This is a genomic window from Pseudomonas sp. IT-93MI4, from assembly GCF_949767635.1.
In the GTDB taxonomy this organism is placed as follows: Bacteria; Pseudomonadota; Gammaproteobacteria; order Pseudomonadales; family Pseudomonadaceae; genus Aquipseudomonas; species Aquipseudomonas putida_A.
In genome coordinates, this window is record NZ_CATKPP010000054.1 from 286481 (window position 1) to 343068 (window position 56588).

Annotated in this window: 52 protein-coding genes (2 of these 52 running past the window's edge); 38 read left to right on the top strand and 14 right to left on the bottom strand. The window is 61.4% G+C overall.

Translation table 11 applies throughout. The annotated features are described in order from the left end of the window. From ACM6I7_RS20380 to ACM6I7_RS20395, 4 genes are all read left to right on the top strand, one after another. On the top strand, window positions 1-537 hold the 3' end of the coding sequence (locus tag ACM6I7_RS20380) for an ArnT family glycosyltransferase (protein WP_414889154.1). 981 nt of this gene lie to the left of the window's left edge; the window shows 537 of its 1518 coding nt (coding positions 982-1518); the start codon falls outside the window, past its left edge; its stop codon occupies window positions 535-537. A gap of 186 nt (window positions 538-723) precedes the next feature. After that, a complete protein-coding gene (locus ACM6I7_RS20385) occupies window positions 724-1737 on the top strand; it encodes an iron ABC transporter substrate-binding protein (protein ID WP_414889155.1) in 1014 nt (337 codons plus the stop codon). A 3-nt stretch (window positions 1738-1740) separates the two neighbouring features. After that, window positions 1741-3336: an ABC transporter permease gene (locus tag ACM6I7_RS20390; RefSeq protein WP_097089857.1), complete on the top strand. Its 1596-nt coding sequence runs from the start codon at window positions 1741-1743 to the stop codon at window positions 3334-3336. Beyond that, complete coding sequence (locus ACM6I7_RS20395) at window positions 3333-4391, top strand: ABC transporter ATP-binding protein (RefSeq protein ID WP_414889156.1); 1059 nt, start codon at window positions 3333-3335, stop codon at window positions 4389-4391. Before ACM6I7_RS20390 ends, ACM6I7_RS20395 begins: the two co-directional genes overlap by 4 nt. Here the strand turns inward: ACM6I7_RS20395 and xerC are convergent, their stop codons facing one another. Further along, the gene (gene xerC / locus ACM6I7_RS20400; protein ID WP_027611947.1) at window positions 4392-5282 is read right to left on the bottom strand and encodes a tyrosine recombinase XerC; all 891 of its coding nucleotides are present in this window, start codon (window positions 5280-5282) and stop codon (window positions 4392-4394) included. Window positions 5283-5721: 439 nt separating this feature from the next. Between xerC and arnB the strand changes: the two genes are divergently transcribed. The 14 genes from arnB (at window position 5722) to ACM6I7_RS20470 (ending at window position 21396) form a co-directional block, all read left to right on the top strand. Beyond that, window positions 5722-6870, top strand: coding sequence for a UDP-4-amino-4-deoxy-L-arabinose aminotransferase (gene arnB, locus ACM6I7_RS20405; protein WP_103367174.1), 1149 nt, complete (start codon window positions 5722-5724; stop codon window positions 6868-6870). Next, complete coding sequence (arnC, locus tag ACM6I7_RS20410; protein WP_103367175.1) at window positions 6867-7898, top strand: undecaprenyl-phosphate 4-deoxy-4-formamido-L-arabinose transferase; 1032 nt, start codon at window positions 6867-6869, stop codon at window positions 7896-7898. Before arnB ends, arnC begins: the two co-directional genes overlap by 4 nt. Continuing rightward, window positions 7895-9886, top strand: coding sequence for a bifunctional UDP-4-amino-4-deoxy-L-arabinose formyltransferase/UDP-glucuronic acid oxidase ArnA (gene arnA / locus ACM6I7_RS20415; protein WP_086791185.1), 1992 nt, complete (start codon window positions 7895-7897; stop codon window positions 9884-9886). Before arnC ends, arnA begins: the two co-directional genes overlap by 4 nt. Then, a complete protein-coding gene (gene arnD / locus ACM6I7_RS20420; protein ID WP_096796055.1) occupies window positions 9886-10770 on the top strand; it encodes a 4-deoxy-4-formamido-L-arabinose-phosphoundecaprenol deformylase in 885 nt (294 codons plus the stop codon). The genes arnA and arnD overlap by 1 nt, the downstream gene beginning before the upstream one ends. Beyond that, a complete protein-coding gene (arnT, locus tag ACM6I7_RS20425) occupies window positions 10767-12416 on the top strand; it encodes a lipid IV(A) 4-amino-4-deoxy-L-arabinosyltransferase (RefSeq protein ID WP_414889157.1) in 1650 nt (549 codons plus the stop codon). Before arnD ends, arnT begins: the two co-directional genes overlap by 4 nt. Beyond that, window positions 12413-12757 carry a 4-amino-4-deoxy-L-arabinose-phosphoundecaprenol flippase subunit ArnE gene (gene arnE / locus ACM6I7_RS20430; protein WP_027611953.1) on the top strand — a complete coding sequence of 115 codons (345 nt, stop codon included), beginning with the start codon at window positions 12413-12415 and terminating at the stop codon, window positions 12755-12757. The genes arnT and arnE overlap by 4 nt, the downstream gene beginning before the upstream one ends. Beyond that, window positions 12754-13167 (top strand): 4-amino-4-deoxy-L-arabinose-phosphoundecaprenol flippase subunit ArnF, encoded by a 414-nt coding sequence (gene arnF, locus ACM6I7_RS20435; protein WP_414889158.1) that lies wholly within the window; start codon window positions 12754-12756, stop codon window positions 13165-13167. Before arnE ends, arnF begins: the two co-directional genes overlap by 4 nt. Beyond that, window positions 13164-14543 (top strand): UDP-glucose dehydrogenase family protein, encoded by a 1380-nt coding sequence (locus ACM6I7_RS20440; protein ID WP_027611955.1) that lies wholly within the window; start codon window positions 13164-13166, stop codon window positions 14541-14543. Before arnF ends, ACM6I7_RS20440 begins: the two co-directional genes overlap by 4 nt. Next, window positions 14540-16138, top strand: a complete 1599-nt coding sequence (locus ACM6I7_RS20445; protein WP_414889159.1) for an ArnT family glycosyltransferase — start codon at window positions 14540-14542, stop codon at window positions 16136-16138. The genes ACM6I7_RS20440 and ACM6I7_RS20445 overlap by 4 nt, the downstream gene beginning before the upstream one ends. A gap of 80 nt (window positions 16139-16218) precedes the next feature. After that, window positions 16219-16737: a GNAT family N-acetyltransferase gene (locus ACM6I7_RS20450; RefSeq protein ID WP_414889160.1), complete on the top strand. Its 519-nt coding sequence runs from the start codon at window positions 16219-16221 to the stop codon at window positions 16735-16737. Between the two features lie 142 nt (window positions 16738-16879). Further along, window positions 16880-18058: an MFS transporter gene (locus tag ACM6I7_RS20455; RefSeq protein ID WP_414889161.1), complete on the top strand. Its 1179-nt coding sequence runs from the start codon at window positions 16880-16882 to the stop codon at window positions 18056-18058. A 154-nt stretch (window positions 18059-18212) separates the two neighbouring features. Beyond that, entirely contained in the window at window positions 18213-18899 is a 687-nt protein-coding gene (locus ACM6I7_RS20460; RefSeq protein ID WP_414889162.1) for an HPP family protein, read from the top strand. A 235-nt stretch (window positions 18900-19134) separates the two neighbouring features. Next, entirely contained in the window at window positions 19135-20241 is a 1107-nt protein-coding gene (locus ACM6I7_RS20465) for an enoyl-CoA hydratase/isomerase family protein (RefSeq protein ID WP_346650201.1), read from the top strand. A gap of 3 nt (window positions 20242-20244) precedes the next feature. Next, entirely contained in the window at window positions 20245-21396 is a 1152-nt protein-coding gene (locus ACM6I7_RS20470) for an acyl-CoA dehydrogenase family protein (RefSeq protein WP_096796063.1), read from the top strand. 106 nt (window positions 21397-21502) lie between these two features. Here the strand turns inward: ACM6I7_RS20470 and ACM6I7_RS20475 are convergent, their stop codons facing one another. The 5 genes from ACM6I7_RS20475 to ACM6I7_RS20495 all read right to left on the bottom strand — a co-directional run bounded on the left by ACM6I7_RS20475 (window position 21503) and on the right by ACM6I7_RS20495 (window position 27209). Further along, entirely contained in the window at window positions 21503-22276 is a 774-nt protein-coding gene (locus ACM6I7_RS20475) for an enoyl-CoA hydratase (RefSeq protein WP_098963986.1), read from the bottom strand. Window positions 22277-22291: 15 nt separating this feature from the next. After that, entirely contained in the window at window positions 22292-23419 is a 1128-nt protein-coding gene (locus ACM6I7_RS20480) for an acyl-CoA dehydrogenase (RefSeq protein ID WP_096796065.1), read from the bottom strand. Window positions 23420-23561: 142 nt separating this feature from the next. Next, entirely contained in the window at window positions 23562-24755 is a 1194-nt protein-coding gene (locus ACM6I7_RS20485; protein ID WP_131670396.1) for an acetyl-CoA C-acyltransferase, read from the bottom strand. Between the two features lie 12 nt (window positions 24756-24767). Further along, window positions 24768-25529, bottom strand: a complete 762-nt coding sequence (locus tag ACM6I7_RS20490; protein WP_414889163.1) for an SDR family NAD(P)-dependent oxidoreductase — start codon at window positions 25527-25529, stop codon at window positions 24768-24770. 15 nt (window positions 25530-25544) lie between these two features. Then, complete coding sequence (locus ACM6I7_RS20495) at window positions 25545-27209, bottom strand: AMP-binding protein (protein WP_414889164.1); 1665 nt, start codon at window positions 27207-27209, stop codon at window positions 25545-25547. Window positions 27210-27290: 81 nt separating this feature from the next. Here ACM6I7_RS20495 and ACM6I7_RS20500 point away from each other — a divergent pair, with 81 nt between their 5' ends. After that, window positions 27291-27611 (top strand): hypothetical protein, encoded by a 321-nt coding sequence (locus ACM6I7_RS20500; protein ID WP_414889165.1) that lies wholly within the window; start codon window positions 27291-27293, stop codon window positions 27609-27611. Between the two features lie 21 nt (window positions 27612-27632). Here ACM6I7_RS20500 and ACM6I7_RS20505 read toward each other — a convergent pair whose 3' ends face one another. Next, entirely contained in the window at window positions 27633-28649 is a 1017-nt protein-coding gene (locus ACM6I7_RS20505; RefSeq protein ID WP_096796069.1) for an AraC family transcriptional regulator, read from the bottom strand. Window positions 28650-28939: 290 nt separating this feature from the next. Here ACM6I7_RS20505 and efeU point away from each other — a divergent pair, with 290 nt between their 5' ends. From efeU to efeO (ACM6I7_RS20525), 4 genes are read left to right on the top strand one after another with little or no spacing between them, the layout of a single operon-like run. Beyond that, window positions 28940-29794 (top strand): iron uptake transporter permease EfeU, encoded by an 855-nt coding sequence (efeU, locus tag ACM6I7_RS20510; protein WP_414889166.1) that lies wholly within the window; start codon window positions 28940-28942, stop codon window positions 29792-29794. 8 nt (window positions 29795-29802) lie between these two features. Continuing rightward, on the top strand, window positions 29803-31002 hold the full coding sequence (gene efeO / locus ACM6I7_RS20515) for an iron uptake system protein EfeO (RefSeq protein ID WP_414889167.1): 1200 nt from the start codon (window positions 29803-29805) through the stop codon (window positions 31000-31002). Between the two features lie 17 nt (window positions 31003-31019). Then, the gene (gene efeB, locus ACM6I7_RS20520) at window positions 31020-32318 is read left to right on the top strand and encodes an iron uptake transporter deferrochelatase/peroxidase subunit (protein ID WP_414889168.1); all 1299 of its coding nucleotides are present in this window, start codon (window positions 31020-31022) and stop codon (window positions 32316-32318) included. A gap of 25 nt (window positions 32319-32343) precedes the next feature. Continuing rightward, window positions 32344-33168 (top strand): iron uptake system protein EfeO, encoded by an 825-nt coding sequence (efeO, locus tag ACM6I7_RS20525; protein ID WP_414889169.1) that lies wholly within the window; start codon window positions 32344-32346, stop codon window positions 33166-33168. Between the two features lie 123 nt (window positions 33169-33291). On the opposite strand, the gene pssA is transcribed toward efeO (ACM6I7_RS20525), so the two are convergent. Further along, window positions 33292-34635 carry a CDP-diacylglycerol--serine O-phosphatidyltransferase gene (pssA, locus tag ACM6I7_RS20530; RefSeq protein ID WP_115989828.1) on the bottom strand — a complete coding sequence of 448 codons (1344 nt, stop codon included), beginning with the start codon at window positions 34633-34635 and terminating at the stop codon, window positions 33292-33294. A gap of 214 nt (window positions 34636-34849) precedes the next feature. Here pssA and ACM6I7_RS20535 point away from each other — a divergent pair, with 214 nt between their 5' ends. Continuing rightward, window positions 34850-35413: a TetR/AcrR family transcriptional regulator gene (locus ACM6I7_RS20535; protein WP_096796073.1), complete on the top strand. Its 564-nt coding sequence runs from the start codon at window positions 34850-34852 to the stop codon at window positions 35411-35413. 56 nt (window positions 35414-35469) lie between these two features. Continuing rightward, complete coding sequence (locus tag ACM6I7_RS20540; protein ID WP_115989829.1) at window positions 35470-35949, top strand: DUF1348 family protein; 480 nt, start codon at window positions 35470-35472, stop codon at window positions 35947-35949. A 121-nt stretch (window positions 35950-36070) separates the two neighbouring features. On the opposite strand, the gene sfnG is transcribed toward ACM6I7_RS20540, so the two are convergent. Beyond that, entirely contained in the window at window positions 36071-37153 is a 1083-nt protein-coding gene (gene sfnG, locus ACM6I7_RS20545) for a dimethylsulfone monooxygenase SfnG (RefSeq protein ID WP_414889170.1), read from the bottom strand. 357 nt (window positions 37154-37510) lie between these two features. Here sfnG and ACM6I7_RS20550 point away from each other — a divergent pair, with 357 nt between their 5' ends. Then, window positions 37511-38290 (top strand): TSUP family transporter, encoded by a 780-nt coding sequence (locus ACM6I7_RS20550; protein ID WP_007963422.1) that lies wholly within the window; start codon window positions 37511-37513, stop codon window positions 38288-38290. On the opposite strand, the gene nudC is transcribed toward ACM6I7_RS20550, so the two are convergent. From nudC to ACM6I7_RS20565, 3 genes are all read right to left on the bottom strand, one after another. Beyond that, window positions 38258-39088, bottom strand: coding sequence for an NAD(+) diphosphatase (gene nudC, locus ACM6I7_RS20555; protein WP_414889171.1), 831 nt, complete (start codon window positions 39086-39088; stop codon window positions 38258-38260). The two genes, ACM6I7_RS20550 and nudC, sit on opposite strands and share 33 nt — an antisense overlap. Window positions 39089-39094: 6 nt before the next feature. Beyond that, a complete protein-coding gene (locus ACM6I7_RS20560) occupies window positions 39095-39907 on the bottom strand; it encodes a crotonase/enoyl-CoA hydratase family protein (RefSeq protein WP_027611976.1) in 813 nt (270 codons plus the stop codon). Between the two features lie 220 nt (window positions 39908-40127). Then, a complete protein-coding gene (locus ACM6I7_RS20565; RefSeq protein WP_414889172.1) occupies window positions 40128-40901 on the bottom strand; it encodes a methyltransferase domain-containing protein in 774 nt (257 codons plus the stop codon). A gap of 175 nt (window positions 40902-41076) precedes the next feature. Between ACM6I7_RS20565 and ACM6I7_RS20570 the strand changes: the two genes are divergently transcribed. The 4 genes from ACM6I7_RS20570 (at window position 41077) to pncA (ending at window position 43590) form a co-directional block, all read left to right on the top strand. Beyond that, window positions 41077-41610, top strand: coding sequence for a tetratricopeptide repeat protein (locus ACM6I7_RS20570; RefSeq protein ID WP_097089691.1), 534 nt, complete (start codon window positions 41077-41079; stop codon window positions 41608-41610). A gap of 63 nt (window positions 41611-41673) precedes the next feature. Beyond that, window positions 41674-42159: a sigma-70 family RNA polymerase sigma factor gene (locus tag ACM6I7_RS20575; RefSeq protein ID WP_221303486.1), complete on the top strand. Its 486-nt coding sequence runs from the start codon at window positions 41674-41676 to the stop codon at window positions 42157-42159. Beyond that, a complete protein-coding gene (locus tag ACM6I7_RS20580; RefSeq protein ID WP_097089690.1) occupies window positions 42156-42914 on the top strand; it encodes an anti-sigma factor family protein in 759 nt (252 codons plus the stop codon). The genes ACM6I7_RS20575 and ACM6I7_RS20580 overlap by 4 nt, the downstream gene beginning before the upstream one ends. Window positions 42915-42963: 49 nt before the next feature. Beyond that, a complete protein-coding gene (gene pncA, locus ACM6I7_RS20585; RefSeq protein ID WP_097089688.1) occupies window positions 42964-43590 on the top strand; it encodes a bifunctional nicotinamidase/pyrazinamidase in 627 nt (208 codons plus the stop codon). Between the two features lie 113 nt (window positions 43591-43703). Here pncA and ACM6I7_RS20590 read toward each other — a convergent pair whose 3' ends face one another. Both ACM6I7_RS20590 and ACM6I7_RS20595 read right to left on the bottom strand, forming a co-directional pair. Continuing rightward, window positions 43704-45005, bottom strand: a complete 1302-nt coding sequence (locus ACM6I7_RS20590; RefSeq protein WP_027611982.1) for an ATP-binding protein — start codon at window positions 45003-45005, stop codon at window positions 43704-43706. 4 nt (window positions 45006-45009) lie between these two features. Then, window positions 45010-45711, bottom strand: coding sequence for a response regulator transcription factor (locus ACM6I7_RS20595; protein WP_003224662.1), 702 nt, complete (start codon window positions 45709-45711; stop codon window positions 45010-45012). A 275-nt stretch (window positions 45712-45986) separates the two neighbouring features. On the opposite strand from ACM6I7_RS20595, the gene ACM6I7_RS20600 reads away from it, so the two are divergent. The 8 genes from ACM6I7_RS20600 to ACM6I7_RS20635 form a co-directional block, all read left to right on the top strand. Continuing rightward, on the top strand, window positions 45987-47144 hold the full coding sequence (locus ACM6I7_RS20600; RefSeq protein WP_027611983.1) for an efflux RND transporter periplasmic adaptor subunit: 1158 nt from the start codon (window positions 45987-45989) through the stop codon (window positions 47142-47144). A gap of 15 nt (window positions 47145-47159) precedes the next feature. Further along, window positions 47160-50258 (top strand): efflux RND transporter permease subunit, encoded by a 3099-nt coding sequence (locus ACM6I7_RS20605; RefSeq protein WP_027611984.1) that lies wholly within the window; start codon window positions 47160-47162, stop codon window positions 50256-50258. 176 nt (window positions 50259-50434) lie between these two features. After that, window positions 50435-51076, top strand: a complete 642-nt coding sequence (locus tag ACM6I7_RS20610) for a DUF1345 domain-containing protein (RefSeq protein WP_027611985.1) — start codon at window positions 50435-50437, stop codon at window positions 51074-51076. A gap of 165 nt (window positions 51077-51241) precedes the next feature. Further along, entirely contained in the window at window positions 51242-52267 is a 1026-nt protein-coding gene (locus tag ACM6I7_RS20615) for a LacI family DNA-binding transcriptional regulator (RefSeq protein WP_414889173.1), read from the top strand. A 154-nt stretch (window positions 52268-52421) separates the two neighbouring features. Then, complete coding sequence (locus ACM6I7_RS20620) at window positions 52422-53204, top strand: sugar phosphate isomerase/epimerase family protein (protein ID WP_414889174.1); 783 nt, start codon at window positions 52422-52424, stop codon at window positions 53202-53204. Continuing rightward, window positions 53197-54204: a sugar kinase gene (locus ACM6I7_RS20625; protein ID WP_414889175.1), complete on the top strand. Its 1008-nt coding sequence runs from the start codon at window positions 53197-53199 to the stop codon at window positions 54202-54204. The genes ACM6I7_RS20620 and ACM6I7_RS20625 overlap by 8 nt, the downstream gene beginning before the upstream one ends. A gap of 96 nt (window positions 54205-54300) precedes the next feature. Next, on the top strand, window positions 54301-55599 hold the full coding sequence (locus ACM6I7_RS20630) for an MFS transporter (RefSeq protein ID WP_027611989.1): 1299 nt from the start codon (window positions 54301-54303) through the stop codon (window positions 55597-55599). Window positions 55600-55613: 14 nt separating this feature from the next. Then, window positions 55614-56588: the 5' portion of a 2-hydroxyacid dehydrogenase gene (locus ACM6I7_RS20635; protein ID WP_097089675.1), read on the top strand. It continues 3 nt past the right edge of the window; only the first 975 of its 978 coding nucleotides appear in the window; the start codon lies at window positions 55614-55616; its stop codon lies beyond the right edge, outside the window.

Here is a 56588-nt window from a genome sequence, read left to right on the forward strand (position 1 = left end):
GCGCAATTGCTGGGTGCCTGGTGGGTCACCCGGCGCATGGCCGCCCGCAACAGCGAAGGCCGTGGGCTGAAGATCGGCTTCGCTGTCACTACTGTGTTGCTCGCTGCGGTACTGGGTGTGCTTTACCCGTGGACCAACAGCGGCGGCGGTGTCATCCGCTTCGGCGAGCAGGTACGCGAGCAGGCCAGTCAGCAGGCACCGTTGAATCAATGGCGCATGGTCATGATCGAGGTCGACAACAAAGTACCGATGTATCTGCAAACCGGTGGTGCACCGTTCTACTACGTGCCGGAAACGATCGAGGACTTCCCGCACAATGGCGACACAGCGACGCTGATCGCCTGGCTGCAACGCACCAGCGGCGAACATTGGGATCCGCAACGCACGATCTTCGTGGCGCAATACCGTTCCGGTGACGCCGTGCCACTCGATGCGCTGAAGGCTGATCATCAGGTCATCACCACCACCCCGACCCGTGGCGAACAGGTATTCCACGGGCGTGCAGACCAGAGCGTGGCTTACATCCCCCACTCCTGAGCAATGACGCTAAGACAAAAGGAGAGAGTCGCGGTAAATTTGAATGGTAATGACAAGTATTAACGGCTTCTTTGACGTTTTTTTCTCATTTGCCACCCTACATTGCCGCGACTCGACACTTGCAAATCGTTCGCATTGTTTCCTGCGAGGGTTTGCTCATAACGTCTGAAAACAGGAGCTGCCCGAATGAATCCACGCTTTCCATCCTTCTTCAAACGCGCATTGCTGGCCACTGCGTTGCTCGGCACCGGGCAGGCTTTTGCCGCCGATTCGGTGGGTCTGGTGGTCTACAACGCGCAGCATGAAACGCTGACCAAGGCCTGGGTGGCCGGCTTCACCGAGGAAACCGGCATTCCGGTGACCATTCGCAACGGCGATGACACCGAGATGGGCAACCAGCTCGTGCAGGAAGGCGCCGCCTCGCCGGCAGACGTATTCCTCACCGAGAACTCCCCGGCGATGGTGCTGGTGGACAACGCCAAGCTGTTCGCCCCTCTGGCGCCCGCTACCCTTGAGCAAGTCGATTCCGCCTACCGTCCGGCCCACGGCAATTGGGTCGGTATCGCCGCCCGTTCCACCGTGTTCGTCTACAACCCAAGTAAACTGACTGAAAAGGACTTGCCCAAATCCCTGCTCGACCTCGCCACCCCGGCCTGGAAAGGCCGTTGGGCCGCCTCCCCGGCCGGCGCGGACTTCCAGGCGATCGTCGCCGCCGTCCTGCAACAGAAAGGCGAAGCTGCCACGCTGGAATGGCTCAAGGGCATTAAGACCAACGCCACGATCTATCGCGGCAACAGTGCGGTGCTCAAAGCGGTGAACGCCGGACAGATCGACAGCGGTGTGATCTACCACTATTACAGCTTCGTCGATCAGTCCAAGACCGGCGAAAACAGCAAAAACACCAAGCTGTACTACTTCAAACATCAGGATCCGGGCGCGTTCGTCAGTACCTCCGGCGCCGGCGTGCTGGCCTCGAGCAAGCATCAGGATGAAGCGCAGAAGTTCGTCAAATACATCACCAGCAAGGAAGGTCAGGAAATTCTCGAAACCGGCACCTCCTTCGAATACGCCGTGGGTAAAGACGCGCCGTCCAATCCGAAGCTGACTCCGCTGAAAACCCTCGACGCGCCGAAAGTCGATGCGTCGACCCTCGACAGCAAAAAAGCCGTCGAGCTGATGACCCAGGCCGGATTGCTCTGAGTGATGCCCGAAACCTTGCCTGCACCGGCCGTTGCGACGGCCGCCGCCAGCCTCATTCACCCGCCCCGCACGCTGGCCGGGCGTGGCAGTTCGTGGGTGGTGAGCTCGGCGGTGCTGGTGTCTTTGTTGTCCCTGCTGCCGATCGCGTTCGTCATCGGCGTGGCGTGGTACACCGGCTGGGCGACCATCGAAGCTCTGATCTTTCGCCCGCGGGTCGGCGAATTGCTGATCAACACCGTGCTGCTGGTGCTGATCACCCTGCCGCTGTGCATCCTGCTCGGAACCACCTTGGCCTGGCTGACCGAACGCAGCAACCTGCCCGGCCGACGCCTGTGGTCAGTGCTGGCGGTGGCTCCGCTGGCCGTGCCGGCGTTCGTCCACAGTTATGCGTGGGTCAGCCTGATTCCGTCGATCCACGGTCTGCCGGCCGGTGTGCTGGTGTCGGTGATCGCCTATTTCCCGTTTCTGTATTTGCCGATTGCCGCGACCTTGCGCCGTCTCGATCCGGCGATTGAAGACGTCGCGCAATCCTTGGGACTCAAGCCGTGGGCGGTGTTCTTTCGGGTGGTGTTGCCGCAATTGCGCCTGGCAATCTGCGGTGGCGCGTTGTTGGTCGGTCTGCATTTGCTGGCCGAGTACGGCTTGTACGCGATGATCCGTTTCGACACCTTCACCACGGCGATCTTCGATCAGTTCAAATCGACGTTTAACGGCCCGGCGGCCAACATGCTCGCTGGCGTTCTGGCGCTGTGCTGTCTGGCGATGCTCACCGCCGAATCTGCCGCCCGTGGCAACGCCCGCTATGCGCGAGTCGGTTCCGGCAGCGCCCGGGACCAGCGCAGCGTGCAACTGGGGCGTGGCGCGACAACTCTGGCGTTACTGTTGCAAACCCTGACCTGCCTGCTGGCCCTCGGTGTGCCGTTGCTCACGCTGGGCCGCTGGCTGGTGGCCGGTGGTGTGCAGGTCTGGCAAGGTGACGAGTTGCTGCCGGCGCTGCTGCAAACCTTGTCTTACGGAGTGGCCGGCGCATTGCTGACCAGTGTCGCGGCGATTCCCATCGCGTGGCTGTCGATCCGCTCGCCGGGCAAACTGCAGCGCTTGCTGGAAGGCTGCAATTACATCACCAGTTCACTGCCCGGCATTGTCGTTGCTTTGGCGCTGGTCACCGTGACCATTCATTTCGCCCGGCCGATCTACCAGACCACCATCACCGTGCTGCTGGCTTACCTGCTGATGTTCCTGCCCCGGGCGCTGGTCAGCCTGCGCGCCGGTTTCGCACAGGCCCCGGTCGAGCTGGAAAACATCGCGCAAAGCCTTGGCCGCTCGCCGATACGCGCATTGTGGCTGATCACCGTACGCCTGGCAGCTCCCGGCGCGGCGGCAGGTGCGGCACTGGTGTTCCTGGCAATCACCAATGAACTGACCGCAACCCTGCTGCTGGCGCCCAACGGCACGCGGACCCTCGCTACCGGTTTCTGGGCGATGACCAGCGAAATCGATTACGCCGCCGCCGCGCCCTACGCGTTCTTGATGATCCTGCTTTCCCTGCCGCTGACGGCCATCCTTTATCACCAATCCAGGCGTACCGCTGGCCGATGAACGCTCTCGAACTGCTCAACCTCAGTAAAACCTTCGGCGCGCAGAAGGCGCTCGACGACGTCAGCCTCAACGTGCCGACCGGCAGCCGCACGGTGATCGTCGGCCCCTCCGGTTCCGGCAAGACCACGCTGTTGCGGATGATCGCCGGCTTCGAGTTTCCCGACAGCGGCAGCATTACGCTCAACGGCCAGACGCTGGTCGACCGCAGCCACGCAGTGCCGGCCTATCAACGGCAGATCGGCTACGTCCCGCAGGACGGCGCGTTATTCCCGCACATGACGGTGGCGGCGAACATCGGTTTCGGCCTGGCCCTGACCGGTGCGGCCCGCACCCAGCGCATCCTTGAGTTGATGGACAGCGTCGCCCTCGACGCCAACATGGCCAACCGTTGGCCCCACGAATTGTCCGGTGGCCAGCAACAGCGGGTCTCGCTGGCCCGTGCACTGGCGCAACAGCCACGGCTGATGCTGCTGGACGAGCCGTTCTCCGCCCTCGACACCGGTTTGCGCAGTGCCATGCGCAAAATGGTCGCGCGCCTGCTCGAAGACGCCGGCGTCACCACCATTCTGGTGACCCACGACCAGAGCGAAGCGTTGTCGTTTGCCGATCAATTGGCGGTGATGCGCAGCGGCCGGCTGGTGCAGTCCGGGCATCCGATGGATCTCTACCGCTATCCGCAGGATGAACAGACCGCGCACTTTCTCGGCGAAGCGGTGGTCCTGCCCGCGCGAATCGAGGCGGGTTGGGCGCATTGCGATCTGGGTCAGGTGGCGGTGAACAGCAACGGCTTCAGCGGCGCCGCGCAGATCATGCTGCGCCCCGAGCAATTGCAGATCGCCGAGGTGGCGTCTGACGGTCAAAGCTGCCCTGCGCTGGTCACCGACCGCGATTTTGCCGGCAACACCTGCACCCTGACGGTTGAACTGAGCTCATCCGCGACTCAGGATCCGCCCCGTTCGATTCTGGTGCGCAGCTCCGGCATGCACGCGCCGCCCGCCGGCAGCGCGGTGCAGCTGTCGGTACTCGGTGCGGCGCATGTGTTTGGTCTGAACTGATCAGAGATCGAAGCGATCCACCGCCCGCCGCCGCTCGTTGTCATCGCGCACATCGTAGTTGGCGGTGGTCTGGATGTTGCTGTGATGCGCCAGTTTCTGTGCGATCGACAGGTCGTGCTCTTCGATCACCCGGGTGATGAACGAGCGACGGAAATCGTGGGGCATGATCTTCACCCCGACCTGCGTGCCGCGCTGGCGAGCGATGTAGTAGATCGCATGCTTGGTGATGCGCTCGCGGGTGATGTGGCTGCCACGGCGAATACGGTTGAACAGGAAGGCATCGTCGCTCTCGCCTTCCTTGAGCTGCGAGCGGCGCAGTTCGAGCCATGCATCGAGCTTGCTGAAAGCCCATGCCGGCGCGTACTTGATCAACTGCTTGTTGCCCTTGGCGGTGACGCACAGGCTGCGCTCGCTGAAATCAACCTGATTCAGATCCAGGTCCACCGATTCCGACTTGCGCATGCCGGTGCCGTACAGCAACGCGATGATTGCCGCATCACGCAGGCCCTGCGGGCGTGGATCGGCGGCGCAGACTTCCATCAGTTCGTGTATCAGCGTGCGCTTGAGATTGCGCCCCTGAGACAGCCGCGTGCCGGCGATGCCCTTGACCGAACGCATCTTCAGAAGATGTTCCTGGCTGATCAGACTCATGCGCCAGGCCTCATTCATCACCCCGCGCACCGCATTCACATACAACGAAGAAGTGTTCGGTGCGTAGTTGTCTGCGCGTAATGCAGCGACCAGCGCTACAACATCTTCCGGTTGCAAGGCATGCCAGGGAATCTCTTCGACATTCATGTCTTCAAAGCCCAGGCGATCGGCCGCATCTTGCAGCACATAGCGCATGGTCAGTTGGCTGGAGGGCGCCAAACGCGCGAGGTACAGGCTCATCGGGTTGGTTTTTGGAGCGTCGGGGGTTGCAGCAACTAAATCAATCAAACGTTAAACCTTGAGTAAAAAATGTACAGCACTACAACAACTAACAAATGCAATGTACTTGAAGTAAAGAAGGTACTTGAGCGGCACTGTCCGACAAAAAACTGCGATGGACGGCAGAAGCCTGAACAGCGGCTGTATAAGTGACAGATAAACGATTCGCCAACCGGTTTTTCATGTTCCTTTCACAAAAACCGGCATAACCTTAATTCCCATAGGTTCGGTAGTGGCTATGCCCCAACCTGCCGGGCAAATCGTGAAAAGTCAATCAATCCCCGACGTCATGCTTTTTTTGCCAAGTTATTGATGCAGGAGCGCTTTTCTGTGTCTACGCTGAGGCTGGATCCAATAACCGCGTGAATCCATCCTTTATTTTTTTTGTAATGAGGTGCCCATGAGTCAGGCGTTTCTCCCCTTCTCCCGCCCAAGTATTGGCGATGAGGAAATTGCCGCTGTCGAGCAGGTGTTGCGCTCGGGCTGGATCACCACGGGGCCGAAAAACCAGGCACTCGAAGAGCAGTTTGCGCAGTACGTGGGTTGCAAGCACGCGGTGGCCTTGTCTTCGGCCACCGGCGGCATGCACATCACGCTGCTGGCCCTGGGCATCGGCCCGGGCGACGAAGTCATCACCCCGTCGCAGACCTGGGTTTCGACCGCCAACATGATCTCCCTGCTGGGCGCCAAACCGGTGTTTGTCGATGTCGACCGCGACACGCTGATGACCGACGCTGCGCGCATCGAAGCGGCCATCACTCCGCGGACCAAGGCAATCATTCCGGTGCACTATGCCGGCGCTGCATTCGATCTCGATCCGCTGTACGCCCTGGCCGACAAGCACGGCATCCCGGTCATCGAAGACGCCGCCCACGCCGCCGGCACCCGCTACAAGGGGCGCCACGTCGGTTCGCAAGGCACGGCGATCTTCTCGTTCCATGCGATCAAGAACATGACCTGTGCCGAAGGCGCGATGTTCGTCACCGACGACGAAGCCCTTGCCAGCCGCGTGCGCATGCTCAAATTCCACGGCCTGGGCGTTGACGCCTATGACCGTCTGACCGGTGGCCGCAAGCCGCAGGCGCAAGTGATGGAACCGGGCTTCAAGTACAACCTGGCCGACATCAACGCCGCGATTGCCCTGGTGCAGTTGCAACGTCTGGACGAAATCAACGCCCGGCGCACCGAACTGGCCACCAGCTACCTGCAAAAATTCGAAGGCCTGCCGGTGCAACCGCTGGCCCTGCCCGCCTATGCCCAGCAACACGCCTGGCACCTGTTCATCCTGCGCATCGACAGCGAGCGTTGCGGCATGGACCGCGAAGCGTTCATGAAGGCGTTGCAGGATCAGGGCATCGGCACCGGTATCCATTTCATCGCCACCCACCTGCACACCTGGTATCGCCAGCGTGACCCCGACCTGTACCTGCCCAACACCGAATGGAACTCGGCGCGGCTGTGCTCGATTCCGCTGTTCCCCGACATGACCGGTCAAGACCTTGACCGGGTGGTCGGTGCCATCGCTCAAATCATGGAAAAACGCCTGTGAAACCTTATCCAATCCGTAGCGTGTCGATCGTCATCCCGGTCTACAACGAACAGGAAAGCCTGCCCGAGCTGCTGCGTCGTACCGAGGCGGCCTGCCGCCAACTGAATCACGATTTCGAAATCGTGCTGGTCGACGACGGCAGCCGCGACGAATCGGCGAACATGCTCGAAGAAGCCGCCGGGCGTGAAAACAGCCCGTTCGTGGCGGTCATTCTCAACCGCAACTATGGTCAGCACGCCGCGATCATGGCCGGTTTCGAACAGTGCAAGGGCGACGTGGTGATCACCCTCGACGCCGACCTGCAGAACCCGCCGGAAGAAATCCCGCGGCTGGTGGCCGAGGCCGAAAAAGGTTACGACGTGGTCGGCACCGTGCGCGGCAATCGTCAGGACTCGGCGCTGCGCCGTTATCCGTCGAAGCTGATCAACCTCGCCGTGCAGCGCTCCACCGGCGTCGCCATGAGCGACTACGGCTGCATGCTGCGCGCCTACCGCCGCACCATCATCGACGCGATGCTCGCCTGCCGCGAACGCAGCACGTTCATCCCGATCCTGGCCAACAGCTTCGCCCGTCACACCACCGAAATCGTCGTGGCCCACGCCGAGCGTGAACACGGCGACTCGAAATACAGCCCGATGCGCCTGATCAACCTGATGTTCGATCTGGTCACCTGCATGACCACCACCCCGCTGCGTCTGTTGAGCATCGTCGGCTTCGCCATGGCCGGCTTGGGCGTGCTGTTCGCGATTGCGTTGATTGTCTTGCGTCTGGCCTTCGGTGCCGGTTGGGCCGGTGACGGCATGTTCGTGCTGTTCGCCGTGCTGTTCGTGTTCACCGGTGGCCAATTCATCGGCATGGGCCTGCTGGGTGAATACCTCGGCCGCATGTACAGCGATGTGCGCGCCCGTCCACGTTTCTTCATCGAAAAGGTGTTGCGCAGCCAGCCGGCCGATCCGGCCCCTGCCGTCACCGTTGATGGTCTTTCTTCTACCGCTACTTCTTCCACTTCCGATCAGGTTCTCTCATGAGTGCAAAAACTGTTGTCTTCGCTTACCACGATATTGGCTGCGCCGGCATTGAAGCCCTGCTCAACAGCGGCTATGACATTGCAGCAGTGTTCACTCACGCCGATGATCCGAAAGAAAACGCGTTCTATGCCTCGGTTGCACAGCTGTGCGCCAACAAAGGCATCCCGGTCCACGCGCCGGAAGACGCCAACCACCCACTGTGGATCGAGCGCATCGCCAAGCTGGACCCGGAGTACATCTTCTCCTTCTACTACCGCAACCTGCTGAGCGAACCGCTGCTGGCCCTGGCCAAAAAAGGCGCGTTCAATCTGCACGGTTCGTTGCTGCCACGCTATCGCGGCCGCGCTCCGGCGAACTGGGTGCTGGTCAACGGCGAAACCGAAACCGGCGTCACCCTGCACCGTATGGTCAAGCGCGCTGATGCTGGCGCCATCGTTGCCCAGCAGCGCGTTGCCATCGACCGCAGCGACACCGGCCTGACCCTGCACGCCAAACTGCGCACCGCCGCCAGCGACCTGCTGCGCGACACCCTGCCGAACATGCTGCAAGGCAAGATCACTGAAACCCCGCAAGACGAATCGAAAGCCACCGTGTTCGGTCGTCGCACCCCGGCGGACGGCAAACTGGTCTGGGCCAAACCGGCCGAAGAACTGTTCAACCTGGTGCGCGCCGTCACCCGCCCTTACCCGGGCGCGTTCTGCGCCGTGGGCGAGCACAAACTGATCGTCTGGAGCGCCGACGTCGTCAAGGGCAACGAAGGCCAGGCGCCAGGCCGCGTGATCAGCGTCGATCCGCTGCGCATTGCCTGCGGTCAGGACTCGCTGGTGATCAACGCCGGTCAGCGCAACGACAACGGCCTGTACCTCAGCGGCCCGCAACTGGCCAACGAACTGGGTCTGGTCGATGGCTCGCTGCTGCGCGGCGCCGAATCCGGTCGTGCGCCACGTCGCACTCGTGTGCTGATCCTCGGTGTCAACGGCTTCATCGGTAACCACCTGTCCGAGCGCCTGCTGCGTGACGACCGCTACGAAGTCTACGGTCTGGACATTGGCTCCGACGCCATCGACCGTCTGCGCAGCCACCCGAACTTCCACTTCGTCGAAGGCGACATCAGCATTCACTCCGAGTGGATCGAGTACCACATCAAGAAGTGCGACGTGGTCCTGCCGCTGGTGGCCATCGCCACCCCGATCGAATACACCCGCAACCCGCTGCGCGTATTCGAGCTGGACTTCGAAGAGAACCTGAAACTGGTTCGCTACTGCGTCAAGTACAACAAGCGCGTGATCTTCCCGTCGACCTCCGAAGTCTATGGCATGTGCCAGGACAAGAACTTCGACGAAGACAGCTCGAACCTGATCGTTGGCCCGATCAACAAGCAGCGCTGGATCTACTCGGTCTCCAAGCAACTGCTGGACCGCGTGATCTGGGCTTACGGCGCCAAGGGCCTGAATTTCACCCTGTTCCGTCCATTCAACTGGATGGGCCCGCGTCTGGACCGTCTGGATTCGGCCCGTATCGGCAGCTCCCGCGCCATCACCCAACTGATCCTCAACCTGGTGGAAGGCACGCCGATCCGTCTGTTCGACGGTGGCGAGCAGAAGCGTTGCTTCACTGACATCGCTGACGGCGTTGAAGCCCTGGCGCGGATCATCGACAACGACAACGATGTCTGCAACGGCCAGATCATCAACATCGGCAACCCGGACAACGAAGCCAGCATCCGTCAGTTGGGCGAAGAGCTGCTGCGTCAGTTCGAAGCGCACCCGCTGCGCCACAACTTCCCGCCGTTCGCCGGTTTCCGCGACGTGGAAAGCAAGGCGTTCTACGGTGCCGGTTACCAGGACGTGGAACACCGCAAGCCAAGCATCGCCAACGCCAAGCGCCTGCTGAACTGGGAGCCGACCGTGGAAATGCGCGAGACCATCGGCAACACCCTGGACTTCTTCCTGCGTGAAGCCATGCTCGAAATCGCGGACAAGAAGTAATGCAGGCAGGTCTTCGTATCGATGTCGACACCTACCGTGGCACCCGAGAAGGTGTGCCGCGGCTGCTGGAGATGCTCGACGAGGCGCAGGTCAAGGCAACGTTTTTCTTCAGTGTCGGCCCGGACAACATGGGTCGGCATCTGTGGCGCCTGATCCGCCCGCAGTTCCTCTGGAAAATGCTGCGCTCCAACGCTGCCGGCCTCTACGGCTGGGACATTTTGCTGGCCGGCACTGCCTGGCCCGGCAAACCGATTGGCCGTGATCTCGGGCACCTGATGCGTCAGGCCCGGGACGCCGGTCACGAAGTCGGCCTGCACGCCTGGGATCACCATGGCTGGCAGGCCAACGCCGGGCGCTGGAGCGACGCGCAACTGATCGAACAGATCCGGCGCGGCGTCGATACCTTGAGCGACATCCTCGGCGAAAAGATCCAGTGTTCGGCCGCCGCCGGTTGGCGTGCGGACGAGCGCGTGATCGAGGCCAAGCAGACCTTCGGCTTTCGCTATAACAGCGATTGCCGCGGGCAGAGCCTGTTCCGTCCGCTGCTGGCGGACGGTTCGCTGGGCACTCCGCAGATTCCGGTGGACCTGCCGACCTTCGACGAAGTCGTCGGCCCGCACGTGGCGGCGAAGGACTTCAACGCCTTCATCCTCGACCGGTTCCAGTCGCAAGCACTCAACGTCTACACCATTCATGCCGAAGTAGAAGGGATTCTGATGGCTCAGGATTTTCGCCAGTTGCTGGCCGATGCACGCCAGCGCCACATTGACTTCAAACCCTTGGGCGACTTGTTGCCCGAGTTTTTCAACACCCTGCCCGTGGGCCGCGTGCAACGCGGTGTGCTCGAAGGCCGTGAAGGCTGGCTGGGAGTGCAAGGCGCATGACCAGACGCTGGGCACTGCCGCTGTTGGTCGGCCTCTGTCTGCTGGCCTATCTGTTGCCATTGAGCACCCATGGCCTGTGGATCCCCGACGAAACCCGTTACGCACAGATCAGCCAGGACATGATGCTCAGTGGCAATTGGGTGTCGCCGCATTTCATGGGGCTGCGGTATTTCGAGAAACCGATTGCCGGCTACTGGATGATCGCCATCGGCCAGGAATTGTTCGGACAGAACCTGTTCGGCGTGCGCTTCGCGTCGGCCCTCAGCACGGCTTTGAGTGTGCTGCTGGCCTACCTGGTCGCGCGCAGGTTATGGAACGATCCGCGCAAGAGCTTCGTCTGCGCCCTGCTCTATATGAGCTTCACCGTCGTCGCCGGTCAGGCCGGGTACGCCAACCTCGATCCGCAATTCACCTTCTGGGTCAACCTGAGTCTGGTGGCGCTGTGGTTTGCGCTCGACAGCCGCAGCACCGGGCAACGGCTGGGCGCGTGGGCGCTGCTGGGGCTGGCCTGCGGCATGGGCTTCATGACCAAGGGCTTTCTCGCCTGGTTGCTGCCGGTACTGATCGCGTTGCCGTGGATGCTTTGGCAAAAACGCTGGCGCGAACTGCTGGTGTTCGGTCCGGTGGCGATCGCCATCGCGATCATCGTCAGCTTGCCGTGGGCGCTGGCGGTGCACGCACAAGAACCGGATTACTGGCGGTTCTTCTTCTGGCACGAACACATCCGCCGCTTTGCCGGTGACGATGCGCAGCACGATGCACCGTGGTGGTTCTACTTGCCGCTGCTGGTGGCATTCAGTCTGCCGTGGGTTGGCCTGTTGCCGACCGCGTTCAAGCAAGCCTGGCAAACCCGGGCCCAGCCGAACATGGTCTTTCTGTTGTTGTGGTTGTGGCTGCCGCTGGGCTTTTTCAGCCTGAGCAACGGCAAGCTGCCGACCTACATTCTGCCGTGCCTGTTGCCATTGGCATTGCTGCTGGGTAATGCGCTGGCTGATCGCCTGCGTCTGGAACAAGGTCGGGCACTGGGGATCAACGGCCTGCTGAACCTGTTGCTGGGTGTGGTCACGCTGATCGCACTGGTTTACCTGCAATTGAACAAACCGGTGTACGACCACGAACTGCACAGCCTGGTACTGGTGTTCATCGCCCTGATCGGCTGGATCATCGCCAACCTGGCGCAAGCGTTCCTGCCGTTGCAGTGCTGGGCGGCACCGGCGCTGGGCAGTCTGTTGCTGGCCGGGATCCTACCGGCGGCATTGCCCAAGTCGGTGGTGGCCAACAAAACCCCGGATCAGTTCATCCGGCACCACGTCACCGAGCTGTCCGGCGCCACGCATCTGCTGAGCAATGATCTGGGTGCGGCGGCAGCGCTGGCCTGGCGCATGAAACAACCAGAGGTCGCGCTGTACAACACGGTCGGCGAACTCAAATACGGTCTTTCCTACCCGGAAGGCGCCGAGCGCCGACTCACCAAGGACAACGTTCAACAATGGGTACGTGAAGCGCGCCGCAGCGGCTCGGTCGGCGTGCTGATGCGTGTCAAGGGTCAGGACGAGCTCGAAGAGCTGGACCTGCTGCCCAAGGACGGTACCCGTTATGAGTCGGGCAATCTGGTGATCATGGTGCTGCCCAAGGATCCGTCATGAGTTGGTTGCTGTTACTGACGGCGTGTCTGCTGACGTGCCTGGGGCAAGTCGCGCAGAAATTCGCCGTGGAGAGCTGGCGCGGCGTTGATTCGTCCTGGGCCGACAAACTGCGTTCGCCATGGTTGTGGCTGGCGCTGTTTGCTCTCGGCAGCGGGCTGCTGGTCTGGCTGCTGGTGTTGCAACGTCTTGAAGTGGGCATCGCTTACCCGATGCTCAGCCTCAACTTCGTGCTGATCACCCTGATCGCTCGCTTCGTTTTTCGCGAGCCCATCGACCGTCAGCATTGGCTGGGCGTGGCGCTGGTGATCGGCGGCGTAGTTTTACTGGGGCAACAGTCATGAACAAGGCACGTGGTATCGGTTTTGCTCTGGGCAGCGTAATGCTGGTCAGTGGCGCCCAACTGGGCATGCGCTGGAGCATGACGCGCCTGCCGCAACCGGAACAATGGCTGACGGTGCTGAGCGCCGGCAGTGTCGATCTGTCGGCACTGGCCGTGGTGGTGGCGGCGATTTTCGCCTACGCCCTGTCGATGCTCTGCTGGCTCGCGGCCTTGCGCGATCTGCCGCTGGGCCGGGCTTATTCACTATTGAGCATCAGCTACGCGCTGGTGTACCTGCTGGCGGCCAGTCTGCCGCTGTTCAACGAATCGTTCAGTTTCACTAAATCGCTGGGCGTGGCACTGGTCATGCTCGGGGTCATCACTATTAACACTCGTCCGTCTCGTGCGCCCGAATTCAGGAGTGCTCCATGAAAATCACAGTATTTGGTAGCGGTTATGTTGGCCTGGTGCAGGCCGCCGTGTTGGCCGAAGTCGGTCACGACGTCGTGTGCATGGACATCGATCAGAAGAAAGTCGAACTGCTGCGCCAGGGGCACGTCAGCATCTTCGAGCCGGGCCTGTCGAGCCTGGTGCGCGAAGGCCTGGACTCCGGCCGCCTGCATTTCACTTCCGATGAAAAACTCGCTGTACAACACGGTCGCGTCGCGTTCATCGCCGTGGGTACACCGTCCAGCGAAGACGGCTCGGCCGATCTGAAATACGTGCTGTCGGTAGGTGACGCCGTGGCGCGCCACCGTGAGCAGCCGCTGATCCTGGTGGAAAAATCCACCGTACCGGTCGGCACCGGCGACACCCTGCGTGCGCACATTCAAACCGCGCTGGACAAGGCCGGTCGTGAGTTGCAGTTCGATATCGTCTCCAACCCGGAGTTCCTCAAGGAAGGTTCGGCGGTGGCCGACTGCCGTCGTCCGGACCGCATCGTCATCGGCTGCGAAGGTGACGAAGTGCAAGATGTGATGCGCGACCTGTACTCGCCGTTCAACCGCAACCATGACCGCATCATGTTCATGGACCTGCGCAGCGCCGAGCTGACCAAATACGCCGCCAACTGCATGCTGGCGACCAAGATCAGCTTCATCAACCAGATCGCCGAACTGGCCGAACACCTGGGCGCCGACATCGAGTCGGTCCGTCAGGGCATCGGTGCCGACACGCGCATCGGTTACCACTTCATCTACCCCGGCTGCGGTTATGGCGGTTCGTGCTTCCCCAAAGACATGCGCGCGCTGATCCACAGTGCCGAACAGGCGCATTGCTCCAGCGACCTGCTGCAAGCGGTCGAAGCGATCAACGAGCGGCAGAAGCACAAGCTGTTCGACCGTATTAACGCGTTCTACAAGGGTGACCTGCGCGGCAGGACCTTCGCCCTGTGGGGCCTGGCGTTCAAACCAAACACCGATGACATGCGCGACGCACCGAGCCGCGTACTGCTCGATTCGCTGTTCGCCGCCGGCGCCAGCGTGCGCGCGTTCGACCCGGAAGCGATGCAGGAAACCCAGCATCTGTATCCGAACGAAGAAAAACTGATGCTGATGGGCACTCCGGAATCGGTGTTGGCGGGTTCCGATGCGCTGATCATCTGCACCGAATGGCAGCAGTTCAAGGCGCCGGATTTCGACCTGATCGAGCAACGCCTGAAAGCCCCAGTGATTTTCGACGGCCGCAACCTGTACGACGCCGAGCGTCTGGCGCGCAATGGCTTCAAGTACTTCCCGATCGGCCGTGGTGATTCGCGCAAACTGCCGATGCCGCTGCAGCAATGGTCTGACAAAGCGGACGTCGCTTGATCACGTTGTCGCCTGTCATCCGCCGGCAGTCCCTGATCGCAGGGCTGCTGGCACTGTTGCTGTTCATCGCCGGGGTTTACGGACAGGCGCCCATTGGCTTCGATTCACGTTTCGTACTGTTTGCCCAGGAAATGTTGCGACACGGGCCAACGGTATTCCCGACCACTTACGGTGAGCCGTATGCCGACTATTCGGCGCTTTCGACGCTGTTCATCTGGTTGTTGTCGTTGCCCTTTGGCGCGGTCAACACCCTCACGGCATGGCTGCCGAGCGCCATTGCCGGCGGCGTGATCGTGACGTTGATGTATCGGTTGCTGGCGGTGCATTCGCAGCGCTGGGCGCTGATCAGTATTGCGCTGCTGATGCTCACCAGCACCTTTGTCACCGAAGTGCGCGCGGTGTCGCAAGACCTGATACTCGCCGCCGTGGCGCTGTCGGTGTTTTACCTGGGCTACGCGCACGACCACTTCGGTTCGCGCCGGCGCTGGCCGCTGATCTTTGTCCTGTTGTTGCTGGGCTTCGGGATTCGCGGGCCTATCGGCCTGGTGGTACCGACCGGCATGCTCTGCAGTTACTACCTGCTCAACCGTGAGTGGAAACGCCTCTTCGTGTTCGGCGTGATCGCTTCTGTGTTACTCGCAGCGTGTGTCGGCCTGCTGTTGTGGCTGGCGAAACTCAGCGGTGGCGAAGCCTTCCTGCAGGACGTGATTCGTATGCAGTTCATGGGGCGCATGGACGGCAGCGAAGGCGTCAGCGGTTCGCTGTATTACTTCACCAGCTCGATGGGCAATTACGCACTGGCGTATCCGCTGGCGATCCTGGCGTTGGCCGCGACCTGGCTGAGCAAACCGCATCAGCGCGGGCCAGCGTTGCGTCTGGTGCAATATTGCGCCGCCGCCGGGCTGATCGTCATGGTCGGCTTGTCGATTCCACAGGCGAAGAAGGCGCGTTACCTGCTGCCGATGTTGCCGATGGCGGCGATCATCGCCGCATACCCGTTCCAGGTGTTGCACGGGCGAGTGTTCCGCGTATTGCGTGGGGTGATTCAAGGTATCTGGCTGGTGACGCCGGGGCTGTTGATGGTGGCCCTGCTGGTTGCCAAGCGCCGCTTTCCCGAGCAACTCGACGGCATCACCTTGGTGCTGGTCGTGCTCGGCGTTCTGCAATTACTCGCGTTGTCGCGTCTGATGATCCCGCGCTGGCGCGCCGAAGTGTTGGCGCTGTGCTCGGTGTTAGCCTTGTGGACGGTGTATGCCGCGGTGTTCGAACCGGTGGAGCGACGTCTGTACGACACGCAGGCGTTCAGTCGTGCTGCCTTCGCGCAGGTGCAGCAGAACCCGGCCCCGCTGGTGCTGCACGGCATGGGCAAAGACGCCAAAGCGATCAAGTTCATGGTCAATGTCGAGCAGGACCTGCAACCGCAGTTCACCGAAACGGTACAGCAACTCGAAGCCCTCAAAGCCCCGGCCTGGTTGATGATGGACAGCAAGGACCTGCAATCGCTGCAAGGCACCTCGCTGGCCAGCCTGCAACCGGTGCTGACCGGGCGTTTCGACAAGAACGATTACGTGCTGTTGTATCTGAAGCCTTTGTAGGAACTGATTGAGGCTGCGATCTTTTGTGCTTTCAGGAAAAAGATCGCAGCCTGCGGCAGCTTCTACAGGGACTGTTTACCATGAGTTTTGTTGTACGCCGGGCGCGGCAGAATGATGCCGACGCCCTCCCCGCCATCGAACGCTCGGCCGCCGAGCTGTTTCGCACAGATCCGACCCTCGCCTGGCTTGCCGACACCGACGTGGCAAGCGCCGCGCAACACCGCCAAGCCATCGACAATGCCTACGTCTGGGTCGCCGAAAACACCTCGGCGCAACTCGCAGGGTTTATCCGCGCGCTGGATTTCGACAACCAACTGCACATTGAAGAACTGTCCGTCAGCCTGGCGTTTCAGCGGCTAGGCGTGGGTCGTCGACTGGTGTTGACTGCGATCGAACATGCCCGCCATGAGCAATTGCGCGCGGTGACCCTGACCACGTTTCGCGACGTGCCGTGGAATGCGCCGTTTTATCAGCGGATGGGGTTTGTGGAAGTCGCACCCGGTGAGCACGCAGCGCATTTGCTCGATGCTCTGCAGAAAGAAATCGAGCATGGCTTTGCCGCCGAGCGACGCTGCGCCATGCACCTGATATTGCCCTGACAGGACAAATCCCTTGTAGGAGCGAGCCTGCTCGCGATAGCGTCCTGTCAGTCAACTGGGTTGGCGCCTGACACTCGGTATTCGCGAGCAGGCTCGCTCCCACAAGGTTTCTCATCATAAAAATAAGGACATTTGCACTGCCGTGGCCACCTACTCCCGCCTGATCCGCCGACTGATGATCACCTCGCTGAGCATCGTCATCAGCCGTGCCCTGATCAGTCCGCTGCTGACCTTGTTTCTCAGCAACAAACTGGGCCTCAACCCGCAGGACGTCGGTCTGCTGTTGGGCATCGCCGTGTTCAGTGCCACGCTGTTATCGCTGTACGGCGGCTACATCATCGATCGACTCGACAAGCGCCAACTATTGATCCTGACCATGCTTTCCAGCGGTGTCGGCCTGATGCTGCTGACTTTCGCGCAGAATCTGTACCTGGTCACGCTGGTGCTGATCATCAGTGAAACGGCGTCGGCGCTGTTCCTGATCTGTTCCAAAGCGATGCTCAGTGAAAACCTGCCGGTCGGCCAGCGGGTCAAGGCGTTTTCGCTGAACTACACGCTGACCAACATTGGCTACGCCGTCGGCCCGATGATCGGCGTGGTGATTGCCGGGGTTCAGCCTTCAGCGCCGTTTATCGTCGCGGGGCTGATTGCCGCTGGCAGCGTTTTCCTGCTGCTGGGCGTCTCCCGCGAGGCCAGTCCGGAGTCGCAGGCCAGCCCCCCGCAGAGTTTCCTGAACACCCTGATCATCCTGAAAAACGACCGCACGATGATCCTGTTTACCCTCGGTTGCTTGCTCAGCACCCTGGTTCACGGGCGCTTCACCCTGTACCTGTCGCAGTATCTGCTGGTGACCCACACGCAGGAACAGACCCTCGACACCATGGCCGCCCTGCTCGCCTGCAACGCGATCACGGTGATCCTGCTGCAATACCAGATCGGGCGCTTCCTCAAGCGCGAGCACCTGCGGTTCTGGATTGCCGGCGGCACCGCGTTGTTCATCGTCGGCCTGATCGGCTTCAGCCTGGCCGACAGTCTGGTCGGCTGGTGCGTGGCGATGTTCATCTTCACCCTCGGCGAGATGATCATCTATCCGGCGGATTTCCTCTTCGTCGACACCCTCGCGCCCGAAGAGCTGCGCGGCAGTTACTACGGTGCGCAGAACCTCGCGGCACTGGGCGGCGCGCTGAGTCCGGTGATGTGCGGGTTTCTGCTGATGCACACGCCGGCGCCGAGCATGTTCTATGCCTTGAGTGCTCTGGCGGCGTTGGGTGGGTACTTGTGTTTCGTCAGTGGACGCCGCGTGGCGACAACTCAAAAATAATGCACTGAAGCAGCATTTATATGAATTTGTCAGCATCGACTTTGCACGGCACACTGTGCGCGTTCCTCCCCCAATAGTTGGAACGCTTCGAGGACTTTCCGAAACGGACAAGTCCTTTTTTTTGCCCCGAATTTACTGCAAGGACCCGATTCACATGCTCGCTCGCTGGTTGCCCGCCGCCATCAACACCCGCCCCACCGAATGGAGCCGCGCCGCCATCGGCATGGCGCTGGGCACCTTGTTCAGCGTCTGGGCGTGCAGTCAGGTGTTCGGCATTGAGGTCGCGTATCACCTGATCGGGCCGTTGGGCGCTTCAGCGGTGTTGCTGTTTGCCGTCTCATCGGGCGCCCTCGCGCAACCCTGGTCGATCATCGGCGGCTACCTGTGCGCCAGCGTGGTCGCGCTGCTGGTGGCCCACGTCCTCGGCCGAACCCTCGGCAGCGCCTGCCTGGCGGCGGGCATGGCACTGATCCTGATGTGTTGGCTGCGTTGCCTGCATCCACCGGCCGGCGCCTTGGCGCTGACGCTGGTGCTGGCCGATCCGGCCACCATCGCCATGGACTGGAAAGCCATGGAACCGGTGATGCTCGCCGCCGCCTGCATGCTGCTCAGCGCCCTGGCCTACAACAACCTGACGCGCATCCGTTACCCCAAGCGCCCGGCCGAGCCAGCGCCGGCACTGGCACCGATCGATAGCCAGGCCATTACCGCTGAGGATTTGAAACTGGCATTGGCCGACATGGAAGCGTTCATCGACGTCACCCCCGAAGACCTCGAACAACTGATCCACGCCAGCGAACTGCACGCCAAACGCCGCAGCATCGGCAAAGTCTTCTCCTGACATCCCACACTCCCTGCAGGAGCTGTCGAGTGCAACGAGGCTGCGATCTTTCAAGATCAAAAGATCGCAGCCTTCGGCAGCTCCTACATCAGCGGATAGCGATTTTCCCTAAGGTAAAAACGCAAACTCCCCCTGCACATATCCCGGTTGTACACGGCAAATTTGCACTGTTACGATCCGTCAACGCTCGCGCGCGAGCTTCTCGAATAAAGACAATAAAAGCAGGGAGTTAGTGATGACTGCTCAGGCTTCATCCCCGCGGACGCCGTCCATGGATGCCACGCCAGACGAAGTGCTGGCCGAGGTTCGCAATCACATCGGTCACCTGACCCTCAACCGCCCCGCCGGTCTCAACGCCATCACCCTCGACATGGTTCGTCAGTTGCAGCAGCAACTCGATGCCTGGGCGACTGACGCCAGCGTGCACGCCGTGGTGCTGCGCGGTGCCGGTGAGAAGGCGTTCTGCGCCGGTGGCGACATTCGTTCGCTGTACGACAGCTTCAAAAGCGGCGACACGCTGCACGAAGATTTCTTCGTCGAGGAATACGCCCTCGACCTGACGCTTCATCATTACCGCAAACCGGTGCTGGCCTTGATGGACGGTTTCGTCCTCGGCGGCGGCATGGGCCTGGTGCAAGGCGCGGATCTGCGGGTGGTTACGGAAAAGAGCCGGCTGGCGATGCCGGAAGTGGCGATCGGTTATTTCCCCGATGTCGGCGGCAGCTATTTCCTCTCGCGGATTCCCGGTGAACTGGGGATCTATCTGGGCGTCAGCGGCGTGCAGATTCGTGCGGCCGATGCGTTGTACTGCGGGCTCGCGGACTGGTTTGTCGACAGCAGCAAACTGTCGAGCCTCGACGAACAACTCGATCACCTGGAATGGCGCGACACGCCGCTCAAGGATCTGCAGGGCCTGCTGGCGAAAAACGGCGTGCAAACCCTGGCCGATGCACCGCTGGAGAAACTGCGCCCGGCCATCGACCACTTCTTCGCCCTGCCGGACGTGCCGAGCATCGTCGAGCAACTGCGCGCGGTCACCGTCGCCGACAGCCATGAGTGGGCGACCACCACCGCTGACCTGCTGGAGACCCGCTCGCCACTGGCGATGGCCGTGACCCTGGAAATGCTCCGTCGCGGTCGGCACTTGAGCCTGGAACACTGTTTCGCCCTCGAACTGCATCTGGATCGCCAGTGGTTCGAACGCGGCGACCTGATCGAGGGCGTGCGCGCCCTGCTGATCGACAAAGACAAGACACCACGCTGGAACCCGCCGACCCTTGCTGCGCTGGACGCCGGGCATGTCGCGAGTTTCTTCCACGGTTTTACTGAGAGCGGGAGCTGAGCCATGCACGATCTCGAACTGACTGAAGAGCAAGTGATGATCCGCGACATGGCCCGGGACTTCGCCCGTGGTGAAATCGCGCCCCATGCGCAAGCCTGGGAAAAGGCCGGCTGGATCGACGACGCGCTGGTGGCGAAGATGGGCGAACTCGGTTTGCTCGGCATGGTGGTGCCCGAGGAATGGGGCGGCACTTACGTCGATTACGTGGCCTATGCGCTGGCGGTGGAAGAAATCTCTGCCGGCGACGGCGCCACCGGTGCGTTCATGAGCATCCACAACTCGGTGGGCTGCGGGCCGGTGATGAATTACGGCAGCGAAGAACAGAAAAAGACCTGGCTGGCGGATCTCGCCAGTGGCCAGACGATTGGCTGCTTCTGCCTCACCGAACCGCAGGCCGGTTCCGAAGCGCACAACCTGCGCACCCGCGCCGAACTGCGCGACGGCCAGTGGGTGATCAACGGCGCCAAGCAATTTGTCAGCAATGGCAAGCGGGCGAAACTGGCGATCGTGTTTGCAGTGACCGACCCGGATCTGGGCAAGAAAGGCATTTCCGCGTTCCTGGTGCCTACCGACACCCCAGGTTTCATCGTCGATCGCACCGAACACAAGATGGGCATCCGCGCCTCCGACACCTGCGCGGTGACCCTGAACAACTGCAGCATTCCCGAGGCCAATCTGCTCGGCGAGCGCGGCAAGGGTCTGGCGATTGCCCTGTCCAACCTCGAAGGCGGCCGAATCGGCATTGCTGCGCAAGCCTTGGGCATCGCTCGGGCGGCGTTTGAGGCGGCGCTGGTGTATTCCCGCGATCGCATCCAGTTCGGCAAGCCGATCAACGAACACCAGAGCATCGCCAACCTGCTGGCCGACATGCACATGCAAATCAACGCGGCGCGCTTGATGATCCTGCACGCGGCGCGCCTGCGCACGGCGGGCAAACCGTGCCTGTCGGAGGCCTCACAGGCCAAACTGTTCGCCTCGGAAATGGCCGAAAAGGTCTGCTCCTCGGCGATTCAGATTCATGGCGGGTATGGGTATCTGGAAGACTATCCGGTCGAGAAGTACTACCGCGATGCGCGGATTACCCAGATCTACGAGGGGTCGAGCGAGATTCAGCGGATGGTGATTGCTCGGGAGCTGAAGAACTATCAGTTGTAACGCCAAAAGCTTCGCGAGCAAGCCCGCTCCCACATGGGATCTGTGTCGTACACAAATCCACTGTGGGAGCGGGCTTGCTCGCGAAGGCGTCAGTCAGCTCAGCGCATTATTTGCCCTGAAACTCCGGCGTCCGCTTGGCCACAAACGCCGCCATGCCTTCCTTCTGATCCTGCGTGGCAAACGCCGCATGGAACACCCGGCGTTCGAAGCGCACGCCTTCAGTCAGGTTGACCTCAAAGGCGCGGTTGACGCTTTCCTTGATCATCATCGCAATCGGTAGCGATTTACTGGCGATCACCGCGGCGACTTTCAGCGCCTCGTCGAGCAGTTCATCACTCGGCACGATCCGCGCAACGATGCCGCAGCGTTCGGCTTCCACCGCATCGATCATCCGCCCGCTGAGGCACATTTCCATGGCCTTGGCTTTGCCCACGGCGCGGGTCAGGCGCTGGGTGCCGCCCATGCCCGGGAGCACGCCGAGGTTGATTTCGGGTTGACCGAATTTGGCGTTGTCACCGGCCAGGATGAAGTCGCACATCAGCGCCAGTTCGCAGCCGCCACCGAGGGCAAAGCCGTTGACCGCAGCAATGATCGGCTTACGGCGGTTGGCCACACGGTCGCTGTCGCTGAACAGATCATCCATGTAGATCTGCGGGTAGGTCAGTTCGGCCATTTCCTTGATGTCGGCGCCGGCGGCGAAGGCTTTCTTCGAACCGGTGATGACGATGCAACCGATGTTCGCATCCGCTTCCAGACCATCGAGGGCATGGTTCACTTCGCTGACCAGTTGCGCGTTCAAGGCGTTCAGCGCCTGTGGGCGGTTGAGGGTGATCAGGCCGACGCGGCCGTGGTTTTCCAGCAGAATCGTTTCGTAAGTCATGGGCAAGATTCCTTGTCAGAGATTGCGCGAAATAACCATGCGCTGAATGTCGCTGGTGCCTTCGTAGATCTGGCACACGCGCACGTCGCGGTAGATGCGCTCCAGCGGGAAGTCGTTGAGATAACCGTAACCGCCCAGCGTCTGCAACGCCATTGAGCAAACCTTCTCGGCCATTTCCGAGGCGAACAGTTTGGCCATCGAAGCCTCGACCAGCGCCGGCTGACCGCTATCGCGCAGGGCCGCGGCGTAATGCACCATTTGCCGGGCGACGGCGATCTGCGTGGCCATGTCGGCGAGACGGAAGGCCACGGCCTGGTGCTCGATGATCGGCTTGCCGAAAGTGTCGCGCTCACGGGCATAGTCGCGGGCCGCTTCGAACGCAGCGCGGGCCATGCCCACCGCTTGCGAGGCGATGCCGACCCGCCCGCCTTCGAGGTTGGCCAGGGCGATCTTGTAGCCTTCGCCCTCTTCGCCCAAGCGATTGGCGACCGGCACCTTCACGTCTTCAAACAGAATCTGGCAGGTGTCCGAGGCGTGCTGGCCGAGCTTGTCTTCGACCCGGGCGACTTTGTAGCCGGGCGAATCGGTGGGCACGATGAACGCCGTGATCCCGCGTTTGCCGGCACTCGGATCGGTCACCGCAAACACGATCACGATCCCGGCGTTCTGCCCGGAAGTGATGAACTGTTTGCAGCCGTTGAGCACGTAGTGCTCACCTTCCAACCGTGCGCGGGTTTTCAGGCTGCTGGCGTCGGAACCGGCCTGCGGTTCGGTCAAGGCGAAGGCGCCGAGCATGGCGCCGCTGGCCAACGGTTTGAGGAAGCGTTCGCGCTGGTCGTCGTTGCCGAACTTGAGAATCGGCACGCAGCCCACCGAGTTGTGCACGCTCATGATGGTCGAGCAGGCGCCGTCGCCGGCGGCGATTTCTTCCAGGGCCATGGCGTACGCCAGGTAGCCGGTGTCACAGCCGCCCCACTGCTCCGGCACGAGCATGCCGAAGAAGCCCAGTTCGGCCATCTCGCCGATGGCTTCCTTGGGGAAACGATGCTCGCGATCCCACTCGGCGGCGAACGGTTTCAGCCGTTCCTCGGCGAACTGCCGGGCCATGTCGCGGATCTGGGTTTGGTCTTCGTTGGGAATCATGGTGAATCCTTAAATCCGGGTTACCACACAGAACCCCTGTGGGAGCGAGCCTGCTCGCGAAAGCGGTGTGTCAGTTAAGCAAACATTGACTGACACGACGCCTTCGCGAGCAGGCTCGCTCCCACACGGATTGGCGTTTGTTTCAATAAACGCATTCCACGGCCATCGCCGTGGCTTCACCGCCGCCGATGCAGATCGCCGCGATCCCGCGTTTCAGGTTTTTCTGGCGCAGGGCCGAGAGCAAGGTCACCAGAATCCGCGCGCCCGAGGCACCGATCGGATGGCCCAGCGCGCAGGCGCCGCCGTGCACGTTGAGCTTGTCGTGGGGAATTTCCAGGTGGGTCATCGCCGCCATCGCCACCACGGCGAACGCTTCGTTGATTTCGAACAGATCGACCTCGTTCAACGCCCAACCAGTCTTCTTCACCAGCTTTTTGATCGCGCCAATCGGTGCCACCGGGAACAGGCCCGGCGTGTCTGCAAACGCCGCGTGACCATGAATCACCGCCAGCGGTTTAAGCCCGAGTTTCTGCGCTTGCGACTGGCGCATCAGCACCAGTGCCGCCGCACCGTCGGAGATCGAGCTGGAGTTGGCCGCCGTCACCGTGCCGCCTTCGCGGAACGCCGGTTTCAGCGAGGCGACTTTGTCCAGTTTGGCTTTCGGCGGCTGCTCGTCGTTGCTGATCAGCAGTTGTTCTTTGCCGACGGTCACGGTCAGCGGCACGATCTCGGCTTTGAAGCTGCCGTCCTTGATCGCCTGCTGGGCGCGGGTGGTCGAAGCGATGGCAAACGCATCCTGGGCTTCACGGCTGAAGTCGTTGGTTTCGGCGCAATCCTCGGCGAAGGTGCCCATCAGACGGCCCTTGTCGTAGGCGTCTTCGAGGCCGTCGAGGAACATCGAATCGAGCACCCGGCCATGGCCCATGCGGTAACCGGCGCGAGCACGGTCGAGCAGGTACGGCGAGTTGGACATGCTTTCCATGCCACCGGCGATCACCACATCGGCGCTGCCGGCCAGCAGCATGTCGTGGGCGAGAATGGTGGTTTCCATGCCCGAGCCGCACATTTTGTTGACGGTGGTGCAGCGCGTCGATTTATCCAGCCCGGCACCCAGTGCCGCCTGCCGCGCCGGCGCCTGACCGAGGCCGGCCGGCAATACGCAACCGAACAACACTTCATCAACCGCGTCGCTGGCAACCCCGGCGCGCTCAACCGCTGCCTTGATCGCGGCAGCACCGAGTTGCGGCGCGGTGAGGCTTTTCAGTTCGCCCTGAAAACCGCCCATAGGGGTGCGGACGGCGCTGACGATAACAATCGGATCGTTGGCAATAGTCATGACAAATCCTCCTTACTTGGCGGCCATGCGCAAGGCGCCGTCGAGACGGATCACCTCACCATTGAGCATGCTGTTTTCGATGATATGCCGAACCAGCGCGGCGTACTCGGCAGGTTTGCCAAGACGCGGCGGGAACGGCACGCCAGCGGCCAGCGACTCGCGCACTTCCGGGGTCATGCCGGCCATCATCGGGGTTTCGAAAATGCCCGGGGCGATGGTCATCACGCGGATGCCGAAGCGTGCCAGTTCACGGGCGGCTGGCAGGGTCAGGCTTGCGATCGCGCCTTTGGAGGCGGAATACGCGGCCTGACCGATCTGGCCGTCGAACGCAGCGACCGAAGCGGTGTTGATGATTACCCCGCGCTCGCCATCGGCATTGGCTTCGCTCTCGGCGATGGCCGCAGCCACCAGTCGCAGCATGTTGAAGCTGCCGATCAGGTTGACGTTGATCACCTGGGCAAAACTCGACAGCGCATGCGGGCCGTTCTTGCCGAGGATCTTTTCGCCACGGACGATACCGGCGCAGTTGACCAGACCGTTGAGGCTGCCAAAGGCTTTCACCGTCGCCTGCACCGCAGCTTCGGCAGCGGCTTCATTGCTGATATCGGCCACCACACTTTGCGCGCCAAGGCGCTGAGCCTGGGCGGCTACCGCTTCGGCATTCATGTCCACCAGCATCACTTTGGCGCCGGCACTCACCAGCAATTCAGCGCTGGCCGCACCCAGGCCGGAGGCGCCGCCGGTGACGATAAAAACCTTGTTCTCGATCTGCATGACTGACTTCCTGATTCAAGCTGAAACGTTGTGCGCCGCGGCCTCTTGAGCCTTGGCGATTTCCTGGTTGCGCAAGATAAAGCGCTGCAATTTGCCGCTTGGGGTTTTCGGCAATTCGCTGACAAATTCGATTTCACGCGGGTACGAATGCGCGGCCAGACGCTTGCGCACGTGTTGCCGCAGCTCTTCGGCCAGCGCCGGTTCGGCGCGGTATTGCGGGTTGAGCACGACGAAGGCCTTGACCAGTTCGGTGCGCTCCGGATCCGGCTTGCCGACCACGGCGGCTTCGACCACCGCCGGGTGTTCGATCAGCGCGCTTTCGACGTCGAACGGGCCGACGCGGTAGCCAGAGGTGGTGATCACGTCATCACTACGGCCGACGAAGCTGATGCTGCCGTCCGGGTTCCATTCCACCGTGTCGCCGCTGAGGTAGTAATCGCCGACGAAGGCTTTGGTCGGCACGCCCTCGTAGCCGCCGAACCAGCACATCGGCGACTGGGTGCGGTCGATGGCGAGAATGCCCGGCTGGCCGACACCGAGTTCGTTGTAGTGCTCGTCGAGCACCACGATGCGATGGCCCGGCGAGGCGAAACCAGCGGCGCCGAGGTGGATCGGGTGCTGCAGACCGTGGTGGTTGCACAGGACCATGCCCAGTTCGGTCTGGCCGTAATGGTCGTGAATGACTACGCCGAGGTTGTCGGCGAACCAGCGGATCACTTCCGGGTTGAGCGGCTCGCCGGCGCTGCTGACGATCCGCAACTTGCCCTTGATCGACTTGGCGAACTCGTTGCCACCGGCAATCAGCAAGCGGTACGCGGTCGGCGAGCCAGTGAGGTTGGTGATGCCGTATTTGTTGATCACCCGGCAGGTGCTTTCGAGAGTGAACGGGCCATCGTAAAAGGTGATCGGATGGCCCATCGACATAGGGCCGGTGACGCCGAAATAGATGCCGTAGGCCCAGCCCGGATCGGCGACGTTCCAGAACGAATCTTCGGGACGCAGATCTACCGCGTCGCGGGTGTAGCTCTGGAACGCGACGATCGCCTTGAGCGGCACCGACAGTGCTTTCGACGGGCCGGTGGTGCCCGAGGTGAACATCAGCAGGAACGGATCTTCGCCGCTCAGCAGCACCGGCTCGCAAACGCTGGAATAGTTGGCCAGCTCGGCCCAGAAACTGAAATCGCCACGGACGATGCCCTGGCCCTTGGCGCCGCCGACGGTGACGATGGTCGGGCATTCGCTGACTTCAGCGAGTTTCGGCCGGTTGACCGCGTCGGTGACTACCACCTTGGCCCCGGAACTGTTCAGGCGATGCTCGATGGCTTTGGGGCCGAACGCGGTGAACAGCGGCTGATACACCGCGCCGATGCGCCAGGTGGCGAACACGGTGATGAGCAATTCGATGTTGCGTGGCAGCAGGCCGGCGACCTTGTCGCCCTTCTGCACGCCTTGTTCGCGAAGGAAATTGGCGAAACGCGCGGCTTGGTCTTGCAGCTCGCTGAAGGTGTACGTGGCACTCGCGCCGTCGCGGCCCTCCCAGAACAACGCAATGCGCCCCGGCAAGGCGTGGCGGTCGCAACATTCGACGCAGGCGTTGAGCGCCTCCAGCGTGCCGCTGAGCGCAGCGTCCACGGTGTGCTGATAGTTGAACTGTTCGGTGGCAGACAAGTAATCGCGCATTGCCAGAATCCCTCGGTGTTTTTATTAGGCTGGGAACCGTAAACAACACAGGGATAGTCGCGCTGCGGCGCGGAGGCGGCAATGGTCAAAGCCATCAAAGTGGCTGACTGGTTTGGCCAAGGTTCGAGAGATGTACAGGCTGGACTGACGCCTTCGGGAGCAAGCCCCCTCCCACAGGGAATTGCATTTCACAATGAGGGATCAGCCACAAAAGCAAGGGAGGCTGCAATCACAGAAGGAATGCATTTCAAATGGAAGGCCACCTGGGTAAGCCAGGCAGGCTGCACATCACAGGAACAATGCATTTCAAATGATGGCCACCTGAGCAATCCAGGCAGGCTGCAAATACCAGGAAAAATGCATTTCAAATGTGGGAGGGGGCTTGCTCCCGAAGAGGCCTGATCAGGCTACAAACAATCCGGATCAGACCGCTTCATTAAGGATCAGCGTGCGGTAATGCCCAGGATTGGACCCCGACCACTTGCGAAACGCCTTGTAGAACGAGCTCGCATCGGCAAACCCCAGCCGCGTCGCGATTTCGACGAAACTGATCGACGGCTCCGCCAGCCAGCTGATTGCCAGTTCCTTGCGCACGCTGTCCTTGAGCCCCTGATAGGTCTGCCCTTCCTCGGACAAACGTCGGCGCAGGGTCGAGGCGGACATGCACAGCTGTTGCGCCAGCGCCTCGGTCTCCGGCCACTGTTCGGCGGGTAGCTGCCGCAGGTCCTGTTTGATCCGGCTGGCGAGGCTTTCCGGGTCGCGGTATTTCACCAGAATGTTCGCCGGCGCATGGGCCAGAAAGCGTTTCAGTTCTTCGGCCGTACGCTTGATCGGCAGGTCGAGGCAGTCAGCAGCAAAGATCATCCGCGTGCGCGGACGCTCGAAGCGCAGGTTTTCCGAGAACATTACCCGGTAGTCGTCGCAGAAATCCGGCTCGGCGCAGCGCAGTTCGATCGCCAGAATCGGAATCCGCCGCCCCGCCAGCCAACAGGCCACGCCGTGGACGATCATCCAGTAGGTGAAATAGGTAAACGCCCGACGCGGCTCGGGATCGTCTTCGAACAGGACGATTTCCGCCAGGCTCTGCTGATGCGCCAATTGCGCGGGCATTTTTTCCAGCATCAAGGAGAGGAAATTCAGGCCCATGCCCAGACCGGTGGCCAGCGTCGGTTGCGCCATGGCGCTGCGGCAAAGGAACTCAAGACTGCCGGACTTGAGCTTGCGTGGGTCCATGCCGAAGAACTCGTCATCACCGCGCCGGGCCAGCAAGCGCCAGAGTCTGGCGTATTGCGAGGCCGGCACCCGCCCCTGTTCGCTGTGCAGCAGGGCCGGTGCAATCCCGACCTTGTTCAAGACTTCATCCGTGGCCACGCCCGGGGCACAACTTTGCAGCAGCGCTTCACGCACCAGTTGAACGGCAATGGTGTCTTTTTCCGACATGGAGCGAGGCAGACCTTGTTGTTTTCGAGTGAGTGGCATCTTAACGCAGGATGCGAATTCAGCACGAATCCCCTGTGGGAGCGGGCTTGCTCGCGAAGGCGATGTGTCAGCAACATCCTTATCGACTGACGCGCCGCCTTCGCGAGCAAGCCCGCTCCCACAGGGATTTGTGCGTGGCAAAAAACAGGTTGTTCAGCTTGCGTTCAGGTTTATGTCAATCATTGTCATGTGAGAATGGTTGTCATTATGTTACAACTTGTAACTTCTTCGAATGACTTAGTGGACACCGAATGCTCGTTCCCTTTCTGATCATGTTGCGCGAAGGCATTGAAGCCGCGCTGATCGTTGGCATCATCGCCAGCTACCTGCAACAGACCGGTCGTGGCCAGTGGATGCCGGCAGTGTGGATCGGCGTCTTCCTCGCCGCTGCGCTGGCGCTGCTGGTCGGCGGTGGCCTGGAACTGGTCAGCGCCGAATTCCCACAGAAACAGCAGGAATTGTTTGAAGGCATTGTCGGACTCGTCGCGGTGGGCATTCTCAGTTCGATGGTGTTCTGGATGCGCAAGGTTGCGCGCTCGATCAAGCATTCGCTGCAAGCCTCGCTCGATCACGCCCTGACCTCGTCAAAGCATCAGGTGATCGCGCTGATCGCCATGGTGTTCTTCGCCGTGGCTCGCGAAGGCCTGGAAACCGTGTTCTTCCTGCTCGCCGTGTTCCAGCAGAGCGAAGGCCCGGGCGCGCCGATCGGTGCCCTGCTCGGCCTGGTGCTGGCGATTGTTGTCGGCTTCCTGATCTACAGCGGCAGCATGCGCCTGAACCTCTCGGCGTTCTTCAAGTGGACCGGGTTGTTCATTCTGGTGGTCGCCGCCGGGATCCTCGCCAATTCGGTGCAAGCTCTGCATGAAGCCGGCGCGTGGAACCACCTGCAAACCGTGCTGTTCGACTTCAGCGCGACGCTGCCGATGGACGGCCCGCTGGGTTCGGTGCTGGCCGGCATGTTCGGGTATCAGGATGCGCCGACCGTCAGCACTCTCGGTGCGTACCTGATCTATCTGGTGCTGGCGCTGGTGATGTTTTTCTACCCCGCCGCGCCGGCCTCGAGCGCTGACGCCGCCGGCAAATCGTCTTCCGTTTCCAGCCAATAAGGGCCTCCATGTCAAAGCCTAATACTCCTCAGGCCTCGCCTCCCCGCGCCTTGCGCTGGGCGGTGGCCGGTTCGGTGGTCGTGATGATCGCCGCCGGTGGCCTGTTCTACTACGCCTCGAAAATGGCCGCGGCCAAGCGTCAGCACAATCATGACGAAGTGGTGGTCAACATCAACGCGCACAGCTGTGATCCGAACGAGCTGACGGTTCCTGCCGGCCGCGCCAGTTTCCGCATCGTTAACCGTTCTGACCGGGCGGTGGAGTGGGAAATCCTCGACGGCGTGCTGGTGATCGAAGAGCGCGAAAACATCGCGCCGGGCCTGAGCCAGGTGATCAACGCCAATCTGCAGCCCGGCGACTATGCGATCACTTGCGGTCTGCTGAGCAATCCACGTGGCGTACTGCACGTAACGCCGACTGCGGCTTCCGATGCTGCCGCCAAGGCCAAGCCATCGATGGTCGCCTTCGTCGGGCCGCTGTCGGAGTTCCGCGTGTATCTGGCGACGCAGGGCAGCGCGCTGATCAAAGCCGTGACCGCGCTGAATCAGGCGATTGCCGGCGGCGACCTGGCCCAGGCACAGGCGCTGTACCTGCCGGCGCGTGCCGCTTACCAGCGTCTGGCACCTGCCGCGCAACGGCTGGCCGAACTGGACAACAGCATCAATGCCCGCGCCGATTACTTCGAAAAACGCGAACAGGATCCGGCCTTCGTCGGCTTCCACCGCGTCGAATATGCACTGTTCCAGCAACGCAGCCTCGACGGCTTGAACCCGGTCGCCGAGCGCCTGCTGGCCGACGTCACCACGCTCAAGCAACAACTGCTGGCCCAATCGCTGCCACCGGAGCAACTGGTGAGCATCGTGGTGCGCAACCTCAACACCCTGGCCGACGTGCGTGCTGCCAGCGGTGAAGAGGAACGCTACAGCCACGCCGATCTCAACGGCTTCGCCAGCAACCTGGAAACCGCGCACAAAGTCGTCGAGCTGCTGCGGCCGATGCTGACCAAGTCGGCGCCGGATCTGCTGCCGAAAATCGACGCGGCGCTGAGTGATTTCGACAGCGTACTGAACAGCTTCAAGGTCAAGGACGGCTACGCCACTTACGACATGGTCAGTGGCGAACAACGCAAACAGATCGCCGACAAGGCTCAGGCCCTGGCTGACGCTCTGGATGGCATCGATCCCGCCCTCGGCCTTTCCGGCCTGTAAGCAGAAGACGAATACCGATGAAAGAATTGCAAAACCTCGATCTGCAACGTCGCCGCCTGCTGATGGGCATGGGTGTCGCCGGCGTCGCACTGGCCGGTTCGGCCCTGAGCTGCCCGGCCATGGCGGCAACCCCGGCGCAAGTCACCGAAGCGCCGAGCAGCGACAAGACCGAAGACCGCCACGATTTCCACGGCGTGCACCAGACCGGGATCGTCACCCCGCGTCCGGCGTCCGGCATGTTCGTGTCGTTCGACGTGCTGGCTAGCGATCGCGAAGACCTTGAGCGGCTGTTCCGTACCCTCAACGAGCGCATCGCGTTCCTGATGAAGGGCGGCCCGGTGGCGCAGATCGACCCGAAACTGCCGCCGCCGGATTCCGGCATCCTCGGCCCGGTGGTGACCCCGGACAACCTGACCATCACCGTCTCGGTAGGCGAATCGCTGTTCGACGAGCGCTTCGGCCTGGCCGACGCCAAACCGAAGCGCCTGCAACGCATGGTCGGCTTCCCCAACGATGCACTGGAGGCCGATTGCTGCCACGGCGATCTGAGCCTGCAATTCTGCTCGAACACCGCCGACACCAACATTCACGCCCTGCGCGACATCGTCAAGAACCTGCCGGACCTGCTGCTGGTGCGCTGGAAACAGGAAGGCAGCGTGCCGCCGCAAGCTCCGGCGAAACCGGGTGTGCCGGCGCAATCGGCGCGTAACTTCCTCGGTTTCCGCGACGGCTCGGCCAACCCCGATTCAAACGATGCCAGGGCCATGGACAAGATTGTCTGGGTGCAACCGGGCAGCGATGAGCCGGCGTGGGCGGCCCACGGCAGCTATCAAGCGGTGCGGATCATCCGCAATTTTGTCGAGCGCTGGGATCGTACGCCGTTGCAGGAACAGGAAAGCATCATCGGCCGGGTCAAGACCACGGGTGCACCGATTGGCGCCAACCATGAAACCGAAGTCCCGGATTACAGCAAAGACCCGGAAGGCAAACTGACCAAGCTCGACGCACACATTCGCCTGGCCAACCCGCGCACCGCCGCGAGCCAGGCCAACCTGATCCTGCGCCGGCCGTTCAACTACTCCAACGGCGTGAACAAGAACGGCCAGCTCGACATGGGCCTGCTGTTCATCTGCTATCAGGCCGACCTTGAAAAAGGCTTCATCACCGTGCAGACCCGGCTCAACGGCGAGCCGCTTGAGGAATACCTCAAACCGGTCGGCGGCGGTTACTTCTTCACCCTTCCGGGTGTCACCGGCGACAAGGATTTCATCGGTCGCTCGCTGCTCAACGCCACCCAACCCAAAACAGCTGCCTAACCATAAAAAACCTCGGAGCCGCTCCATGAAAAAGTCGTCACTCGCGTTACTGCTGACCCTCGGTTTGCTCAACACCCCGCTGTCGGCGTTCGCCGCGACGGCGCCACTGGATCTGGTCGGCCCGGTGTCGGACTACAAGATCTACGTCACCGAGCAACTGGATGAACTGGGCAGCCACACCAAACAATTCACCGATGCGGTGAAAAAAGGTGACCTGGCCACCGCGCAAAAGCTCTACGCGCCGACCCGCGTCTACTACGAGTCGATCGAGCCGATTGCCGAGCTGTTCAGTGACCTTGATGCGTCCATCGACTCGCGCGTCGACGACCACGAAAAAGGCGTGAAGGCTGAAGACTTCACCGGTTTTCACCGCATTGAATATTCGCTGTTCTCGGAGAAAACCACTGAAGGCCTGACCGCTCTGGCTGAGAAGCTGGACAGCGACGTGAAAGACCTGCAGACCCGCGTCGCCGGCCTGACCTTCCCGCCGGAGAAAGTTGTCGGTGGTGCGGCTGCTCTGCTGGAAGAGGTTGCCGCGACCAAGATCTCCGGTGAAGAAGACCGTTACAGTCACACTGACCTGTATGACTTCCAGGGCAACATCGACGGCGCGAAGAAAATCGTCGACCTGTTCCGTCCGCAGATCGAAAAACAGGACAAGGCGTTTGTTGCCAAAGTCGACAAGAACTTCGCCACCGTGGACAAGATCCTTGCCAAGTACAAGACCAAGGACGGTGGTTTCGAGACTTATGACAAGGTGAAGGACAACGATCGCAAGGCGCTGGTTGGCCCGGTCAATACCTTGGCGGAAGATCTGTCCACATTGCGTGGCAAGCTGGGTCTGAACTGATTGATGTAGAGGCCTTAAGTGCCCCATCGCGAGCAGGCTCACTCCTACAGTTGGAATGCATTCCCCTGTAGGAGTGAGCCTGCTCGCGATAGCGGTTTTAACCGCACCGAATAATCTGAAAGTTTACAAAATCCGGTACAGCAACCGCTCAATCCGCACCCGACTCACACGCTTCAAAAACTTCGCCACCCCCGCCGGGTACTCCGGCAGAGTCTCCAGGTTCTGGAAGCTGGCAATCCGCGTGGTGTTGCGGAAGATCTCTTGCTGCTCCTTCGCCCGTGGCTCAAGCCACTCGCCTTGCGGATCATCGATCAACAGCGCGTTTTCCAGGTCGAGGCGGAACGCCCGTGGATTGAGGTTGTTGCCGGTCAGCAGCGTATAGCGCTGGTCGACCCACATGCCCTTGAGGTGATAGCTGTTGTCGCCGTCACGCCACAGATGCAGGTTCAACTGGCCGCTGTCGATGTTGCGCTGATGCCGCTTGGCAAAACGCCGCAGGCTGATTTCGTACAGATACGGCAGCGCCGCAATCACCTTGAACGGCTCGCTCGGCGGAATGTAGAAATCGTTGGCCGTCTTGTCGCCGACCACGATGTCGATCTTCACCCCACGGGCCAGCGCGCGGTTGACCTCGCGGATGATCGGCAGTGGCAGATTGAAATAAGGGGTGCAAATCGTCAGCTGCTGTTGCGCACTGGCGATCAACTCGACAATCACCCGGTTCAACGGGTTGTTCTTGCCCACGCCCAGCAGCGGACTCACCGATAGGCCGGTGTGCGCCGTGCTGCCGGCGCTGGTGTCGTACGCCGCATATTTGAGGCGGCTGCGCAGGTCGCCGATGTCGTTGCGCAGGCTGCGGGTGGTCGGCAGGTTCGGCAGGTCGAGGCGATGCACAGCCTTGGATTCGATCAGGCCGTGCTTGACCAGATGATGCATCGAATCCGCCAGTTCGCGGCTGTGCAGCACGTGGTAGCGGTCGAAACGGTACTTGTCGAACTTGTGCAGGTAGACGTTGTTCAGGCTCGCACCGCTGTAAACCACGCAATCGTCGATCACGAAGCCTTTCAGATGCAGGACGCCGAACAGTTCGCGGGTCTGCACCGGCACGCCGTAGACCGGCACTTCACTCTGATGGGTGCGGGTCATTTCCTGGTACCACGCCGAGTTGCCCGGCTGTTTGCCGGCACCGATCAACCCGCGCTGGGCGCGCAGCCAGTCAACCACCACGACGATCTCCAGCTCCGGGCGCTTGAGCTTGGCGGCGTGCAAGGCATCGAGGATTTCCTGACCGGCCTCGTCGTGCTGCAGATACAGCGCAACGATGTAAATGCGCCGGGTCGCCTCGGCGATTTTCTCCAGCAGGCAACGACGGAACTCGGCGGCGCCGGACAGAATGGTCACGGCCTCGGCAGTCAGCGGAAAGCTGCGCAGTTTGGGCAGCAAAGAGCGTTTGAAAAGCAACGGCATAGGGCTCGCAATGGTCGAATCCGAAGAACCCGAGAGCTTACACCATCAACCGGTTCGGGTCTTGTTACTGTCTGTAATGCCCCCTTCGCGCGCAGGCTCGCTCCCACAGTGGATCGCATTTCAAATGTGGGAGCGGGCTTGCTCGCGAAAGCGGTATCGCAGACACAAAAATAACTGCTTGACAAAGGAGAACGATCGTTCTACTGTTGGCCGCATGAACGAAATCACTGACACCTCGACCCGCGACATCATTCTGGATGTCACCGAAAAGTTGATCTACAAAAGTGGCATCGCGGCCACCGGCATGGATCTTCTGGTGAAAACCGCCGGCGTCTCCAGAAAAAGCATCTACCGCTACTTCGCCAACAAGGAGGAGCTGACCGTCGCCGCCCTGCAACGCCGCGATGTGCGCTGGATGCACTGGTACCGCAGCGCCGTCGATCAGGCCGAAACCCCGGCCGACCGCCTGCTCAACCTGTTTACCGTGCTCAAAAGCTGGTTCGCCTCGGAAGGCTTCCGTGGCTGTGCTTTCATCAATACCAGTGGCGAGACCGGTGATCCCGAAGACCCGGTGCGCCAGGTCGCCAAAGACCACAAACAGAAGCTGCTCGACTACCTGTGCGAGCTGTGTACCGAACATGGCGTCGAAGATCCGCAACGTCTGGCCAGACAATTGCTGATCCTGATTGACGGCGCCATTACCGTAGCGCTTGTGATGGGTGATCACAGTGCCGCTGATAATGCGCAATGCATGGCGCGTAAGTTATTGGACCTGTAACGCCTTAAATAAGCCTCAACCGTTGTTTAATCGTTAATTAGATCGGGAGACTGAAAATGTCGACTGCTGCCCAAGTGCGTCCGCCTTTACCGCCGTTCAATCGTGAATCGGCTATCGAAAAAGTACGTCTGGCCGAAGATGGCTGGAACTCCCGCGATCCCGAGAAGGTTTCGCTGGCCTACACCCTCGACACAAAATGGCGCAACCGCGCCGAGTTCGCCAACAACCGCGAAGAAGCCAAGGCCTTCCTGACCCGTAAATGGGCCAAGGAACTCGACTACCGCCTGATCAAGGAACTCTGGGCCTACTCTGACACGCGGATTGCCGTGCGCTACGCCTATGAATGGCGCGACGATTCGGGCAACTGGTTTCGTTCCTACGGCAATGAAAACTGGGAGTTCGATGAGCACGGCCTGATGTTCCAGCGCTATGCCTGCATCAACGACATGCCGATCAAGGAAAGCGAGCGCAAGTTCCATTGGCCGCTGGGTCGGCGTCCGGATGATCATCCGGGGCTGTCGGAACTGGGTCTCTAGTTCACATAGATCGAAAATGTGGGAGCGGGCTTGCTCGCGAAAGCGGTTTGTCAGTTACATGAATATTGACTGACACGACGCCTTCGCGAGCAAGCCCGCTCCCACATTGGTTTTGTGGTGGTCAGGCTACTGCGGCAGTCTTTTCAGCCTCCAGCTCTCGCACCAACGGCAACACCCGCTTGCCGAAATACTCCACCTCCTCCTGAAAGTGCAGAAACCCCGCCAACACCAGATCCACCCCCACCGCTTTCAGCGCCACAATCCGCTCGGCAATCTGCTGTGGCGTGCCGATCAGGTTGGTCTTGAAGCCGTCGTTGTACTGCACCAGATCCTCGAACGTCGATTTCGCCCAGTTGCCCTCACCCTCCGGTGATGCCCTGCCCGCTTGCTTCGCTGCGTCACCAAAGGCGTTAACCGCTTCCGGGTCAGCCTGGTCGATGATCTGCGCCAGTACCGCGCGCGCTTCTTCTTCAGTGTCGCGAGCGATGACAAAGGCGTTGACGCCGATCTTCACCGAATGCTTGTTGGCCGCCGCTTTGGCCCGGATGTCATCGACCTGCGCCTTGATCCCTTCGACACTGTTGCCGTTGGTGAAATACCAGTCCGAAACCCGCGCGGCCATGTCCCTTGCCGCACGGGAACTGCCGCCCTGGAAGATTTCCGGGCGGCCCAGCGGTTTCGGTTTGAGGGTGTAATTGTCGAAGCGGTAGAAGTCGCCGCGAAAGCTGAAGTTGTCCTGGCTCCAGATGCCGCGCAGCGAGCGGATGAATTCCTCGGAACGCCGGTAGCGCTCGTCGTGTTCCAGCCAATGTTCGCCGATGGCCTGGAATTCGCCCTTGAACCAACCGCTGACGATGTTCACCGCAATCCGGCCGTTGGTGAGTTGATCGATGGTCGCCAGTTGCTTGGCTGCCAGCGCCGGTTGCCATGGCCCCGGCAGAATCGCCGCGATCACCTTGAGTTTGCTGGTGGCGGCCAGCAGCGCATGACTGAACGCCACCGACTCATGCTGGAACTCGGCACCGTAACCGGCGGTAAAGCGGATCTGCGTCAGGGCGTACTCGAACCCGGCCGCTTCGGCGAGTTGCGCGAGTTTGCGGTTGTAGTCGATGCCCCAGTCGGTTCGCTGCTCGATCTTGCTGACCACCAGGCCGCCACTGACGTTCGGCACCCAGTAGGCGAATTTCACGGCTTGCTTGCTCATTGGCGTGTCCTCGGGACATTGGGAAGGTCAATGGGACAGAGCAGCAAGCGTGCCAGCGTCCAGAGGGCCGGTTTTATTGGGCTTGAGGCTGATAGAGTTGCATTGTTGGAGGGTGATTTGTTGTCGAGGTGTTGGGTGGGCAACAGTTGAATAGGCGGTGCCTGAGCTGGCCTCATCGCTGGCAAGCCAGCTCCCACAGGTTTTCGGTATGTTCGCAAAATTTGTGTTCACTAGAGATCTCTGTGGGAGCTGGCTTGCCAGCGATGGCGCTTTACGGGTCGCCGCAACACTTGGAAATGAGTAACATGTCAGCCCTTCCCCGCAGCCCTTCTGCGCCCTGCCGAATAAGCCGACTCCATGCCTTTCGAACTCAGCGTTGACCTCACCACCCTGGCCGTTCTGGCCCTTGTCGCTTTCATTGCCGGTTTCATCGACGCCATTGCTGGCGGCGGCGGTCTGTTGACCACCCCGGCGCTGCTCACTGCCGGCCTGCCACCGCATCTGGTGCTGGGCACCAACAAACTCAGTTCGACGTTCGGCTCGGCCACCGCCAGTTTCACCTTCTACCGACGCAAACTGTTCCACCCTCGACAGTGGATGCACGCGATCGTCGGCACCCTGGTCGGCGCGCTCACCGGTGCCGTCGTCGCGCACTACCTGCCGGCGGAATGGCTGAACAAGATGCTGCCGGTGATCGTCTTCGCCTGTGGCCTGTATCTGTTGTTCGGCGGCACGCCCAAAGCGCCGCTGGACAGCGACGCACCGATCAAGAAGAAATGGCAATCGACCCAAGGCTTCAGCCTCGGCTTCTACGATGGCGTGGCCGGCCCTGGCACGGGTGCGTTCTGGACGGTCAGCAGCCTGCTGCTCTACCCGATCGACCTGGTCAAGGCCAGCGGTGTGGCGCGCAGCATGAACTTCGTCAGCAACATCGCGGCGCTGTCGGTGTTCGTGTTCTCCGGGCAAGTGGATTGGATCATCGGCCTGAGCATGGGCCTGTCGGTGATGGTCGGCGCATTCTTCGGGGCGCGCACCGCGATCAGCGGCGGCGCCAAGTTCATTCGTCCGGTGTTCATCACCGTGGTATTGGGTTTGACCGTGCGCCTAGCCTGGCAACACTGGTTCAGCGTGACCTAAGCGGCGCGCCACGTAGACGTCGATCAGGTACCGGGCAATCGATTTTGACGCCGGCAACGGCGGCAGATCGTGCACGTTGAACCACTGTGCGTCCTCGATCTCGTCCTCCTGACAGACGATCTCGCCCCCGGCGTATTCGGCATGGAAGCCGAGCATCATCGAATGCGGGAACGGCCAGCACTGGCTGCCCATGTACTGGATGTTCTTCACTTCGATGCTGACTTCCTCGCGTACTTCGCGAATCAGGCAATCCTCCGCCGACTCGCCCGGCTCGGCGAACCCGGCCAGCGTGCTGTAGACCCCGGTGACGAAACGCGGTGAACGCGCCAGCAGGATCTCGTCGCCACGGGTCACCAGCACGATCATGCTCGGCGAAATCCGCGGGTAACTGCGCAGGTCGCACGGCTGGCAATACATCGCTCGCTCGCGCGGCACCTGGGTCATCGCCTGCCCACAGTTGCCGCAGAAGCGATGTTCACGCGCCCAGGTGCCGATCTGCGCGGCATAGCCCAGCACCTTATAGACGGTGTGATCGCCTTCGAGCATGAACGCCCGCAGACCTTTCCAGTTGCAGCCCGGCATGTCGCTGGAGCTGTGCAATTCCAGCAGATACACCGGCTCGCCATCGAGATGGCCGATGCCGTGTTCGGTGAGGACTGACAGGTCTTGACGCTTGAGCCATTCCCGCGGAAACAGTGCGCCGTTGTCATCGAACAGAAAGCCTTCGGGGCTGCGCGCCACGGCCCAGCCGCCGGGTTGATCGGTGTCCAGTACTGCAGTGGTCCAGCGAGCTGTCATGGTTTCTCAATCCAGAAATTCGGGTTTCTGTTTACTCATATGGGCGGCCATGGCCACGCGCAAGTCGGTGGATTGCAACATGGCGGCGTTCCAGGTGGCAACGTATTCGAGGCCGTCGTCGATGCGATGGTCGCGCATGTAGCTGATCATTTCCTTGGTGCCGGTGACCGCGATTGGCGATTTGCTGGCGATCTCGCGAGCAATGTCCATCACGCCTTCGAGCAGCAGCTCCTTGTCAGCGTAAACGCGATTGACCAGACCGATGCTGCGCGCTTCATCTGCGCCGAAAGTGCGCCCGGTGTAAGCCAGTTCACGCAGCATGCCGTCCCCGATGATCCGTGGCAACCGTTGCAAAGTGCCAACATCGGCGGCCATGCCGATATCGATTTCCTTGATCGAGAACTGCGCGTCTTCGGCGGCGTAGCGCATGTCGCAGGCGGCGATCAGGTCGATGGCGCCACCGAGGCAGTAGCCCTGAATCGCCGCCAGTACCGGTTTGCGGCAGTTGTCGACGGCGTTGAACGAGGCTTGCAGGGTGAGGATCTTGCGCCGCAGCAGGCGCGCATTACGGCCGACGTCCTTGCCCAGTTCATTGGCGACGCCGGCGAGCATCATCAGGTCGATGCCGGAGGAAAAGTGTTTGCCGTTGCCGCTCAGCACCACCACCCGCACTTCATCGGTGTCATCGATCCACTGGAAAATCTCGACGATCTCGCTCCAGAACGCGGCGTTCATCGAGTTGATCTTTTCCGGGCGATTGATCTGCACATGCGCGATGTTGTCGGCCAGTTCGACGCTGAAGGCGGTGTATTGAGTCATGGCAGTGATCCTTTACCGGGCTGAAAATGAGGCCCGAACTATAACAAGGCATCACGATGGCGGTTCGGCCAAATGCGGGACTGGGTCGAGAGATGCAGTGTCAGGGCTGGCCTCTTCGCGAGCAGGCTCGCTCCCACATTGATATTCGGTGAACGCAGTTCTGCATTCACCACCGATCCTTGTGGGAGCGAGCCTGCTCGCGAAGGGCTGCACCGCCGATCTAACCGCCCTTCACCGCCACATAAGCCGCCGTCTCATAAGGCACCGTCAGCACATGCCGCCCACGCAACGCCGGCTCCGAGGCAATCAACGCGCGAATCTGCTCATCAACCCTGTCGCGCTGCGCCTGCGGCAAGGCCGCAATGAAACTGGTGGAGCGCACCCGATTGAAGATCACGTCCTCGGGCGAGCCGGTGTGTCCATGATGAAACTGCTGCAACTGCAACGGCCCGAACGCCGGATGCGGAAACACCTCGCGCCATAGACCGGTGTAATAACGTGGCGTATCACCTTCCAGAGCATTGACGATCGCGTCGAGTTTCGGCACCCAGCTGACTTGCGTATCGCGCAGGTTCCAGATCAACCCAAGCTTGCCGCCAGGCTTGAGCACGCGGGCGATTTCCGTCAGGGCTTCCGGGGTCGCGAACCAATGGAACGCCTGCGCGCAGACCACTGCATCCACCGACGCGTCAGGCAGTGGCAGATCGGTCGCGGTACCGCTCACCGCCAACGCCTGCGGCCAGGCCGCGGAAAGTTTTTCCAGCATCTGCGCCACCGGTTCCACGGCGATCACCTGCGCGTCGGTGGCCGCCAGCCGTCCGGTGAACTTGCCGGTGCCGGCGCCCAGATCGATGACGGTCTTGTGACTGTCCAGACCCAACGTCTGGGTCAGCCACTGACTGACCTGCGGCGGGTAGTCCGGGCGGCCCTTGATGTAGGTGTCAGCGGCAGTCTTGTAGCCGGCAGCAGCGGAGTGATGGACCTGATCTTTCATGGCAGTTCCTCGTGTGTCAGCGCCGGGGCATGGCAAAGCGCTGGATGGACGGCGGGCGTAGCCGAGCATAACGCCGCGATTTGCGCGTACCTTGAACAGAGCCTGACAAAGCAATGAATAAAATGCCGGGCTGTGGTGTTCAAAGTGAAACATAACCCTCTGTGGAGCCTTGCCCATGACTATCCGTTCCGTTATGTTCGCCGCCCCGCTGCTGCTGGTCACCGTGTTGTCCGCATCGATGGCGTTTGCCAACGGTGATGAAAGCGCGCCCGTGCAGAAGCCCAACTGCCCCAAAGGCCAGGTCTGGGACAGCAAATCACAGAAATGTGTGCTGCAGACCAGCAGCGCCGTACGGGATGTCGATCGCACCGACTATGCCTACCGATTGGCCAAGGACGGTCGCTACGAAGAGGCCCTGGCCCTGCTCGACACCCTGCAACAACCGAACACCGCCAAAGCCCTCAACTATCGCGGTTACGCCACGCGAAAACTGGGGCGTACCGATGAAGGCATCGGCTATTACCTGCAATCGGTGAAACTCGATCCGCAGTACGCGCAAGTGCGTGAATACCTCGGCGAAGCCTATGTGATCAAAGGTCGCGTCGACCTGGCGCAGGAGCAATTGCAGCAGATCAAATCGATTTGCGGCACCGCCTGCGAGGAATACCAGGACCTGGCTGAAGCCATCAACGATTCATCGAAAACCTGACATAGATAAAGGAACGCCATCATCGTCAGCGATCAGGCATTCAGAGCGGAACTCGGACAGCATCTGGCGCGTTTATGGCGCTACGGCCTGTTGCTGTCGCGTAATCGGCACGTGGCCGAGGATCTGGTGCAGGCCACGTGTGTGCGGGCGCTGGAACGTGTCGGCCAATATGTGGCCGGCACGCGCATGGATCGCTGGCTGCTGAGCATCTTGCATTCAATCTGGCTCAACGAAGTGCGCGCCCGCCGGGTGCGTCAGGGCGCCGGTCAGGTCGATGCCGACGCGCAACTGGCCTTCGATGGCGAATACGCCGCGCAGACTCATGTGATGGCGGCGCAGGTGATCCGCCGGGTCGATGCGTTGCCGGAGACCCAACGCGAAACCGTGTACCTGGCCTATGTCGAAGGCCTGTCCTACCGCGAAGTCGCCGAGATCCTGCAAGTGCCGATCGGCACGGTGATGAGCCGTCTGGCCACCGCGCGACTGAAACTGGCTGAATATCCGCCCCTGCAAGCCGTGCCGAAAACCACCGGAGGTGACCACCCATGAACAGGCCCTCCGACGAACAACTGGTGGCCTACCTCGATGACGAGCTGGACCCCGCGTATCGCAGCCAGCTCGACAGCGCGATTGCCGACGACCCGTTGCTCAGCCTGCGCGTGCAATGGTTCGAACGCAGCAGCCTGCCGTACAAGGATGCCTATGACGAACTGGCGCAACAGGCACCGCTGGAACGTTTGCAGGCGCGCCTCGATGCCATCCCCGCCCCTCAGCAGCCAGGCCTGAGCAGACGCTGGTTCATCGGTGCGGCCGCCGCGAGTCTGCTGGCGGGCGGCGTGTTGGCCGATCGCCTGTTTCTCGCCTGGCAAACGCAGCAAACGCATAACTGGCGCGCCCTGGTGGGCGACTACATGGCACTGTATGTGCCGCAAACCCTCGATCACCTGCCCAGTGACGAAGCCAGCCAGCGATCGCAACTGCGTGCGGTAGATGCACGCTTGGGGCTGAGTCTGTCGCCGGCACTGGTGAAGTTGCCGGGCGCCGAACTCAAGCGTGCACAAATGCTCGAGTACGACGGTGTGCCGATTGCGCAACTGACCTATCTCGATGCGAAACACGGGCCGCTGGCCTTGTGCGTGACTCGCTCCAACAGTGGCAGCCAGCCTTTGGCGCACGAACGGCGCCACGAAATGAACGTGGTGTACTGGACCGAAGGTGAGCATGCGTGGATGTTGATCGGGCACAACCCGGCGCCGGCGCTGGAAGACCTGGCAAAACACCTGGTCGACAAGCTGGGCGCGTGAGTGCCGCTCCACTATGCTGAGCGGGTGATTATCCAAGGAGGAAGCCCCGATGCAGATTTCACCCCGCACCGCCCTGCTGGTCATTGACGTGCAGAACGACTTCATCCCCGGCGGCCAGTTGGCCGTGCCCGAAGGCGATCAGATCGTGCCGCTGATCAATCGCCTCGGTGGCCTGTTCAAACAGGTGGTGATTGCCCAGGACTGGCACCCAAGCGGCCACGCGTCCTTTGCCTCAAGCCACCCCGGATACCAGCCTTACGAGGTAATTCAGTTGCCCTACGGCGAGCAGGTACTCTGGCCGGAGCATTGTGTGCAAGGCACTGCCGGCGCCGAGTTTCACCCCGAGCTGAACCTGCCGCACGCGCAACTGATCATCCGCAAGGGCTGTAATCCGGACATCGACAGCTATTCGGCGTTTCTCGAAGCGGACCGGCGCACCACCACCGGTCTGGCCGGTTATCTGAAGGAGCGCGGTATCGACACGGTGTACATGGTCGGTCTGGCGTTGGATTTCTGCGTGATGTTTTCTGCGCTGGATGCACGGGCGGCGGGGTTCAACGCGTTCGTGGTGCTGGATGCCTGTCGTGCCATTGACAGGGATGGGTCACTGGCAGCGGCGATGGAGCGGATGCAGACGGCCGGGGTTGGCTTGATTCAGTCGAACCAACTGATCTGACCAACACAACCCCCCTGTGGGAGCGGGCTTGCTCGCGAAAGCGGTGTGTCAGATTAATTTATGTCGACTGACACTCCGCCTTCGCGAGCAAGCCCGCTCCCACGGGTTTCGGGTCAAGTCATGTCAGGCAACCACAACCTGAACCGCGCCCCCCCCAGCGGCGAACTTTCAACCGTCAAGGTCCCGCCCTGCGCCTCCAGCGCCCGACGGCTGATGGCCAGGCCCAGACCAAAGCCGCCGGTAGCCCGATCACGACTGCGATCAAGGCGATAGAACGGTTCGAAAATCCGCTCACGCTCATCATCCGGGATGCCAATGCCATCGTCGTCGACCCAGATCTCGCAACCATCGGGGCTGACCTGCACGCCAATCTGAATGCGTTTTTCGCAATAGCGCATGGCATTGCGCAGCAGGTTCTGGATCGCTCGGGCGGTCAGGCGCGGATCCAGCGTGAAGCGTTCGAGCTGACCGTGCAGCAGCACGTCGATAACGATGTCCGGTGAGTCCAGCTCTTCATCGACACTGCCCAGAATGCTGTCGATGAACTCATCCAGCGAAACCTCGACCTGCTCGGGCAACTGCGCCGGGTTCTGCAGGCGGCTGTAAGACAGCAGTTCCAGCACCAGCTCATCCAGTTCCCGAATGTGTGCGACCAGTCCTTGCAGGCGCTCGCGACTGGTCGCCGGCAAATCATCGGACAGCGCCAGGGCCAGACCGAAGTCCAGACGGGTCAGCGGCGTGCGCAATTCGTGGGACACCGCATTCAGCAGGTCGCGCTGCTGGTTGAGCAGATTTTCGATATCGCCGGCCATGGTGTCGAACACGTTGGCCAGGCTGCCGATGTTGGAACTGGCGGGGATCTGCGTGCGCTCGTTCAGGTGGCCCTTGCCGAAGCGTTCCGCAGCACCCTTGAGGCGTTCCAGATCGCGCCAGTGCGGGCGAATCCACAGCAGCAGGCAGGCGAGCATGCTCGCACCGATCAGCACGTTGATGCTCCAGTACAACAGATTGACGTCCAGCGGATCCGGCGGTACCACCATTTGCACGGCGACGTCATCGTTCAGCGGCGTGACCGCCAAGGTGCGCCATCCCCAATCGCCGATACGCACCACGTTTTCCCCGGCGCGCAAGCGCACTTGCTCGGGGGCGGTGAACCCGGCGTCGTCGATGCGCGCCAGTGCGATGTGCAGCGGCTGGAAGTCCTTGTCCATCGATTGCGCCAGTGCCGGCCACTGATCCTGCGGCACCGCGTGGAACTGCCGGGTGATCAGCGATTGCAAGCCGCGCGAGTAGTCGAGGTTGTAGGTGATGAAGCGCTCGCGGAACGCCATGATCACCAGATCCGGCACCAGATAGATCGCCGCGCTGTAGGAGACGATCGTCACCAGATACAGGCGAAACAGGATTCTGAACATCAGCTCAGCATTCCCACTCGGAGCGGCTGAACAGGTAGCCCTTGCCCCATACCGTCTTGATCTTGCGCGCCTCGCCGGCGTGGTCGTCGAACTTGCGCCGCAGCTTCGAAATCGCCACGTCTACCGAACGGTCGGTGCCGTTGAACTCGATGCCGCGCAGGCGTTGCAGGATTTGATCGCGGCTCAGCACTTCCCCGGCATGCCGAGCCAGCACCACCAGCAAATTGTACTCGCCGCTGGACAGTTCCACCGGTTGCTCGCGCCAGGTCACGGTGCGCTCGGACAGGTCAATGCACAGATTGCCCATGACGATGCGATCATTGACCGTCATCGGCTCACCAAGGCTGCTGCGCCGCAGCAACGTACGCACCCGGGCCAGCAAAACCCGGGGCTCGCAGGGTTTGGTGACGTAATCGTCGGCGCCCATTTCCAGGCCCAGCACCTGATCGTGACTGTCGTCGCGAGCGGTCAACATCAGGATCGGCAGCGTCGCCGAATCGGCCCGCAGCAAGCGGCAGACCTGCAGGCCGTCGAGACCGGGCAGCATCAGGTCGAGGATCACCAGATCCGGCGGATTGATCCGTGCCCGCTCGCGCACGTGGTCACCACGGCCGATCACGCTGACGGAATAGCCGTTGCGCTCCAGGTAGCTGGAAATCAGTTCGGCGAGGGCGGTGTCGTCTTCGACCAGGAGGATGTTGGGCATGGGGTGTTCCAGGAAAGTGCAGTGGCGACTGTTTGGGCCTCATCGCGAGCAGGCTCACTCCTACAAGGTTCGTGTCTGGCACAGTTCCAATGTAGGAGTGAGCCTGCTCGAGATGACGGTTTATCTGTCGCAATAAATTTCAAGGCGTAAAGGATATACGCCCTCACCCGTCCCTGAGTAAAACCCTTACACAATTTCACACAGCGCCTACAAAGCTTCACCGCTACCCTCGGCGTCTGGCCTTAGGATGCGGGCTTCAATATTGGGGGTGGTACATGTCGAAAAATCTGCTGGCCGGGCTCGGCCTGATCGCCGCTGCGCTGTTGCTGAGCGCCTGTGATTCGTCCTCGAAGGCCGAAGAAGAAGCGCCGCCAGCTACCGTGCGCATCGAGACCATCGAGGCCCGCCCCCTGTCGATCAGCAGCGAACTGAGCGGTCGTATCGCCGCCCCGCGCATCGCTGAAGTGCGTGCCCGAGTGGCCGGGGTGGTGTTGCAACGGACCTTCCGTGAAGGCAGCGACGTGAAAAAGGGTGACGTGCTGTTTCGCATCGACCCGGCACCGTTCAAGGCTGATCTCGATAGCGCCGAAGCCGCGTTGCGCAAGGCCGAGGCCAATGCCTTCCAGGCCAGGCTGCAGGAACAACGCTACGCGCAGTTGATCGACGACAAGGCCATCAGCGCTCAGGATTACGACAACGCCCGCGCCAATGCCCGGCAAACCGCCGCCGATGTGGCGGCCAATAAAGCTGCAGTGGAACGCGCGAAGCTGAACCTCGGCTACGCCACCGTCACCGCGCCGATTTCCGGGCGGGTCGGCCGTGCATTGGTCACTGAAGGTGCACTGGTCGGGCAGAATGAAACCACGCCGCTGGCGCTGATCCAGCAGCTCAACCCGATCTACGCCGACCTCACCCAGTCGACCCGTGAGCTCAATGAGCTGCGCCGCGCGTTCCGTTCCGGGCAGTTGCAGGAAGTCGGTCAGGATCAGGTCAAGGCCACGCTGATTCAGGATGACGGCAGCCTCTACCCGTTACCGGGCAAATTGCTGTTCAGCGACATCAGCGTCGATCCGGGCACCGGCCAGATCATTCTGCGCAGCGAGTTCCCCAATCCCGATCTCGACCTGCTGCCGGGCAGCTTCATCCGTGTACGTCTGCAACAAGCCACCGTACAGAACGGCATCACCGTGCCGCAACGTGCGGTGCAGCGTGACAGCGCGGGTATCGCCCAGGTGCTGACCGTCGACGAGCAGATGCGCGTGGCCCAGCAGCCGGTGCAACTGGGCGCGGTGCAGAACGACCGCTGGATCGTCAGCGGCGGCCTCAAGCCCGGCGACCGCATTGTCATCGAAGGCCTGCAACACGCCCGTCCAGGCGAAAAAGTGCAGATCGACGACACCCCTCTTCCACTTGCCCAGACCTCTGGTCAGTAAGCAGGACGCTTTCATATGCCGCAGTTCTTTATCGATCGCCCGGTGTTCGCCTGGGTTGTCGCCCTGTTCATCCTGTTGGCCGGTGCGCTGGCCATTCCGCAATTGCCGGTGGCGCAGTACCCCGATGTCGCGCCGCCACAGATCGAAATCTACGCGGTGTACCCTGGCGCCTCGGCGCAGACCGTCGATGAAAGTGTGGTCAGCCTGATCGAAGAAGAACTCAACGGCGCCGATCACCTGCTGTACTTCGAATCGCAGAGCAGCCTCGGCAGCGCGACGATCAAAGCGACGTTCCAGCCGGGCACTAACCCGGAACTGGCTCAGGTGGATGTGCAGAACCGCCTCAAAGTGGTCGAGTCGCGCCTGCCGCAGGCAGTCAATCAGCAAGGCCTGCAGGTGGAGAAAGTCTCTGCCGGCTTCCTGTTGCTGATCACCCTGACCTCCAGCGACGGCAAGCTTGATGACGTAGCGCTCAGTGATTATCTGGCGCGTAACGTGATGAACGAAATCAAGCGCATCGACGGCGTCGGCAAGGCGCAGCTGTATGGCGCCGAACGCGCAATGCGGATCTGGATCGACCCACAGAAGCTGATCGGTTTCAACCTGACCCCGGCTGACGTCAACGCCGCCATCGTCGCGCAAAACGCCCAGGTGTCGGCGGGCAGTATTGGCGACTTGCCCAACCCATCCTCGCAGGAAATCACCGCGACCATTCTGGTCAAGGGGCAGTTGTCGACGCCGGAAGAGTTCGCCGACATCGTGCTCAAGGCCAATGCCGACGGCTCCACCGTGCGCATCGGCGATGTGGCACGGGTCGAAGTCGGCAGTCAGGAATACCAGTTCGGCACGCGCCTGAACGGCAAGCCGTCCACCGCCGTCGGCGTGCAACTGGCGCCGGGGGCCAATGCCTTGGCGACCGCCACCTTGATCCGGGCGAAAATGGACGAGCTGTCGCGCTACTTCCCGGCGGGCGTCGAATACAAGATTCCGTACGACACCTCGCCGTTCGTCAAAGTCTCGATCACCAAAGTGGTTTACACCTTGGGCGAGGCGATGCTGCTGGTGTTTGCGGTGATGTTCCTGTTCCTGCAAAACATCCGATACACGCTGATCCCGACGCTGGTGGTGCCGGTGGCCCTGATGGGCACCTTCGCCACCATGCTCGCGCTGGGTTTCTCGATCAACGTGCTGACCATGTTCGGCATGGTGCTGGCGATCGGCATTCTGGTGGACGACGCCATCGTCGTGGTGGAGAACGTCGAGCGCATCATGGCCACTGAAGGCCTGTCGCCGAAAGAAGCGACGCGCAAGGCCATGAAACAGATCACCGGGGCGATCATCGGTATTACTCTGGTGCTGGTGGCGGTATTCATCCCGATGGCATTCATGCAGGGTTCGGTGGGCGTGATTTACCGACAGTTCTCGCTGTCGATGGCGACCTCGATCCTGTTCTCGGCGTTCCTGGCCCTGACTCTGACGCCTGCACTGTGCGCCACGCTGCTCAAGCCGATCGCCAAGGGCGAGCACCACGAGAAAAGCGGATTCTTCGGCTGGTTCAACCGCCGCTTCGAGCAACTGACCGATCGTTATCAAGGCTGGGTCGGTTACGCGCTGAAGCGCAGCGGGCGTTATCTGCTGATCTACGGCGTGCTGCTGATCGGCATGGGCCTGTGCTTTGCGCGCCTGCCCTCCTCGTTCCTGCCGGTTGAGGATCAGGGTTACACCATCACCGACATTCAGTTGCCGCCGGGTGCGAGCAAAAACCGTACGGTGCAGGTGGTCGAGCAGATCGAAGCGCACAACGCCAGTGAACCGGGGGTTGGCGACAGCACGGTGATTCTCGGCTTCAGCTTCTCCGGCAGCGGGCAGAATGCGGCGCTGGCGTTTACCACCCTCAAGGACTGGTCGGAGCGCGGCAGCGACGATTCGGCTACGTCGATTGCCGATCGCGCCAATATCGCCCTGAGCCAGATCAAGGATGCCATCGCGTTCGCTGTGTTGCCGCCGCCGGTTGACGGCCTCGGCACGTCGAGCGGCTTCGAATTCCGTCTGCAGGATCGCGGCGGTCTCGGTCATGCGACATTGATGCAGGCGCGCACTGAACTGCTCGCCGCCGCAGAAAAAAGCCCCGTGCTGATGAACGTGCGCGAAAGCGCGCTGGCCGAAGCGCCGCAGGTGCAACTGGAGGTAGACCGCAAGCAGGCCAATGCGCTGGGCGTGTCGTTCGCCGACATCGGCAGCGTGTTGTCCACCGCCGTGGGTTCCTCCTACATCAATGATTTCCCCAATCAGGGACGCATGCAGCGGGTGGTGGTCCAGGCCGAAGGCGATCAGCGCAGTCAGGTTGATGATCTGCTGAAAATGCACGTGCGCAACAACGCCGGGCACATGGTGCCGCTGTCGGCGTTCGTCCAGGCCAAGTGGACCCAAGGCCCGGCGCAACTGACCCGTTATAACGGTTATCCGGCGATTGCGATTTCCGGCGAACCGTCGCCGAGGCACAGTACCGGTGAAGCGATGGCGGAGATTGAACGCTTGGTCGCTCAGGGGCCGAGAGGTCTGGGTCAGGAATGGACCGGGCTGTCGTTACAGGAACGTTTGTCCGGCAGTCAGGCGCCGATCCTGCTCGGTCTGTCGTTGCTGATCGTGTTCCTGTGCCTGGCGGCGCTTTACGAGAGCTGGTCGATTCCGACCTCGGTGCTGCTGGTGGTGCCGCTGGGTGTGCTCGGCGCAGTACTGGCGGTGACCTTGCGCGGCATGCCCAACGATGTGTTCTTCAAAGTCGGGCTGATTACCATCATTGGTCTGTCGGCGAAGAACGCGATCCTGATCATCGAATTCGCCAAGAGCCTGTACGACGAAGGTCACGACCTGATCGACGCGACGTTGCAAGCCGCGCGCCTGCGTCTGCGGCCGATCGTCATGACTTCGCTGGCGTTCATCCTCGGCGTGGTGCCGTTGGCCATCGCCACTGGCGCCAGCTCGGCGAGCCAGCAGGCCATCGGCACCGGGGTTATCGGCGGGATGATTACGGCGACATTGGCCGTGATCTTCGTGCCGTTGTTCTTCGTGGTGGTCATGAAGCTCGTACAACGCTTTACCAAACACCACTGAACCCTGTGGGAGCGGGCTTGCTCGCGAAGGCGTCGTGTCAGTCAGCATTCATGTAGCTGACACACCGCTTTCGCGAGCAAGCCCGCTCCCACAAGGTCATTCGAACAGTCAAGTCAGTGGTCATCCGAGACGTCGCTGGGCTAAGGTGTAAAAACATCCTGGCCCATCGAGTCCCCATGCGCTTTCTCGCCCGCACCCACCCTCGCCTGTCCGCCGCCGCTTTGGTCGGCCTTGCCACCGGCCTGCTGGTCCCTGCCGACTCCGTCGTCAGCAAAATCCTCATCGGCTGGAACGCCGGCGTCTGGACTTACCTGATCCTGATGTTCTGGCTCGCCACCCGAGCCAAGGCACCGGACGTCAAACGCATCGCCGTCGTCGAAGACGAGAATGCCGGACTGGTGCTGTTCGTGGTGTGTATCGCAGCATTGGCAAGCCTGGCCGCCATCACCCTGGAACTGGCCGGCACCAAGGATCTGGATACCCATCACAAACTTCTGCATTACGCGTTCACCGCCGTCACCGTGGTAGGTTCGTGGCTGGTGATCGGGGTGATCTTCTGTGTGCACTACGCGCGCCTGTTTTACACCTGGGACGGCAAGGAACCGGCCCTGCGTTTCGCTGAAGGTCTGACCACGCCCAATTATTGGGACTTCCTGTATTTCTCCTTCACCATCGGCGTGGCAGTGCAGACTGCCGATGTCGGCGTGGCTACCCGCGATATTCGCAAGATCGTCCTGGCGCAATCATTGATCGGTTTTGTGTTCAACACCGCGATTCTGGGCTTTTCGATCAATATTGCTGCCGGCCTGTTTGGCTGAGCATTGCGCAGATACTTCAATAACGCTGAGCACCGCCCGTCGGCGCCAAGTTGAAGTACCACGCGCATTCACTTGACGGAGTGTCAGCTTCTGGTGTTTCCTGAAACCGGTTTCAGCGCCATCGAGGCGCATGAAACGAATAAATCCAATAATAGGTTTCAGACCGTGAACGACTTCTCCGCCGCCCAGCGCAGCCGCGTGACCATGTTTGATGTTGCCGAACGCGCCGGCGTATCCAAGGCCAGCGTCTCGCGCTTCATCGGCGACGACCGCGCCCTGCTCTCCGATGCCATCGCCTTGCGTATCGAGCAGGCGATCAGTGAGCTGGGTTATCGCCCGAACCAGATGGCCCGTGGTCTGAAACGCGGGCGCACGCGCCTGATCGGCATGCTGGTGGCCGATATCCGCAACCCTTATTCGATTGCCGTGATGCACGGGGTGGAAACCGCCTGCCGTGCGCACGGCTACAGCCTGGTGGTGTGCAACACCGACCGCGACGACGAGCAGGAGCGCCAGCATCTGGCGCTGTTGCGCTCGTACAACATCGAGGGACTGATCGTGAACACCCTTGGCCATCACCGTGACGAACTCCACGAGTTGCACCGGGAAATGCCCTTGGTGCTGGTGGACCGCAAGGTCGATGGCCTCGACAGCGACATGGTCGGGCTGAACAATCCGCAGGCGGTCGAGATGGCCCTGACGCACCTTGAGCAGCGCGGCTATCGCGATGTGTTGCTGGTGACTGAGCCTTATGACGGCACCAGTTCGCGGATCGAGCGGGTCAGCAGTTTTCAGACGCAGATCGCCCAGCGCTCCGGGTTGACCGGGTCGGTGCTGGAAACCAGCAACGCGCTCGCTACTCATCTTCAAATCTTTTTGGACACCCCGGCGACCGGGCCGAAAGCACTGTTCTGCGCCAATGGCGTGGCAGCGCTGGCCTGTACCCTGGCCTTGCGCGAAATCGGTTGCCGATTGTTCGAGGATGTCGGGCTGATTGCCCTGGATGATCTGGATTGGTACCCGTTGGTCGGCAGCGGAATTACCGCCCTCGCCCAGCCCACAGCCGAGATCGGCGCGCGGGCGTTTGAATGTTTGCTCAAGCGTTTGCGGGGGGATGTCGAGGTAGCGCGCAGAGTGGATTTTGCGCCGGTGCTGGTTGAGCGCGGGTCTACCCGAGGATCTTTGCGGTGACTGTTATGGCGCCATCGCGAGCAGGCTCACTCCTACAGGGGGAGCGCATTCCAAATGTAGGAGTGAGCCTGCTCGCGATGGCGCCCGAACGCCCGACGAAGATCAATCAGATTTTTTTGAACAAAAATGAAACCGGTTTCAGAGGTAGATAACAATGAATAAACCTGCCGTTTCCATCAGCCTGTCCAGCTACGGCGCCGAGCTTGTGCGCCAACGCGGGCAGGACTTCTTCATCGATGTGCTGGCCGCCGCTGGCGCTGATCGCATCGAGTGGCGCGAAGAGTTGCTGACTCGCGAAGTGCCCGAGCAACTGCGAGCCGCCACTCGGGCGCAGGGACTGCAAAGCATCTATTCGTCGCCGAGCGAACTGTGGCTCGCCGGTCAGGCGCGGCCCAATCCCGAGCTGATCAACGCCCTGCAACACGCAGAGGCATTCGGCTCGAAATGGCTGAAAGTCTCGCTCGGTTACTTCACCGACAACTGTGATCTGCAAGTGCTGAAACAACTGCTGGGCAACAGCCCGGTGCAGTTGCTGGTGGAAAACGACCAGACCTTGCAGGGCGGCCGCATCGAGCCGTTCCAGCGTTTTTTCGCGGCGGTGGAGCAGCATGATTTGCCGATCAAGATGACCTTCGATATCGGCAACTGGCAGTGGCAAGACCAGTCCGCCGCCAACGCCGCACGCCTGCTCGGACGCCACGTCGGCTACGTGCACTGCAAAGCCGTGGCCCGCCGCGCCGACGGCAAATTGGTGGCGGTGCCGCCCGCCGTCAGCGACCTGCATTTGTGGGAACAACTGCTGCGGCACATGGCCCAAGGCGTCATGCGTGCCGCCGAATACCCATTGCAGGCCGATGACCTCGTGGCACTGACTACCGAGCACGTGGCCGCCCTCGCCCGCCTGGGCCAAACGCGCCTGGAGCCTGCCCATGTCTGATCTCGATATTCTGTCGTTCGGCGAAACCATGGCGATGCTGGTCGCCGAGCAGACCGGTGATCTGGCTGCAGTCGAGCATTTTCACAAACGCATTGCCGGCGCCGACAGCAATGTGGCGATCGGCCTGTCGCGGCTGGGTTTCAATGTGGCGTGGCTGAGCCGGGTCGGCGCCGATTCCCTCGGACGTTTCGTGGTCGAGACCTTGATCAAGGAAGGTCTGGATTGCAGTCACGTCGAGGTCGATCACCAGCACCCGACCGGTTTCCAGTTCAAGTCGCGTAACGACGACGGCAGCGATCCGCAGGTCGAGTATTTCCGCCGTGGCTCGGCGGCCAGTCATCTGTCATCGCTGTCGATCACTGACAGCCTGCTAAGCGCTCGCCACCTGCACGCCACCGGGATTCCACCGGCGCTGTCAGCGAGCGCCCGGGAAATGTCGTTCGAGCTGATGACGCGCATGCGCCATGCCGGGCGCAGCGTGTCGTTCGACCCCAATCTGCGCCCGAGCCTGTGGGCCACCGAGCAAGAGATGATCCGCGAGATCAACCGCCTCGCCGCCCTCGCCCATTGGGTCTTGCCGGGCTTGAGCGAAGGTCGCTTGCTGACCGGCTTCGAAGATCCGGCGGACATCGCGGCGTTTTATCTCGATCAGGGCGCCGAAGCCGTGGCGATCAAGCTTGGGCCGCAAGGTGCCTATTACTGCACGCATCTGGATCAGGGTTTTGTCGCCGGGGTGCCGGTGGCCAACGTGGTCGACACCGTGGGTGCGGGTGATGGCTTTGCGGTCGGCATGATCAGTGCCCTGCTGGAGCATCAGAGTTTTGCCGAGGCGGTGCAACGCGCGAACTGGATTGGCAGTCGGGCGGTGCAGAGTCGCGGGGATATGGAGGGTTTGCCGACCCGGTCTGAGCTCGTCGCTGAATTCGAGGCCGCTGATCGCGAGCAGGCTCACTCCTACATTGGATCTCCGCCAGTCACAGCTGCAGCGGCAAACACATAACCCTTGTAGGAGTGAGCCTGCTCGCGATGAGGCCCGCTCAGACAACCGATTCATTGAACCTGCTGCGACAAAAACAACAAGCTCAGGAGCAACACCATGAAAACCGCAACCCTCGCCGCCCGCCGCTGGTGGTACATCATGCCCATCGTGTTCATCACCTACAGCCTGGCGTATCTGGATCGCGCCAACTACGGCTTCGCCGCCGCGTCCGGTATGGCCGCCGACCTGATGATCACCCCGGGCCTGTCTTCATTGCTCGGTGCGCTGTTCTTCCTCGGCTACTTTTTCTTCCAGGTGCCGGGTGCGATCTACGCGCAAAAGCACAGCGTGAAAAAGCTGATCTTCTTCAGCCTGATTTTCTGGGGCGGCCTCGCCACCCTGACTGGCGTCGTGTCCAACGCCTACTGGCTGATCGTGATCCGCTTCATGCTCGGCGTGGTCGAAGCCGCGGTGATGCCGGCGATGCTGGTCTACCTGTGCCACTGGTTTACCCGTGCCGAACGCTCGCGGGCCAACACCTTTCTGATCCTCGGCAACCCGGTAACGATGCTGTGGATGTCGGTGGTTTCGGGCTATCTGGTGCAGCACTTCAGCTGGCGCTGGATGTTCATCATCGAAGGTTTGCCGGCGGTGATCTGGGCGTTTATCTGGTGGAAGCTGGCCGATGATCGTCCTGCTCAGGCCAAGTGGCTGAGCGAACAGGAAAAGCACGACCTGGAAAGCGCTCTCGCCGCCGAACAGGTCGGGATCAAAGCGGTGAAGAACTACGCCGAAGCATTCCGCTCGCCGAAGGTGATCATTCTGGCGCTGCAGTTTTTCTGCTGGAGCATCGGCGTCTACGGCTTTGTGCTGTGGTTGCCGTCGATCCTCAAGGCCGGCGCACAAATGGACATGATCGAGGCCGGCTGGCTGTCGGCGCTGCCGTATCTGGCGGCGGTGATCGGCATGCTCGCGGTGTCGTGGGGCTCGGACAAACTGCAGAAGCGCAAACGCTTCGTCTGGCCGCCACTGCTGATCGCCTCCATTGCGTTCTACGGCTCCTACGCCCTGGGCGCGGAACATTTCTGGTGGTCGTACACGCTGCTGGTGATCGCCGGCGCCTGCATGTACGCGCCTTACGGGCCGTTCTTCGCCATCGTTCCGGAGATCCTTCCGGCCAACGTTGCCGGCGGCGCGATGGCGCTGATCAACAGCATGGGCGCGCTGGGCTCGTTCGGCGGCTCGTATCTGGTCGGCTATCTGAACAGCTCCACCGGTTCGCCCGGTGCTTCGTATTTGCTGATGAGCGGCGCGTTGCTGCTGTCGGTGGTGCTGACGATTTTTCTCAAGCCTGGCGCCAGTGATCGCGTCGTGGCCAAAGCCGTAATCACGCGTCCCGTGCCGGCGCATTCCTGAAGAGATTTTTGCTCATGAAAAAGCAAGTCGTGCTGTACAAGAAACTCTCGCCGGCGCTGATGTCGCGTCTGCAGCAACAGTGTGAAGTGACGCTGATCGAAAGCCTCGACGCCGACGGCTTGATGAAACTGCGCGACGCCCTGCCCGGCGCCCACGGTTTGCTCGGCGCCAGCCTGAAACTCGACGCCGCGCTGCTCGATCTGGCGCCACAACTTGAGGCGATTGCCAGCGTCTCGGTGGGTGTCGACAACTATGACATCGACTACCTGACTCAGCGCAAGATCCTCCTCAGCAACACCCCGGACGTGCTCACCGAAACCACCGCCGACACCGGTTTCGCCCTGATCCTCGCCACCGCCCGGCGCGTGGTCGAGCTGGCGAACATGGTGCGCAGCGGCCAGTGGCATCGCAACATCGGCCCGGCGCATTTCGGCACCGATGTACACGGCAAGACCCTGGGCATCATCGGCATGGGCCGCATCGGCGAAGCGCTCGCGCAGCGCGGGCATTTCGGTTTTGGCATGCCGGTGCTTTATCACAGCCAGTCGCGCAAACCGGCGGTTGAGGAACGTTTTGCGGCGCAGTACCGCAGCCTGGAAGCGCTGCTGCAAGAGGCCGATTTCATCTGCCTGACCCTGCCGCTGACTGCGCAGACCGAAGGCCTGATTGGCGCCGAGCAGTTTGCGCTGATGCGCCCCGAGAGCATCTTCATCAATATCTCGCGCGGCAAAGTGGTGGATGAAGCGGCAATGATCGACGCGCTGCGCCATCAACGGATTCGCGCGGCGGGGCTGGATGTGTTCGAGCGTGAACCGCTGAATCATGACTCGCCGTTGTTGCAGCTGAATAATGTGGTGGCAACGCCGCACATGGGTTCGGCGACGCATGAGACGCGGGAGGCGATGGCCAGGTGTGCGGTGGACAATCTGCTGGCGGCTTTGGCTGGGGAGAAGCCGGTGAATCTAGTGAATCCGGCGGCTTGGCAGGGC

What these genes read in the sequence shown, in the direction of transcription:
- ACM6I7_RS20385 (WP_414889155.1), top strand. Translation starts at nt 724, where the DNA reads ATGAATCCACGCTTTCCATCCTTCTTCAAACGCGCATTGCTGGCCACT.
- ACM6I7_RS20390 (WP_097089857.1), top strand. Translation starts at nt 1,741, where the DNA reads ATGCCCGAAACCTTGCCTGCACCGGCCGTTGCGACGGCCGCCGCCAGC.
- ACM6I7_RS20395 (WP_414889156.1), top strand. Translation starts at nt 3,333, where the DNA reads ATGAACGCTCTCGAACTGCTCAACCTCAGTAAAACCTTCGGCGCGCAG.
- xerC (WP_027611947.1), bottom strand. Translation starts at nt 5,282, where the DNA reads ATGAGCCTGTACCTCGCGCGTTTGGCGCCCTCCAGCCAACTGACCATG.
- arnB (WP_103367174.1), top strand. Translation starts at nt 5,722, where the DNA reads ATGAGTCAGGCGTTTCTCCCCTTCTCCCGCCCAAGTATTGGCGATGAG.
- arnA (WP_086791185.1), top strand. Translation starts at nt 7,895, where the DNA reads ATGAGTGCAAAAACTGTTGTCTTCGCTTACCACGATATTGGCTGCGCC.
- arnD (WP_096796055.1), top strand. Translation starts at nt 9,886, where the DNA reads ATGCAGGCAGGTCTTCGTATCGATGTCGACACCTACCGTGGCACCCGA.
- arnT (WP_414889157.1), top strand. Translation starts at nt 10,767, where the DNA reads ATGACCAGACGCTGGGCACTGCCGCTGTTGGTCGGCCTCTGTCTGCTG.
- arnE (WP_027611953.1), top strand. Translation starts at nt 12,413, where the DNA reads ATGAGTTGGTTGCTGTTACTGACGGCGTGTCTGCTGACGTGCCTGGGG.
- arnF (WP_414889158.1), top strand. Translation starts at nt 12,754, where the DNA reads ATGAACAAGGCACGTGGTATCGGTTTTGCTCTGGGCAGCGTAATGCTG.
- ACM6I7_RS20440 (WP_027611955.1), top strand. Translation starts at nt 13,164, where the DNA reads ATGAAAATCACAGTATTTGGTAGCGGTTATGTTGGCCTGGTGCAGGCC.
- ACM6I7_RS20450 (WP_414889160.1), top strand. Translation starts at nt 16,219, where the DNA reads ATGAGTTTTGTTGTACGCCGGGCGCGGCAGAATGATGCCGACGCCCTC.
- ACM6I7_RS20460 (WP_414889162.1), top strand. Translation starts at nt 18,213, where the DNA reads ATGCTCGCTCGCTGGTTGCCCGCCGCCATCAACACCCGCCCCACCGAA.
- ACM6I7_RS20465 (WP_346650201.1), top strand. Translation starts at nt 19,135, where the DNA reads ATGACTGCTCAGGCTTCATCCCCGCGGACGCCGTCCATGGATGCCACG.
- ACM6I7_RS20470 (WP_096796063.1), top strand. Translation starts at nt 20,245, where the DNA reads ATGCACGATCTCGAACTGACTGAAGAGCAAGTGATGATCCGCGACATG.
- ACM6I7_RS20475 (WP_098963986.1), bottom strand. Translation starts at nt 22,276, where the DNA reads ATGACTTACGAAACGATTCTGCTGGAAAACCACGGCCGCGTCGGCCTG.
- ACM6I7_RS20480 (WP_096796065.1), bottom strand. Translation starts at nt 23,419, where the DNA reads ATGATTCCCAACGAAGACCAAACCCAGATCCGCGACATGGCCCGGCAG.
- ACM6I7_RS20485 (WP_131670396.1), bottom strand. Translation starts at nt 24,755, where the DNA reads ATGACTATTGCCAACGATCCGATTGTTATCGTCAGCGCCGTCCGCACC.
- ACM6I7_RS20490 (WP_414889163.1), bottom strand. Translation starts at nt 25,529, where the DNA reads ATGCAGATCGAGAACAAGGTTTTTATCGTCACCGGCGGCGCCTCCGGC.
- ACM6I7_RS20495 (WP_414889164.1), bottom strand. Translation starts at nt 27,209, where the DNA reads ATGCGCGATTACTTGTCTGCCACCGAACAGTTCAACTATCAGCACACC.
- ACM6I7_RS20500 (WP_414889165.1), top strand. Translation starts at nt 27,291, where the DNA reads ATGGTCAAAGCCATCAAAGTGGCTGACTGGTTTGGCCAAGGTTCGAGA.
- ACM6I7_RS20505 (WP_096796069.1), bottom strand. Translation starts at nt 28,649, where the DNA reads ATGTCGGAAAAAGACACCATTGCCGTTCAACTGGTGCGTGAAGCGCTG.
- efeU (WP_414889166.1), top strand. Translation starts at nt 28,940, where the DNA reads ATGCTCGTTCCCTTTCTGATCATGTTGCGCGAAGGCATTGAAGCCGCG.
- efeO (WP_414889167.1), top strand. Translation starts at nt 29,803, where the DNA reads ATGTCAAAGCCTAATACTCCTCAGGCCTCGCCTCCCCGCGCCTTGCGC.
- efeB (WP_414889168.1), top strand. Translation starts at nt 31,020, where the DNA reads ATGAAAGAATTGCAAAACCTCGATCTGCAACGTCGCCGCCTGCTGATG.
- efeO (WP_414889169.1), top strand. Translation starts at nt 32,344, where the DNA reads ATGAAAAAGTCGTCACTCGCGTTACTGCTGACCCTCGGTTTGCTCAAC.
- pssA (WP_115989828.1), bottom strand. Translation starts at nt 34,635, where the DNA reads ATGCCGTTGCTTTTCAAACGCTCTTTGCTGCCCAAACTGCGCAGCTTT.
- ACM6I7_RS20535 (WP_096796073.1), top strand. Translation starts at nt 34,850, where the DNA reads ATGAACGAAATCACTGACACCTCGACCCGCGACATCATTCTGGATGTC.
- ACM6I7_RS20540 (WP_115989829.1), top strand. Translation starts at nt 35,470, where the DNA reads ATGTCGACTGCTGCCCAAGTGCGTCCGCCTTTACCGCCGTTCAATCGT.
- sfnG (WP_414889170.1), bottom strand. Translation starts at nt 37,153, where the DNA reads ATGAGCAAGCAAGCCGTGAAATTCGCCTACTGGGTGCCGAACGTCAGT.
- ACM6I7_RS20550 (WP_007963422.1), top strand. Translation starts at nt 37,511, where the DNA reads ATGCCTTTCGAACTCAGCGTTGACCTCACCACCCTGGCCGTTCTGGCC.
- nudC (WP_414889171.1), bottom strand. Translation starts at nt 39,088, where the DNA reads ATGACAGCTCGCTGGACCACTGCAGTACTGGACACCGATCAACCCGGC.
- ACM6I7_RS20560 (WP_027611976.1), bottom strand. Translation starts at nt 39,907, where the DNA reads ATGACTCAATACACCGCCTTCAGCGTCGAACTGGCCGACAACATCGCG.
- ACM6I7_RS20565 (WP_414889172.1), bottom strand. Translation starts at nt 40,901, where the DNA reads ATGAAAGATCAGGTCCATCACTCCGCTGCTGCCGGCTACAAGACTGCC.
- ACM6I7_RS20570 (WP_097089691.1), top strand. Translation starts at nt 41,077, where the DNA reads ATGACTATCCGTTCCGTTATGTTCGCCGCCCCGCTGCTGCTGGTCACC.
- ACM6I7_RS20580 (WP_097089690.1), top strand. Translation starts at nt 42,156, where the DNA reads ATGAACAGGCCCTCCGACGAACAACTGGTGGCCTACCTCGATGACGAG.
- pncA (WP_097089688.1), top strand. Translation starts at nt 42,964, where the DNA reads ATGCAGATTTCACCCCGCACCGCCCTGCTGGTCATTGACGTGCAGAAC.
- ACM6I7_RS20590 (WP_027611982.1), bottom strand. Translation starts at nt 45,005, where the DNA reads ATGTTCAGAATCCTGTTTCGCCTGTATCTGGTGACGATCGTCTCCTAC.
- ACM6I7_RS20595 (WP_003224662.1), bottom strand. Translation starts at nt 45,711, where the DNA reads ATGCCCAACATCCTCCTGGTCGAAGACGACACCGCCCTCGCCGAACTG.
- ACM6I7_RS20600 (WP_027611983.1), top strand. Translation starts at nt 45,987, where the DNA reads ATGTCGAAAAATCTGCTGGCCGGGCTCGGCCTGATCGCCGCTGCGCTG.
- ACM6I7_RS20605 (WP_027611984.1), top strand. Translation starts at nt 47,160, where the DNA reads ATGCCGCAGTTCTTTATCGATCGCCCGGTGTTCGCCTGGGTTGTCGCC.
- ACM6I7_RS20610 (WP_027611985.1), top strand. Translation starts at nt 50,435, where the DNA reads ATGCGCTTTCTCGCCCGCACCCACCCTCGCCTGTCCGCCGCCGCTTTG.
- ACM6I7_RS20620 (WP_414889174.1), top strand. Translation starts at nt 52,422, where the DNA reads ATGAATAAACCTGCCGTTTCCATCAGCCTGTCCAGCTACGGCGCCGAG.
- ACM6I7_RS20625 (WP_414889175.1), top strand. Translation starts at nt 53,197, where the DNA reads ATGTCTGATCTCGATATTCTGTCGTTCGGCGAAACCATGGCGATGCTG.
- ACM6I7_RS20630 (WP_027611989.1), top strand. Translation starts at nt 54,301, where the DNA reads ATGAAAACCGCAACCCTCGCCGCCCGCCGCTGGTGGTACATCATGCCC.